The organism is Microcoleus sp. N9_B4 (assembly GCF_036701635.1).
In the GTDB taxonomy this organism is placed as follows: domain Bacteria; phylum Cyanobacteriota; class Cyanobacteriia; order Cyanobacteriales; family Microcoleaceae; genus Microcoleus.
The window spans coordinates 173014-230512 of sequence record NZ_JAUBRC010000004.1 but is presented as its reverse complement, the minus strand read 5'-3'; the positions used below and the strand labels follow the sequence as shown (position 1 = coordinate 230512).

The 57499-nt window shown below is 45.3% G+C and carries 45 protein-coding genes and 1 pseudogene (1 of these 46 cut by a window edge); 26 read left to right on the top strand and 20 right to left on the bottom strand.

The genetic code is table 11. The features are described 5' to 3' along the window. Positions 1–76: 76 nt before the first annotated feature. Positions 77–487: pseudogene (locus tag QUA43_RS04465) on the bottom strand (hypothetical protein); the annotation flags it as partial. Positions 488–1079: 592 nt separating this feature from the next. On the opposite strand from QUA43_RS04465, the gene QUA43_RS04460 reads away from it, so the two are divergent. Next, positions 1080–1670, top strand: a complete 591-nt coding sequence (locus QUA43_RS04460) for a transposase (protein ID WP_333371378.1) — start codon at positions 1080–1082, stop codon at positions 1668–1670. 240 nt (positions 1671–1910) lie between these two features. Here the strand turns inward: QUA43_RS04460 and bchM are convergent, their stop codons facing one another. Both bchM and nagA read right to left on the bottom strand, forming a co-directional pair. Beyond that, a complete protein-coding gene (gene bchM / locus QUA43_RS04455; protein ID WP_333371376.1) occupies positions 1911–2597 on the bottom strand; it encodes a magnesium protoporphyrin IX methyltransferase in 687 nt (228 codons plus the stop codon). Positions 2598–2743: 146 nt separating this feature from the next. Beyond that, positions 2744–3973, bottom strand: a complete 1230-nt coding sequence (nagA, locus tag QUA43_RS04450) for an N-acetylglucosamine-6-phosphate deacetylase (RefSeq protein WP_333371374.1) — start codon at positions 3971–3973, stop codon at positions 2744–2746. 227 nt (positions 3974–4200) lie between these two features. Here nagA and purE point away from each other — a divergent pair, with 227 nt between their 5' ends. Beyond that, complete coding sequence (gene purE, locus QUA43_RS04445; protein WP_333081709.1) at positions 4201–4722, top strand: 5-(carboxyamino)imidazole ribonucleotide mutase; 522 nt, start codon at positions 4201–4203, stop codon at positions 4720–4722. 83 nt (positions 4723–4805) lie between these two features. Beyond that, positions 4806–6407, top strand: a complete 1602-nt coding sequence (locus QUA43_RS04440; RefSeq protein ID WP_333371373.1) for an ammonium transporter — start codon at positions 4806–4808, stop codon at positions 6405–6407. 421 nt (positions 6408–6828) lie between these two features. Here QUA43_RS04440 and QUA43_RS04435 read toward each other — a convergent pair whose 3' ends face one another. Further along, on the bottom strand, positions 6829–7431 hold the full coding sequence (locus QUA43_RS04435) for an IS607 family transposase (protein ID WP_333371371.1): 603 nt from the start codon (positions 7429–7431) through the stop codon (positions 6829–6831). A gap of 282 nt (positions 7432–7713) precedes the next feature. Between QUA43_RS04435 and QUA43_RS04430 the strand changes: the two genes are divergently transcribed. Both QUA43_RS04430 and QUA43_RS04425 read left to right on the top strand, forming a co-directional pair. Next, a complete protein-coding gene (locus QUA43_RS04430; protein ID WP_333371369.1) occupies positions 7714–8631 on the top strand; it encodes an SGNH/GDSL hydrolase family protein in 918 nt (305 codons plus the stop codon). A 449-nt stretch (positions 8632–9080) separates the two neighbouring features. After that, a complete protein-coding gene (locus QUA43_RS04425) occupies positions 9081–10514 on the top strand; it encodes an ammonium transporter (RefSeq protein WP_333371367.1) in 1434 nt (477 codons plus the stop codon). A gap of 248 nt (positions 10515–10762) precedes the next feature. Here the strand turns inward: QUA43_RS04425 and QUA43_RS04420 are convergent, their stop codons facing one another. Next, entirely contained in the window at positions 10763–11152 is a 390-nt protein-coding gene (locus QUA43_RS04420; RefSeq protein ID WP_333371365.1) for a GxxExxY protein, read from the bottom strand. Between the two features lie 169 nt (positions 11153–11321). Between QUA43_RS04420 and QUA43_RS04415 the strand changes: the two genes are divergently transcribed. The 5 genes from QUA43_RS04415 to QUA43_RS04395 all read left to right on the top strand — a co-directional run bounded on the left by QUA43_RS04415 (position 11322) and on the right by QUA43_RS04395 (position 19683). Continuing rightward, the gene (locus tag QUA43_RS04415) at positions 11322–12527 is read left to right on the top strand and encodes a 4-hydroxy-3-methylbut-2-enyl diphosphate reductase (RefSeq protein WP_333371363.1); all 1206 of its coding nucleotides are present in this window, start codon (positions 11322–11324) and stop codon (positions 12525–12527) included. 713 nt (positions 12528–13240) lie between these two features. Then, positions 13241–15199, top strand: coding sequence for a CHASE3 domain-containing protein (locus QUA43_RS04410; protein ID WP_333371361.1), 1959 nt, complete (start codon positions 13241–13243; stop codon positions 15197–15199). Continuing rightward, entirely contained in the window at positions 15162–15623 is a 462-nt protein-coding gene (locus tag QUA43_RS04405) for a response regulator (RefSeq protein WP_333371359.1), read from the top strand. Before QUA43_RS04410 ends, QUA43_RS04405 begins: the two co-directional genes overlap by 38 nt. 241 nt (positions 15624–15864) lie before the next feature. Further along, entirely contained in the window at positions 15865–18783 is a 2919-nt protein-coding gene (locus QUA43_RS04400) for a response regulator (RefSeq protein WP_333371357.1), read from the top strand. Between the two features lie 402 nt (positions 18784–19185). Beyond that, positions 19186–19683: a hypothetical protein gene (locus QUA43_RS04395; RefSeq protein WP_333216787.1), complete on the top strand. Its 498-nt coding sequence runs from the start codon at positions 19186–19188 to the stop codon at positions 19681–19683. 66 nt (positions 19684–19749) lie between these two features. Here the strand turns inward: QUA43_RS04395 and QUA43_RS04390 are convergent, their stop codons facing one another. The 3 genes from QUA43_RS04390 to QUA43_RS04380 all read right to left on the bottom strand — a co-directional run bounded on the left by QUA43_RS04390 (position 19750) and on the right by QUA43_RS04380 (position 24382). Then, positions 19750–20115 (bottom strand): response regulator transcription factor, encoded by a 366-nt coding sequence (locus QUA43_RS04390; protein WP_039886668.1) that lies wholly within the window; start codon positions 20113–20115, stop codon positions 19750–19752. Between the two features lie 322 nt (positions 20116–20437). Continuing rightward, positions 20438–22774, bottom strand: a complete 2337-nt coding sequence (locus QUA43_RS04385; RefSeq protein WP_333371355.1) for a polysaccharide biosynthesis tyrosine autokinase — start codon at positions 22772–22774, stop codon at positions 20438–20440. A 135-nt stretch (positions 22775–22909) separates the two neighbouring features. Further along, positions 22910–24382 (bottom strand): polysaccharide biosynthesis/export family protein, encoded by a 1473-nt coding sequence (locus QUA43_RS04380; RefSeq protein ID WP_333371353.1) that lies wholly within the window; start codon positions 24380–24382, stop codon positions 22910–22912. Positions 24383–24587: 205 nt separating this feature from the next. On the opposite strand from QUA43_RS04380, the gene QUA43_RS04375 reads away from it, so the two are divergent. The 10 genes from QUA43_RS04375 to QUA43_RS04330 all read left to right on the top strand — a co-directional run bounded on the left by QUA43_RS04375 (position 24588) and on the right by QUA43_RS04330 (position 36446). Beyond that, positions 24588–26009, top strand: a complete 1422-nt coding sequence (locus tag QUA43_RS04375) for an O-antigen ligase family protein (protein WP_333371350.1) — start codon at positions 24588–24590, stop codon at positions 26007–26009. Positions 26010–26136: 127 nt separating this feature from the next. Further along, positions 26137–27474 (top strand): flippase, encoded by a 1338-nt coding sequence (locus QUA43_RS04370; protein ID WP_333371348.1) that lies wholly within the window; start codon positions 26137–26139, stop codon positions 27472–27474. Between the two features lie 74 nt (positions 27475–27548). Further along, positions 27549–28688, top strand: coding sequence for a hypothetical protein (locus QUA43_RS04365; protein WP_333371346.1), 1140 nt, complete (start codon positions 27549–27551; stop codon positions 28686–28688). Positions 28689–28707: 19 nt separating this feature from the next. Further along, entirely contained in the window at positions 28708–29631 is a 924-nt protein-coding gene (locus QUA43_RS04360) for a glycosyltransferase family 2 protein (protein ID WP_333371344.1), read from the top strand. 28 nt (positions 29632–29659) lie between these two features. Beyond that, positions 29660–30916 (top strand): glycosyltransferase family 4 protein, encoded by a 1257-nt coding sequence (locus QUA43_RS04355; RefSeq protein ID WP_333371342.1) that lies wholly within the window; start codon positions 29660–29662, stop codon positions 30914–30916. Between the two features lie 63 nt (positions 30917–30979). Further along, entirely contained in the window at positions 30980–31888 is a 909-nt protein-coding gene (locus QUA43_RS04350) for a glycosyltransferase family 2 protein (RefSeq protein WP_333371340.1), read from the top strand. A gap of 1 nt (position 31889) precedes the next feature. Continuing rightward, a complete protein-coding gene (locus QUA43_RS04345; RefSeq protein WP_333371338.1) occupies positions 31890–33050 on the top strand; it encodes a glycosyltransferase family 4 protein in 1161 nt (386 codons plus the stop codon). A 100-nt stretch (positions 33051–33150) separates the two neighbouring features. Next, on the top strand, positions 33151–34380 hold the full coding sequence (locus tag QUA43_RS04340; protein ID WP_333371337.1) for a glycosyltransferase: 1230 nt from the start codon (positions 33151–33153) through the stop codon (positions 34378–34380). 59 nt (positions 34381–34439) lie between these two features. After that, positions 34440–35522 carry an NAD-dependent epimerase/dehydratase family protein gene (locus tag QUA43_RS04335; protein ID WP_333371335.1) on the top strand — a complete coding sequence of 361 codons (1083 nt, stop codon included), beginning with the start codon at positions 34440–34442 and terminating at the stop codon, positions 35520–35522. Positions 35523–35600: 78 nt separating this feature from the next. Then, the gene (locus tag QUA43_RS04330; protein WP_333371334.1) at positions 35601–36446 is read left to right on the top strand and encodes a WecB/TagA/CpsF family glycosyltransferase; all 846 of its coding nucleotides are present in this window, start codon (positions 35601–35603) and stop codon (positions 36444–36446) included. A 482-nt stretch (positions 36447–36928) separates the two neighbouring features. Here QUA43_RS04330 and QUA43_RS04325 read toward each other — a convergent pair whose 3' ends face one another. The 5 genes from QUA43_RS04325 to QUA43_RS04305 form a co-directional block, all read right to left on the bottom strand. After that, the gene (locus QUA43_RS04325) at positions 36929–37867 is read right to left on the bottom strand and encodes a class I SAM-dependent methyltransferase (RefSeq protein ID WP_333371332.1); all 939 of its coding nucleotides are present in this window, start codon (positions 37865–37867) and stop codon (positions 36929–36931) included. 855 nt (positions 37868–38722) lie between these two features. After that, entirely contained in the window at positions 38723–39982 is a 1260-nt protein-coding gene (locus tag QUA43_RS04320) for a glycosyltransferase (RefSeq protein WP_333371330.1), read from the bottom strand. A gap of 582 nt (positions 39983–40564) precedes the next feature. Beyond that, positions 40565–41524 carry a DUF362 domain-containing protein gene (locus QUA43_RS04315; protein WP_333371328.1) on the bottom strand — a complete coding sequence of 320 codons (960 nt, stop codon included), beginning with the start codon at positions 41522–41524 and terminating at the stop codon, positions 40565–40567. 125 nt (positions 41525–41649) lie between these two features. Continuing rightward, positions 41650–41976, bottom strand: coding sequence for a hypothetical protein (locus QUA43_RS04310; RefSeq protein WP_333371326.1), 327 nt, complete (start codon positions 41974–41976; stop codon positions 41650–41652). A gap of 173 nt (positions 41977–42149) precedes the next feature. Continuing rightward, a complete protein-coding gene (locus tag QUA43_RS04305; protein WP_333371324.1) occupies positions 42150–43574 on the bottom strand; it encodes an aspartate ammonia-lyase in 1425 nt (474 codons plus the stop codon). Between the two features lie 375 nt (positions 43575–43949). On the opposite strand from QUA43_RS04305, the gene QUA43_RS04300 reads away from it, so the two are divergent. Together QUA43_RS04300 and QUA43_RS04295 are read left to right on the top strand one after the other, a co-directional pair. Next, positions 43950–45815 carry a hypothetical protein gene (locus QUA43_RS04300; RefSeq protein ID WP_333371322.1) on the top strand — a complete coding sequence of 622 codons (1866 nt, stop codon included), beginning with the start codon at positions 43950–43952 and terminating at the stop codon, positions 45813–45815. 375 nt (positions 45816–46190) lie between these two features. Beyond that, complete coding sequence (locus QUA43_RS04295; RefSeq protein ID WP_333371320.1) at positions 46191–47876, top strand: DNA repair helicase XPB; 1686 nt, start codon at positions 46191–46193, stop codon at positions 47874–47876. On the opposite strand, the gene QUA43_RS04290 is transcribed toward QUA43_RS04295, so the two are convergent. From QUA43_RS04290 to QUA43_RS04275, 4 genes are all read right to left on the bottom strand, one after another. Beyond that, complete coding sequence (locus QUA43_RS04290; protein ID WP_333371318.1) at positions 47873–48127, bottom strand: hypothetical protein; 255 nt, start codon at positions 48125–48127, stop codon at positions 47873–47875. The genes QUA43_RS04295 and QUA43_RS04290 overlap by 4 nt on opposite strands. Next, the gene (locus QUA43_RS04285; RefSeq protein ID WP_006631417.1) at positions 48096–48302 is read right to left on the bottom strand and encodes a hypothetical protein; all 207 of its coding nucleotides are present in this window, start codon (positions 48300–48302) and stop codon (positions 48096–48098) included. Before QUA43_RS04285 ends, QUA43_RS04290 begins: the two co-directional genes overlap by 32 nt. A gap of 5 nt (positions 48303–48307) precedes the next feature. Further along, positions 48308–48727 carry a GIY-YIG nuclease family protein gene (locus QUA43_RS04280; RefSeq protein ID WP_333371316.1) on the bottom strand — a complete coding sequence of 140 codons (420 nt, stop codon included), beginning with the start codon at positions 48725–48727 and terminating at the stop codon, positions 48308–48310. 215 nt (positions 48728–48942) lie between these two features. Further along, entirely contained in the window at positions 48943–49719 is a 777-nt protein-coding gene (locus QUA43_RS04275; RefSeq protein ID WP_333371314.1) for a GIY-YIG nuclease family protein, read from the bottom strand. Positions 49720–49974: 255 nt separating this feature from the next. Here QUA43_RS04275 and QUA43_RS04270 point away from each other — a divergent pair, with 255 nt between their 5' ends. The 3 genes from QUA43_RS04270 (at position 49975) to QUA43_RS04260 (ending at position 52852) form a co-directional block, all read left to right on the top strand. Further along, positions 49975–50151 (top strand): element excision factor XisI family protein, encoded by a 177-nt coding sequence (locus QUA43_RS04270; protein ID WP_333371387.1) that lies wholly within the window; start codon positions 49975–49977, stop codon positions 50149–50151. Positions 50152–50425: 274 nt separating this feature from the next. Next, a complete protein-coding gene (locus QUA43_RS04265; protein ID WP_333371312.1) occupies positions 50426–51571 on the top strand; it encodes an iron-containing alcohol dehydrogenase family protein in 1146 nt (381 codons plus the stop codon). 99 nt (positions 51572–51670) lie between these two features. Then, positions 51671–52852: an aspartate aminotransferase gene (locus QUA43_RS04260; RefSeq protein WP_333371310.1), complete on the top strand. Its 1182-nt coding sequence runs from the start codon at positions 51671–51673 to the stop codon at positions 52850–52852. A gap of 202 nt (positions 52853–53054) precedes the next feature. Here QUA43_RS04260 and QUA43_RS04255 read toward each other — a convergent pair whose 3' ends face one another. Both QUA43_RS04255 and dapF read right to left on the bottom strand, forming a co-directional pair. Beyond that, positions 53055–54200 carry a hypothetical protein gene (locus QUA43_RS04255; protein ID WP_333371308.1) on the bottom strand — a complete coding sequence of 382 codons (1146 nt, stop codon included), beginning with the start codon at positions 54198–54200 and terminating at the stop codon, positions 53055–53057. Between the two features lie 328 nt (positions 54201–54528). Next, on the bottom strand, positions 54529–55464 hold the full coding sequence (gene dapF, locus QUA43_RS04250; RefSeq protein ID WP_333371306.1) for a diaminopimelate epimerase: 936 nt from the start codon (positions 55462–55464) through the stop codon (positions 54529–54531). A gap of 311 nt (positions 55465–55775) precedes the next feature. Here dapF and QUA43_RS04245 point away from each other — a divergent pair, with 311 nt between their 5' ends. Next, on the top strand, positions 55776–55988 hold the full coding sequence (locus QUA43_RS04245) for an Hfq-related RNA-binding protein (RefSeq protein WP_333371304.1): 213 nt from the start codon (positions 55776–55778) through the stop codon (positions 55986–55988). Positions 55989–56145: 157 nt separating this feature from the next. Here QUA43_RS04245 and QUA43_RS04240 read toward each other — a convergent pair whose 3' ends face one another. Continuing rightward, positions 56146–57499 carry the 3' portion of a cation:proton antiporter gene (locus QUA43_RS04240; RefSeq protein ID WP_333371302.1) on the bottom strand. It continues 962 nt past the right edge of the window, so only the last 1354 of its 2316 coding nucleotides appear in the window; its start codon lies beyond the right edge, outside the window — the gene reads right to left on this strand; the stop codon is at positions 56146–56148.

Here is a 57499-nt window from a genome sequence, read left to right as displayed (position 1 = left end):
CTCTTGACAGGAGGCTCTTTTATATCTTGCCCTTTTTGTCAAGTACAATTTATACCAAATTAGATGAGCTTACCCTGCTATCCGGTAGTGGTCTCGATTTTCTTGTTAACCATTTTCGGCGAAAATGAGGCAATAATTCTTTAAATATTTTTTCAAATAAAATTGCTGGAAAAGTTAAAAATCTCAGCGATAATGCTTGTTGACTAATCTCTTGCGGCTCACACCATAAAAATCCCTCTCTATTTAATAATCTGGTTAATTCTGTTACTCCTGCTACATTTCGCCATAATAAACTTAATATTGCTGCCATCATTAATGGTAGTGTCAGAATCCTATCTCTTAGATTTAGTTGGCGATAAAAAGTTTTTTGAGCAGCCATTGCCGGAATTAATAAATCTTCCAAGTGATTCGCTATCGCTTCATTTTCTATTTGGGGACTATTTTTTTTCTTTGCATGATCTCGGTTGATGCGTTTTTTGCGAATCATAACTGGTTCAATTATGGCTCAACTGCTTGCCCGGTAAAGGTTTCATCCTATTTTACCTTTTTTGTCTACCCCCTTGACAATTTGCACTTTTTCTTAACTTGTCACAAATGGACTGAGGGTGAGTAATATTTCTGTTTGCGGAACAATATGTTGTCGGTTGCCAAGCTGATATCTTGGATGATTACTTGTTCGTATCCTTTAAATTCTGCATCTGCTGGCAGTTTGTCTTTCGGATATTCTAGTATTTCTTCTCGATCTATTTTAATCGTCGCGTTCTTACTGCCCTTTTTGTGCTTTTTTGGCGTTTTTCGCTCTTTTTCTGATGAGTGCTGGCTGCTGAATCCTTTGGAGTTGGCTTTGATGTCTGGTTTTCCTTGTTATCCCTTCAATCGGTTGTTTTCATCTTTCAACCGTTGATTCTCTGACTCCAAGTCTTTGACTTTTAATTGTAATTGCTCGCTAGTGGTTCAGTCAGAGCTCTACTGTCTGACGCATTGATTCGTCTGCAATTCCTTTTGGGTCGATGGTTTGCAGTATATTGCAGGATGACTTGTATGCGTGAAATAATCTTTGGCGTCATGTTTCCTATTTTATGACACTTTGTGTACTCTGCTTACTTTTTTTTGCTCTGCTACCCCTACTTATTGAACCGATACATAGATTTCATGTAACGAAAATGCTTCATGAGGAATTAAATCAGGCGCGAATTGCTCAAAAAAAAGCGGCAGAATCGCTAAAAATCCAAGAACGGGCTAAATTATTTAACAGTTTGAAAGGAAGTAAATATACATTATTGAAAGCTGAGGGTAATTTATATAACAAACAAAAACAAAAATTAAAACAAGTAAAAGAGGCTTCACCGTTAATAGGAATCATGCACTCGTTAAAAGAAGAGTTCAATTTTTTATTTGAGCATAGTCAGAATTTAGGAGAAGGAACATTAGAACTAATTGATTGGTTGAAAAAAGCACAACCATACTATAAAAAGAGTGTAGGCACAATAAAAAGATGGTTAGCAGAGATAGTAGGATATTTTGAGCAAAGAACAACCAACGGTATAGTAGAAGGAATTAACAACAAATTCAAGTTGTTGAAAAGGTGTGGATTTGGGTTGAGAAACTTCATTAATTTTGAAATGCGAGCTTTACTTGCTTGGCACTTTCCTAATAATTTAGCACACTAAGTACGGAAGAACCTACATTTTACACCATAAACTCAGGAGAGCCGTCGTGTCCAGGTCAAGATGCAGGTGATTGGCGCAATGATATCGGAAGTTGGTGGTGCATTTGGCTTTTGGGATTTTAAAATCCCAAAAGCCTTTCGACCCCAATTATTTGACTGCTACCCCTTGACAGGTCAAGACTGTATCTACACAGCCAATAAACGATCTAAACTGGCCTCAGAATCGGCAGATATTTTTAACCTATTTCCGCACAGCTTCCAGCAAGCGAGAATAGTAAAAGCTAGTGCTAGTCATCGCTGTTCTGTTAATAACAAAACCATTGTTTTCTAAGATTTTGATAATATCAGCTTCGCGGTGCTGGTAAGCACGGGTAGTTTTGCTCGGGCCGGGAAAAAGTTCGCCAAATTTTTTGAGGGCGGTAAGTGCTAAGGTTTTGGGGGCAAAACTGAGAATTAGTCGCGATTGGGCGATCGAACTTAGGTGAGCGATCATTTCCGCAGCCTTACTTTGAGGATAGTGGATTAGCACGTCCAAACAAATAACCGTGTGAAATTTGCCCGTTAAAGCTTCCAAATCTTGGGCTGCAAAGGAGATGTTGTAGAGCTTGCCGGGAACTGCTGTCGATCGCTCGTAGGCTTCTGCTACCATCTTTTCAGAGATATCGCTAGCGCAAACAATTGCCCCAGCGTCAGCCAGAGGAATGCTCAGAGAACCCACGCCACAGCCGGCATCGCAGACACAAAGCCCGTGTAAATTGCCGTCAGCTTGCAGCCATTCGATGACTCTATCCACCGTTTTCTGGTGGCCGGTGCGGATGTCTAGCTGAACTTTATTGACTTTGCCGTCGCCGTAAATTCGCTGCCAGCGATCGAAGCCCGTCGAGTTAAAATACTGTCTAACTATAGTCTTGTCGTCTACCAAATTCATCGATCTGCCTGCTGCTGAGTTATTGCCAACGGTTAAATATTATAAAGCCTCGGGGTGGGAATTGGGAAAAAGGGAATTGGAAATTGGTAAATTTAAAAAATTGAATTGTTTTTCTTCCTTCTTCCTTCTTTTTTATTCCTTCTTCCTTAAAACAACCGATGCCAAGTCAATTGTTGTGTCGATTCATCCAAATTCCAGCGCAACAATTGAGTTGCCGATTTGCCAATAATTCCCGAAATTCCGATCGCCTTTCTTGGAGATTCAGTTGCCAGGGCGATCGCACTTTCGGCATCGCAAATTCCCCACTCCACCAAATTCTGCACTCCGGCCAACAGTGGCAGAGTTGTACCCGCCAAAGTAGCAGATTCCAGGGGCGAGTGGTAATCTAATCTTACCCAAGCCGTACCTTTTCTAACTTCAATTTGTCTGGAATCCCAAGGATAAACACCGTCAGGTAAACCCAAAGGAGCCAAAGCATCGCTCACCAAAAAAACGCCTTTTTGATACCTACCAGCGCGCAGCAAAAAATCAATCATTGTCGGAGAAACGTGCTTCCCGTCAGCAATTAAACCGCATTTTACGCCCGGATAAACAATCGCCGCTCCCAACAAACCCGGTTCTCGGTGGTGCAAACTCGGCATCGCATTAAAAGCGTGAGTTACCATTGAAGCTCCCCGCTCAAATGCTTGTTGGGCTTGCTCTGCCGTCGCTTGGGAGTGTCCGAGACTGACGGAAATTCCCAAACTTTGCAAATAGGAAATGACTTCGCCAGTGCTGTCTAATTCGGGCGCTAAAGTAATTATTTTGACGATATCGGCACAATCTCCTAAAACTTGCTTGACATTTTCTATAGTTAGCGGTAATAAAAACTCAACTGGGTGAGCACCTCGCTTCATGGGGTTGAGAAAAGGGCCTTCGAGATGAACGCCGAGAATTTCCGCTGTTTTGGCTTTATTGGTTGTGGCAACATTAGCTTTTGCAGTACGGATATAATCAGCTATAGTCGAGAGCGATCGCCTAAACTTATCCAGCGAAGTTGTCACCAAAGTCGGCAAAAAAGCATCCACTCCCTGATTCCACAAAAATTGACAAATTTTCGGCAAAATTTCAATATGCTTGTTTTCTAAATCGGGAAAAGCAAAACCGAGGGCCCCGTTAATCTGCAAGTCAACACCGCCCAGAGAAAGCCAATCGCCTGCTACATCAAGCACTTGCAAATCGGGAGGACAAATCCGTTTAAATACGGCGTCCATCGGCCAAACTTCTTGAATGATGCCCGTTTCGTCAACAGCAAGCATCTGCAAATCCTTGCAACCGGGGAGGCGAACATTGAGAATATCTGTGCGGGCGGCAGGTGGGGTTGTGGCTTCAGTCATCCGATTTTAGATTTTAGATTTTAGATTTAATATTCGCTACGGATAAATCCGGTGGCTGGCGACGAGGAGGGAGAGCTTTTTGCTTTTTACTGGCTCCAGGGCTGCTCAGACGGGGGCTTGTGGCAAAATTGCTTTTAAGGGTCAGTTTTGGTACAAAATATCTAAATTTGAGTTAACGCAATCATTTAAAATTAGCATTTATCTGAAATCTCAAATCTGAAAATTTTATGAATCAAGCGACAGTTGGAATTATCATGGGTAGCGATTCGGATTTGCCAACCATGAAAGATGCGATCGCAGTTTGCGAAGAATTCAGTGTTGCTTGCTCCGTGGCGATAGTCTCGGCGCACCGCACCCCTGAACGCATGGTGGAATACGCCCAAACCGCGCACCAACGAGGCTTGAAAGTCATTATCGCAGGAGCCGGGGGAGCGGCGCACCTCCCGGGTATGGTAGCATCTTTAACCCCCTTGCCAGTAATTGGCGTGCCTGTACCAAGTCGCCACCTGCAAGGGGTAGATTCGCTGTACTCGATCGTGCAAATGCCAGCCGGGATACCCGTAGCAACAGTGGGGATCGGCAACGCTAAGAATGCTGGCTTGCTGGCAGTTCAGATACTAGCAGCTCATCAGCCAGAATTGCTAGAGCGAGTGCTGCATTACCGCAAAACTTTGTCCGAATCTGTACTGAAAAAACAAAATCAACTAGAAGAGCTAGGCTATCATAACTATCTCAATCTCAACAAATAATCCATAAACTTTTGTAGTAAGATTGGAAAGTTTTCCGAATATTGCTGAGCTTACTAGCCGTAAAGAGGGTAAAAGTGATTAAAATGACTGTCGGAAAGAACAAGTCGAAACAAGTCAGGCGGGATGCTTTAAATTTGCCATCCGCTAAATTTTTTACGAAAGTCAACAGGTTGAAGAAGTTACCACGGGCGATCGCCCGCCTCACTCCAAGTTGGCAAGCCTGCATACCTTTAGCTGCAATCATTGTCTTGGTGTGGGGATATGCGGCGGTAGCCCAAACAGCTCCCGCGCCAACCACCGAGGAACAATTAGCCAGCCTTAAGGTGGGCATGGATACCATGTGGGTCATGGTGGCTGGGATGGTAGTGTTCTTTATGAACGCCGGTTTCGGTATGTTGGAAACCGGTTTTTGCCGCCAAAAAAATGCGGTTAACGTGTTGTCCAAAAACTTGATTGTTTTTGCGCTGTCTACGATCGCATATTGGGCGATCGGCTTTGCCTTAATGTTCAGCGACGGCAACGGTTTTATCGGCAGCAGTGGCGGATTTTTCCTGTGGAACGTAGCTGACAACAGCCCCGCCACAGGAGACGCTTATCAAGGCATTTTCAGCGCATTAAACTGGACTGGAGTTCCCCTCAGCGCTAAATTCTTTTTCCAATTAGTTTTTGCGGGAACTGCTGCGACGATCGTTTCTGGAGCCGTTGCAGAGCGAATTAAATTCCTTGAATTCTTAATTTTCAGCTTGCTGCTAGTAGGTATTGCTTACCCGATTACCGGACACTGGATTTGGGGCGGCGGCTGGCTGGCCAAAGCCGGCTTCTGGGATTTTGCCGGTTCGACAGTGGTTCACTCGGTAGGCGGTTGGGCGGCTTTGATGGGAGCGGCATTTTTGGGGCCGCGAATCGGCAAGTACCGCGACGGCGATACTGTGGCGATGCCGGGACACAATATGAGCATTGCCACCTTGGGCTGTCTGATTTTGTGGTTGGGTTGGTTTGGGTTCAATCCCGGTTCCACAATGGCAGTCGATCCAAATGCGATCGCCCATATTGCGCTCACAACCAACACCGGCGGTGCCTTCGGGGGAATTGCTGCAACGATTACTGCTTGGCTATATCTGGGCAAACCCGACCTTTCGATGATTATCAACGGCATCCTCGCCGGCTTAGTCGGGGTAACAGCTAGCTGCGCTTGGATCAACGTGCCCAACTCTGCCATTATCGGCACGATCGCCGGTATCCTGGTAGTTTTCGCAGTAACTTTCTTCGACAACTTGAAAATTGACGACCCTGTAGGCGCAACTTCAGTTCACTTAGTCTGCGGCGTCTGGGGAACTCTGGCAGTGGGCTTGTTTGCTGACGGGCCTACAACTGGACTTTATACCGCAGGCCCCGAAGCCGGATTGCTTGTGGGCGGAGGTTTCGGTCAACTCTGGGCGCAGTTGGTCGGCATTATCTCTGTAGGCGGGATGACCGTGCTGCTGAGTACGATTTTTTGGCTGGCACTCAAAGCTTTGCTGGGTATCCGCGTTTCTGCTTTAGAGGAGGCTGAAGGTTTGGATATCGGCGAACACGGGATGGAAGCCTATACCGGGTTTGTGAAGGAAACGAGCTTGGACAACAGAAGTGAGACCAGCTACGGCGGTTATGGTGGGGGTTCTGGAGGCAAGACTACCAAACTGTAGAGCGTGCGAAGAGATCGATCAATTCAGCTTTCGTGTCCTAGATTAGCTATTTATCAGCTAATTCACGCCTTTATTCAGAACAACCACAATCTGAAATAGCCGCCAACTTATGGCTGTCTATCGTTGTGCTCGCGTTTAAATCTTCGATGCGAACGCGGGCATATTTTTATTTTTAGTTGACCTTTAATGGCTTACATATGGCGTTGCACAATTTGAGGATGATTTTTGTGGGTGTCCCGCCTGCTGTGAAAATACACGCCTTTGGGCTACCAGATCCCATCCGACAAAAAAATCAAAATCATCCCGCTATTATGCAACGCCTTAAATATAGTAGTTTCCGATTGCATGAGATGTGCACCGATAATTGGTAATTGGGAATTGAGAATCTGTAAGTGACTAGCTTTGCAAACTGGTGTATTGATTAGAGTTTACCGGCAATTGCTTTAAGTTCTTCAACGATGCGCTTGTTCTTGGGATTCTTGCTGCCATCTAGGCGGGCGGAGACAACAGTGATTATTTCTAGTATATCTTTAGCTAAATCCTCGTCACAGCTAGTATTTTCGGTTTGATTTATAATCACTACCTCTGCCCCAAAGTGTTCGCACAAATTAAAAATTAGTTCAGAACCAAATCTCAGCAGTCTGTCTTTGTGAGTTAATACCAACCTTTCTACTTGATTGTCTGCGATCGCCCGAATTAGATGTTGTAAACCCCGCTTACTGTAATTAACCCCAGAACCTATATCATCAATGATTTGGAATTGCCACCCCTGAGATGCACAAAACAATTCCAAAACTTGTTTTTGTCTGTCTAAATCATCTTTTTGGTTGTGACTGCTAACCCGAGCGTAAGCAACGGTTAAAGCCCCCTCGCGTTTTAAGCCGAGAAGATGACCTAAGTCATAGCGTCTGTGACCATTAGCGGTGCGTTCCGGTATTAGCTTGCCTTCGGCTTCCCATCGGCGCAAGGTGGAAGCACTCACACCTTTAAGTTTGGCTGCTTCAGTTATAGTTAATTTTTTCATTTTTGGATTTTAGCATCAGAAATGAGTAATTTCGGTAAGTTTTAGATATATTTTTGTCCAATCAGCAGACCTAGACAAACCCGAATTTATGTGCAAGAAAGTTTGGTAGGCAGATTTTTTATGGTAAAGTAGTGCGAAAAAGCAAAGTTCTGCATCGCCGTCGCTCCCAACACAGCACAGTGCTTGATTCTTACAAGAATTGAGGCTTTAATTGAGCGGTAAAATTTGATGCAGCAATCAGTGCAAATTATTTGGTGTGAGGCCTGCAAATAGCTTGAGTTTATGGAGAAGTTTGGAGGAGGTAGCAGAAGTAGAACTCATAAATCCCTCTTAGGGATGGAAGTTAGCCGATCGAAAGCTGTTCCGGTTTGGGCTTTGCTATCTTTGGTGACGAACGGGGTACTGATACTTACAGTCGCTCAACTACTGCAGCGGGGAAACAACTTGACAGAAAGCTTCCCGGCAAGTGCTGCGGTGACGGCAGAAGCGGCCCAGGAACAAATTGGCCAACCGGCGATCTCTGCAAAGGCAGTGCTAGACGTGCCCGTTCCCGGACCGCGACATAAATGGACTTACCAGCAGTGGGTGACGCAGTTGGGTCGCGAAGCTGAGGCGGCGGCGGCGAATCGGCCCTCAAGACTGAGTGTTTTGGCTGGGGATTCTCTAAGTATGTGGTTCCCAACCAAGCTGTTACCAGTCGATCGAATTTGGCTGAATCAAGGGATTTCGGGGGAGACTTCCCTGGGTTTGCTGAAGCGGTTGCAGTTGTTTGATAGAACTGCGCCGGATACGGTGTTTGTGATGATTGGGATTAACGATTTGTTGCGGGGAACCAGCGACGAAGGGATTTTGGACAACCAGCGGCAGATTATTCGCGATTTGCGGTGGGCTCACCCCAAAGCACAAGTGGTTGTGCAGTCGATTTTGCCCCACAGCGGGGAACAAGCTACTTGGGAAAATCGCGATCGGCTGTTGGCGATTCCTAACAGTCGGATTAGAGCAATAAATCGACGGCTGAAAGAAATTGCTAGTTCTGAAAATGTTTTGTATCTCGATTTGTACCCGTTGTTTGCGGATGCTGACGGCAATTTGCCAACTGAACTCAGCACAGATGGCTTGCACCTTAACGATCAAGGTTATCTGGTTTGGCGATCGGCCCTGCAACTGTTCGATCAGATGCAGTTGAAAAATGAGTCATGAGTCATGAGTCATTAGTTATTAGTCATTAGTCATTAGTTAGAAAGATAAAGGATAAAGTAACATTCTCCCCAACTCTCCCCCTCTCCTCCTCCCACTCTCCCCAACTCAAAACTCCTCTCCGATTACTCTGTTATCAATGGCTATGTCAAGTATCGACTGATAGATTAAGAAATATGATACGTAGCTATTTAGTATAGGGTGATACAGAATAACAGTTGGTACAAATGGTGCAATCCAAAAGGCATAGACCATTGGATGGAAAGTTGACGAATTTAGATGAGTTCGGCTATACGAAGTCGGGGGGTTGAGGATTGGGGAATTATCTATTGAAGATTTGTTCCGCTAAAACAGGGACTTAAAACCAAATAACTATTGCATCTAAAATCCTCCCATCTAACATCGGCTCGGTCTTCCCTGAAAATTGCTGAGTATGAGAAGGTACAACTAACGTGATCAAAAAAAGTTTAACGATCGGCATCATCGCCCTGTGGCTGTTAAGCGTACCGCTGACGGACAATGCCTTAGCTCAAGATGCTGCTGGTACTGCTGCTGCGGTGGCGCCGAATCCGATCGACAGTGGCGATACGGCCTGGATGTTGGTCTCCTCAGCACTGGTATTGCTGATGACACCAGGGCTGGCGTTTTTCTACGGGGGGCTGGTGCGATCGCGCAACGTCCTCAACACCATGATGATGAGCTTAGTGATGATGGGAGTCATCGGCGTTACATGGACGCTGTGGGGCTACAGTTTGGCCTTTGATGTTTCCACTCCAGCGTCCGAAGGCTTTGGTCAAGGGATCGAAAGCTTCATCGGCGGCTTCGACTGGATGTTCTTGAACAAGGTCACGGCGGACACACCAGATCCGATCGGCTACGCACCGACAATACCCCACCAAGTCTTCATGGTTTACCAGATGATGTTCGCCATCATCACTCCAGCCTTGATTTCAGGGGCGATCGTCGAACGGGTAACATTTAAAACCTATTTCTGGTTCGTGCTGCTGTGGTCTACCTTCATCTACTCTCCTTTAGCCCACTGGGTTTGGGGTAGAGGCTGGCTGCAGGCGATCGGATCTCTGGACTTTGCCGGCGGCACAGTCGTTCACATTAGTTCCGGTGTTTCTGCGGTTGTCGCAGCTTGGATGATCGGGCCCCGCAAGGACCACTTGAACAAGCCCCACACCCCTCACAACGTACCCTACGTCTTGCTGGGAATTGGGATGCTGTGGTTCGGCTGGTTTGGCTTCAACGGCGGTAGCGCTTTGGGAGCTGGTTCTTTAGCAACAGTGGCTTTTGTCACCACGATGATTTCTGCAGCAGCCGGAGGTTTAACTTGGACAATTGTGGAATGGGTGCTCAGAGGCAAACCGACAGCAGTGGGAATTGCTAGCGGTTTCCTCGCGGGATTGGTGGGCATCACACCTGCTGCTGGATTCGTACTTCCAGTGGGGGCGCTTTTGATCGGATCGATCACTTCGGTTTGCTGCTTCTTTGCCGTTAGTTTCCGGGCTAAGCTGGGATTTGACGACTCTTTGGATACCTTCCCGATTCACGGCGTCGGCGGAACTATAGGCGCGATTCTGACTGGCGTGTTTGCGACTAAAGCGGTTAATGCTGCCGGCAATGACGGGCTGTTTGCGGGGAATCCGGGGCTAATCGTGACCCAGTTTATAGGCGTTGTAGTTACTTACGTGTTTGCGGCTGTGGGCACTTTTGCGATCCTGAAAATTTTGGGGCAGTTTATGGAACTGCGAGTGCCGTCATCTGCTGAAGACCAAGGTTTGGATATCGGCGAGCATGGGGAAGAAGCTTACGGTGAGGATTTTGCCGGCGGTTTCAGTTCGTTGGAATCGAGCTCTCCTTTTGCGCCTAAGAAGATTTGAAGCTGATTTTCTGTGGGAGTTCGATCGTGTAGAGACTCAGCTATCTGGGTCTCTCGGCTTTTTTTAAGTTTTTTTTTAACGAACCGCGAAGGCGCTAAGAACGCGAAAGAAAGTGTCTCATTCTTCTTTCTTCGTGTCCTTGGCGTCTTCGCGGTTCATTCGTTCTTCCGTCTTTAGCGCTTTTTTTTGAGTTTTTTTTAACGAACCGCGAAGGCGCCAAGAGCGCGAAGAAGGAAGAGGAAGAAGGGTTAAGAGGAGAGAATTATGCGTTTGATGCCTTCTTTGAGGATCGGAACGTTGAAGTTGATCAGAAGGCCTAGGGTATTTTTAGTCATTTTAAGATAAGAGATAACTTGGGCTTCGTGGATGGGAGCTAGCTTTTCTACAGCTTTTAGTTCGACAATGAGGATATCGCCAACGAGAAAGTCTAATTGACCTTCGCCAACTGAATAACCTTTGTAGGTGATTGCTACTGGCTTTTTAGGCTGACAAGCTATCCCCCGCATCCGAAATTCAACTTCTAAGGATTCCTGATACACTGATTCTAAAAATCCTGGCCCCAAAAGCCGATGCACCTCAATAGCCGCCCCAATCGCTCTATAAGCCAACTGTTCTACCTCTTCGCCCAATTGTCTCATTCTTCTTCCTTCGCGTCCTTCGCGTCTTCGCGGTTCATTCCTTCTTCCCCCTCATGTGTCGATCGTATAAATAGCATATCCCCTCTTCGCTACTGAGCCAATAAGCCCGATCGCACCCCAGGCATTCTAAAATCAAAGGTAATTAACCTAGATTTCTACTCGATACCCCATGGATACTAAAGCTTTTAAACGATCGCTCCAACAGTCTGAAAACTACCATCGCAAGGGTTTCGGACACGAAGCTGAGGTAGCTGGGGTGATGCAGACGGCTTATCAAAGCAGTCTGATCCAGCAAATTCGCGACAATAATTACAGACTGGAACGCGGCGCAGTCACGATCCGGCTGGCTCAGGCTTTTGGCTTTTGCTGGGGGGTGGAACGCGCTGTAGCTATTGCTTACGAGACTCGCCAGCATTTCCCCTCCGAACGGATTTGGATTACTAATGAGATTATTCATAATCCGTCTGTCAATCAGCATTTGCGGGATATGGAAGTTGGTTTTATTGCTGTTGAGAATGGACAGAAAGATTTTTCTGTTGTCGATAGTGGCGATGTGGTAATTTTACCTGCTTTTGGAGCGAGTGTTCAAGAAATGCAGTTGCTTAATGATAAGGGCTGCAAGATTGTTGATACTACTTGTCCTTGGGTTTCTAAGGTTTGGAATACTGTTGAAAAGCACAAAAAGAAGGATTATACTTCGATTATTCACGGTCAGTATAAGCACGAAGAAACTGTAGCGACGAGTTCTTTTGCTGATAAGTATTTGATTGTGCTGAATTGGCAAGAAGCTGAATATGTCAGCAATTATATCTTGCATGGGGGCGATCGCGCTGAGTTTCTTGCTAAGTTTAGTAAGGCTTATTCTGCTGGTTTTGACCCAGATGTGGATTTGGACAGCGTTGGTATTGCTAACCAAACTACTATGCTCAAAACTGAGACAGAGAATATTGGCAAGTTGTTTGAAAAAACGATGATGCGGAAGTTCGGGCCGGAGAATTTGAGCGAGCATTTTCTGAGTTTTAATACTATCTGCGATGCGACTCAGGAACGGCAAGATGCTATGTTGAGTTTGGTTGAGGAAAAGTTGGATTTGATGCTGGTGATTGGGGGTTTTAATTCTTCTAATACTACGCATTTGCAGGAAATTGCGATCGACAAAACTGTTCCTTCTTATCACATTGATTGTGCGGAGCGGATTTTACCGGGAAATCGGATCGAACACAAGCCTTTGGGGGGAGATTTGGTCGTAACTGAAGGTTGGCTACCGGATGGTAAAATTGTAGTCGGCGTGACTTCGGGTGCTTCTACGCCTGATAAGGTTGTTGAAGATGCGATCGATCGCATTTTGGCGATGAAAGCCGCTGTGGTTGCCTAATTATATCGTTTTCGCGGGCATCGGAATTATCCTTTTGCGAGTGCAGTGCGATCGTCTCGCAAACAAAGTATAATTCCGATGTTACGGGAGTTGATATTAAATTAATTTCAATCGGTGAATCCTCCCCAATTACCCGATCGCTCGCATTTCTGATTTCTGATACTATTCACCCGCGTCATCGCCTCTGTGAATTTCTCCCTGCCTCCAACAGATTATTTTTTAAATAAAATTTTAAAAATTCGCCTTTTTTTTGGGGTAAAAAGCTTGACTTGGCTAGATTGACAATGTATTATTTAATAATGGGAATAGTGGCAAAATTTAAATTTATGTCACCACTCCCATTATCTAAAATATACCCCAAAAATCAACTGAAGTCAATAGGTAAAAACTCTTTTATTTGCGCCGCAATTTGACACTGCCCAAGGAACACGAACGATACAAAACTCGATACAAAAAAAGGCGAATAAAGCTTTGCAGGCTATCCTAGATTGTCTGGTGTCTGCCTGAATCACGAGACTCAAGAGAGCGATTTATGCCATCTCCGACTTAAGAGGGATGCGAGGAGGATCGAGGCTAAACTAGACACAAGATCGATCGCACACTTGAGCCTTAAATTTATAGTCTTTAGTCGCCGTCTCTGAGCGCGCCAAAAATTCCAGTAGTCCGTATCCAGCTAAAATAAAAAAAAGCAGGACTTGCACGCCGACTATTTCATGAAACAATCGCTGACTCCCCAAATCACCGCAGGTATCGGAATGGTCGTAGCGCTGCTAATTTTCAATGCGGCAACTTCCTACCGCAACACTCTCAAGTTAATCGAAAACGAACGCTGGGTGAGCCACACTCACCAAGTTTTAACCGAACTCGAAGCTACGCTTTCCACCTTAAAAGATGCTGAAACCGGACAGCGCGGTTATTTGCTGACGGGAGAAGAACTTTATTTAGAACCGTATCACAGCGCGATCGCCCGCATCAACAAACAAGTAGTCGGATTGCAGCAGCTAACCGCTGACAACAACCGGCAGCAACAGCGCATTCGCGACTTGAAAATTGCGATCGACTCTAAATTAGCCGAACTTGAAGGAATTATCAATCTGCGACGCGAACAAAACTTAGAAGCAGCCCTGCAGCAAGTAAAGTCCGGTAGGGGAAAGCAAATCATGGGCGGCATTCGGCAGCAGATAGCCGCCATGACTGCCGAAGAAATTCAGCTATTGCAGCAGCGCGCCCGAGAATCTCAAGCCAGCGCTAATTTGACAATCCTGACTTTTACCGTTGCTGCTTTAGTAAATTTCCTGTTGATGATGTTGGTTTACTATTTAGTGAAGCGCGATAGAACTTTGCGCGACAATGCCGAAATCAAGCAAAATCAACTGTTAGAACAGCTAGAACACGATCGCCACTTCCTACAATTAAGCGAAGAACGTTTCCGCCGCGCCATTATCGAGGCACCGCTGCCAATTATGCTGCACGCTGAAAACGGACAAGTTTTGCAAATTAACTGCGCTTGGACTGAACTCTCAGGCTACGAATACTCAGAAATTCCCACAATTGAAGATTGGACAGAAAAAGCTTACCACCGCCGCAAATCGCTAGTGCAAGCAGATATCGATCGGCTGCACCAATTAAACGCGCGCATTTATGAAGGCGAATATATGATTGCCACAGCCAGTGGCGAAACTCGAATTTGGGACTTTTATTCCGCACCTTTAGGCCAGCTTTCCGACGGCAGAAGTTTAGTAATTAGTACCGCCATTGACATAACTGCCCGCAAACAAGCAGAAGCAGAAATTCGGATGCTCAACGCTACGTTAGAACGGCGAGTGGAACTCCGCACAAATCAACTTCAAGCAGCTAACGAAGAATTAGAAGCTTTCGCCTATACCGTAGCCCACGATTTGCGTGCTCCCCTGCGGGGAATGCAGGGATTGGCTGAAGCTTTATTAGAAGATTACCGTGATACCCTCGACGAACTTGGTCAAGAATACGCCCAGCAAATTGTTAATTCTGGGCAACAACTAGAAGAATTAATCCAAGATTTGCTAGCTTACAGCCGCCTGATCCGCACTGATTTATCGATGCAAGTTTTAGATTTAGAATCAGTTGTTGCCGAAGCAATTGCTATGGTGAAAGCTGACGCTAAGTCCAGGCACGCTCAAATCAGTGTTCGATCGCCCTTGCCTGCGGTAATTGCCCACCGCGTTACTTTAGTTCAAATAATCGCCAATCTGCTCACCAATGCTATAAAATTTGTGGAAGGTGTACCACCCCAAGTGCAGATATGGGCCGAGGAACTTGAGCTGCCTCAAGAGGGAGAGACAGACAGGGATATAGCGGGAGAATTGGAAAGGCAAACTGTGGGACAGTGGGAACATTCCCAGTTACTTATGGCCAGCCCTCTATTGCCAGTCCGCCTCATCCGTCTTTGGGTAGAAGACAACGGCATCGGTATTGCTCCGGAACATCAAAAACGCATTTTTCGGGTTTTTGAGCGGCTGCACGGTATCGAATCTTACCCCGGAACTGGTATAGGATTAGCTATTGTAAAAAAAGGAGTCGATCGCATGGGCGGTCAAGTTGGAGTGGAATCTCAAGTAGGACAAGGCAGTCGATTTTGGATACAACTGAGGAAGCATGACCCAAACGCAGACGATTTTGCTGGTGGAAGATAACCCCGTTGATATTCTATTGATGCAGCGGGCATTTCGCAATGAGACTTTTGCTAATACTTCGCTGCAAATTGTGCGAGATGGAGATGCAGCGGTTTTTTATTTAAATGGGGACGGAGAATACAGCGATCGCGATCGCTATCCTTTACCTGCGATAATTTTACTAGATTTGAAATTGCCCAGACGATCCGGTCACGAAGTTCTGGTTTGGCTGAGGCAGCAGCCGGAACTAAAACGCTTGCCAGTGGTTATGCTTACTTCTTCTAGTCAAACACTTGATGTCACACGAGCTTACGATTTAGGGGTAAATTCTTATTTGGTTAAACCAGTCGGGTTTGCTTCTTTATTGGAAATGATGCAGAGTTTTAGCGACTATTGGCTCAACTATACCGAACTGCCAGAACATACAGGATTTCGTGGTTTGTAGTGGCTGTTTACCAGTTTTTATTGGGTGTTGTTTAATCAGGGTATGAAAAAAATCAGTTGAAGCTCCCGAACCTTTGTGGATACTGGTTTCTATGACTTGCATATTTAGCTTTCCATACCGCAAATCAGCAACGCCGCAAGTCTAATTAACCCACCAAGTACATATTTAAATTGTCGAGATTGCTCAATAACATATTGTTAGATTTAAGAATGTTTGCGACCATACAAAAACTCAAAGGCTAATGCTGTCTATTCTGTTAATCGACGACAACCCGAACGATCGCCTGATGATCGAGCGAGAACTGAGGAAAACTTTTCCCGATTTAGCAATTAAGTCCGTTATTGATATCCAAACTCTAGAATACATCCTGGTAGCCGGGGGTTTTGATATAGTCATTACCGACTACCAACTGCACTGGAGCGACGGATTAACTATTCTCCAAAAAGTTCACAGTCGCTACCCCAATTGTCCAGTCATTATGTGTACTGATAGCGGCAGCGAACAAGTGGCAGTCGAAGCTATGAAAGCCGGCTTAAGCGATTACGTGTTCAAAGGGCGGCACTTAAAGCGGCTGGCGGGGGCCGTGGGCGAAAGCTTGAAAAATCAGCAGTTGCGCGAGAACTACGCGAAAACGTCGGCGCAGTTGGCACTTTCAGAGGAAAGGCTGAGGTTGGCGATCGAAGCCTCGAAAATGGGAACTTGGGATTGGAATTTATTAAATGGCGAGGTGGTTTGGTCGGAGGGACACGAACTGTTATTCGGGCTGGAAAAAGGCAGTTTTGCGGGAACTTACGAAGCGTTTTTTGCCTGCATTCACCCGGATGACCAGGCCTCGATCGCGCGGGCTGTTGCCTTTGCTTTAGAAAACAAAATAGAATACAACTACGAATTTAGAGTCATTTGGCCGGACGGCAGCTTGCATTGGATCGCGGGTAGGGGCAAGTTTTTTGATGATGATACGGGTAAATCGGTGCGATCGAGCGGCGTGGTTTGGGATATTACCGATCGCAAATTATCGATCGCGCGGGTGCAAGAAAGCGAGGAAAACTTGCGCTTTGCTCTAGAAGCCGCTAACATGATCGCTTTTACCTGGGATGTGGCATCGGGGGAAGTCCGCCGTTCGTCCAATGCCGAAACACAGATGGGTTTGGGCCCAGATAGCACCTGTGGTACTTTTGAGCAAAAAAAGAATGCGGTGCATCCAGAAGACCGTGAAAGGTTTTTGGCAGATGTGGATGCCGCACTCACGGGCACGGGAGTTTACGAGTCGGAATACCGCAAAGTGCGACCCGACGGGTCAGTGATTTGGCTTCACGACAAAGGGCGGGTGGTTTTTGACGCATCGGGTACACCCCTTCGGCTGTTCGGGGTGGCGATCGACATTACGGATCGTAAACAGTTAGAATACGACCGCTCCCGCGCATTGGCCCGCGAGCGGTCGTATTTGCGCCGCCTGCAAAAGTTAACCTCCGCGTCAGTAGCTATCAACTCCACGCTGTCCGTGGCAGAAATACTTCAGTTAGCTGCCGATAGCGCCCGCCAAATTCTGGAAGTCCACCAGGTAGCGGTCAACCTCAACCCGGCCGCCAACTGGGATGCGGGAATTAGCAAGTTTTCCATGTCAGAAAAATACGCCGCGTGGCAAGATTACTGCGAAGAGCCAGACGGTACGGGCATTTACCAACAAGTTTGCCAGCAGCAACAGGCGATGCGGATGACTCAAAGCGAGTTAGAGGCTCACCCGGCATGGCGGCAGTTCGGCAAGGCTGGGGGCAAGCACCCGCCGATGCGGGGCTGGCTGGCTGTACCGCTGACGGCTAGGGACGGCAGAAATCTGGGATTGATTCAGTTGTCGGACAAGTACGAGGGGGAGTTTGCCGAAGATGACCAAAGTATTTTAATGCAGTTGGCTCAGGCGGTGTCGGCGGCGATCGACAATGCCCGACTTTATGAGGAATCTCAGCAGGCAAATCGCATGAAAGATGAGTTTTTGGCAACTCTTTCTCATGAGTTGCGATCGCCCTTAAACGCGATTTTGGGCTGGGCGCAACTGCTGCAGCAACGCAATTTCAATCCGGCTGCTACTGGGCGGGCTTTAGAAACGATCGAGCGAAATGCTAAATTGCAAACTCAATTGATTGATGATTTGCTGGATATTTCGAGAATTATTCGCGGCAAGTTGACTTTGAATCCTTGTGCGGTAAATTTGATTTCGATGGTGGAAGGAGCGGTGAATACGGTGCGGTTGGCTGCCGATGCTAAGTCGATCAATTTGCAGTTTGCAATTGTAGATTTGGGCTTGGATACTGCTGAATTTTCCGAACTTGGGAAGGTTTCTGACAATCCTGAATCTCTGTTAAATCCGAGATTTTGGGTATCAGGAGACCCCGGCCGCTTGCAGCAAGTAATTTGGAATTTGCTGACGAATGCGATTAAGTTTACGCCGCGCGGGGGACGAGTTGAAATCCGGCTTTCGAGAATTGATTCGGAGGTTGAGCTGGCTGTTACCGACACGGGAATTGGGGTTGCACCGAATTTTTTGCCTTACGTGTTTGACTCTTTCCGCCAAGCGGATGCTACGATTACTCGCAATTATAGCGGTTTGGGGCTGGGTCTGGCGATCGTCCGGCAGTTGGTGGAACTCCACGGTGGCACGGTTTGGGCCCAGAGTCCGGGACTCGATATGGGATCGACTTTTACTTTCCGTCTCCCTGCGATGCAGGTAAATTCGATCGCGGGCGAGGAAGCGCAGGTTTTGGCTGGCGCTGGTAATTTACTGGGAGTTAAGGTTTTGCTGGTTGATGACGAGGTTGATTCGCAGGAATTTATGAGGTTTGTCTTGGCAGATTCCGGGGCCGCTGTCATGGCTGCATCGTCTGCTGCTGAGGCGTTGGAGGTGGCTTCGCAGTTTGAGCCGGATGTGGTGGTCAGCGATATCGGAATGCCGGAGGAAGATGGCTATTCGCTGCTACGAAGGCTGCGTTCTCTGAACACGCAGACAGGGAAATTTTGGGCGATCGCTCTGACGGCTTATGCTAGGGATGAAGACCGCGATCGTGCTTTTGCTGCGGGTTTTGACCGACATCTGTCTAAACCTGTGCAACCCGATGTCTTGGTAGAGACTATAGTCGAGTTGAGGCAGCAAGGGCTAACAACTTAAAAAAATCTCTTAATAAATGGTAATTGGTAAATGGTAAATGGTAAATGGTAATTGGTAAATGGTAAATGGTAAATGGTAATTGGTAATTGGTAATTGGTAAATGGTAATTGGGAATTGTGCTTGTAGTGACGACTTTAATCCTCATAAAACTCGCTCGTACTTGCCTTCCTCACTACCAATCTATAATGCTGATTTTACCGAATACGACCTGATTAACCCGACTGGATATCGACGGAAATCGCTCAACTGAGAAATATAAAAATTTGTATTTTTCAAACTCTTCAACTTCTGCTTGTGGGGCTTTGCTTCTAGCTCGCCTAAAATATGCAATTTCTATGCCGATTAGGTGATTGGTTTGTGTTAATATGCTAAAATATCCAACAACCACGCGGTAATAATTAGGTGGACAAACTTCAGACAGATATAGAGGCAATCTACTCTCAAATTGAGGAATTGCGCCTGGAACGCCAGCAGCTTAGTATTGCCGATGTTGTCCCAGCCGGTGATTCGCCCCAAGCGATCGCCGATGCTTATCGGCGTCACGCGAGGGAAACAGCACAAGTGTCGGCCGAAGTCAAGGGTATAGATGACGCGATCGCGGCTCTGTCTGCTCAACTGAGTCAGAAACAGCAGCAGTCGGTAAAGTTGCAAAGAATCACTCCGATGGAAGAGCAAGTTGAAGAAGGAAGAGTGCTCGCTCAGGGACACGCGGAACGGATTAATGAACTGGCGGCGGAACTGGCGGCGGAAGTGAAGGGACTCAAAGCTATAGCCGACCAAATTAGTCCCAGCTACTGGCAGGTTTATTACAAGCCTTTTATTACTGGTTTTAAAAGTATTTCTGTTCCCTACGTGCGATCGGACGGGGATGTTTGGACTATTGTCAATCGAGTAGTTTAGAGAGGCTGCGGGAGCAGAAATAATCAGCGCTCAAGACAATTTTTTTCCTGTCCCTATTCCTCTACCTCAACCTCGCAGCAGTTGCTTAATAGTGCCGACCAATTCCTGAGGGTGAAATGGCTTGGCGATGTAAGCGTCGGCTCCCTGTTTCATTCCCCAGTAGCGATCGAACTCTTCGCTTTTGCTCGAACACATTACTACCGGCAAATTTTGGGTTTTAGGGTCGCTTTTGAGCCGACGACAGACTTCGTAGCCGTTCATCCGGGGCATCACAATATCCAGAACGACTAAATCTGGGCGGTTAGCCTTGATTTGCTCTAGAGCTTCTACGCCATCACTCGCTACTGTGACGTTGAGTCCTCTACCTTTGAGCAAGTCGGCGATCATCTCCCGCAGAGTGACGCTATCATCAACAACCATAACTGTACTCATAGAATAATCCCTACCAAGGTTCTGGGTTGAAACGTTCTCATTAACGTTTACACTAACGTTCACCTTCAAAGGTGTCTTTTCCTGATTGAGATTGCGCTCTGCTAAATGTAGTTTACCCACTTTTGCTGATTTCTCAATCATTTTCTGAGTAATTACCGCAAAATTTAAAGATCCGCGCAATCTCGGTTGACACACGAGGCTATGTCCGTTAGTCTATCATTTTCTTTCTCAAATGGTACTATTATCAAAAAATCAGGGTATAGATTGGTTGTGCGTTTCCGGTTGAGGACGGCGGCGCTCGGCCGCCTGCATCAACATTGGTCTAATTAGGATTTTTCGTACCTAAAGCCGATAGTTTTTGGTCGTAGAGCGTGTCTAAAACGACCGGGCGCTGGCGGTAGCTGTGACCGGTGTTTTTGCAGCCATTAGCAACGATTCCCAAGACGGAAGCTCCAGAAATTTTTAATTCTTCTAAAACTTTGCGAACTTGCGATCGGTCTGTTTGCCCAATTTGGACGACCATAATCGTAGCGTCTGTACGAGCTGCGATCAAGTGGCTGTCTGCCAAGCCTGCTAGTGGCGGGGTGTCATAAATTACTAAGTCAAAAAAGGCTTGAAATTGCTCCATCAGATACTGCATTTTTTTGGAAGAAAGAAGCTTGATCGGATCGGGGGGAATTTGGCCTGCGGTGAGTACAAACAAATTTTCTTGGTTCGGGGCTCGTTGAATCGCGTCGTTGAGGCTGAGATCTGTGGAGATGGCATCGCCCAGGCCACGCACGTTTGGCAGTCCTAACTTAGCGTGCAGTTGCGGGCAGCGCAAGTCTGCATCTACTAACAATACTCGCTGTCCGACTGCTGCTGCTGTGGCTGCCAGGTGCAAAGCTACTGTAGATTTGCCGTCTCCGGCTACGGCTGAGCCGATTAAGAGCGATCGAATTGCCGTTCCTGCATTCAGCAAGTGAATGTTCGTGTAGAGCGATCGAAATGCTTCTAAAAATTGATAGTCCAAGTCGCTCAAAATACTTGGTTCCCCGCTCATCGAACCAGTATCTCTAGGTTCGCCCAGTTCGACTACTTCCACTTGCGAGTTCGATCGAGCCGATGTTAGTTTCCTCTGTCTGGCTGGCGGTCTGCGCTTGACTTTTTTGGTAAACGGAATCACCCCGAGTATGGGCAATCTTGTGGCGATTCTCAGTGATTCTGGAGTGTGGAACACAGTATTTAGTACCTCTACCAGCAAGCCGACTGCTATGCCCAGCAGACTGCTTAAAATTACTGCCAGCGCTAACTGTTTTCTGGTTTGTTTGACGGTAGCTATTATAGGGTTGCCGTATTTGTCTAGCGGAATTTGCGGAGGATTGATTAGCACCCAGGGTATTTGTTCCTGAGCCGCATCGATCCGCAAGGCTTCTCGTTTTGCCAAGAAGTCCGAAAAACTCTTAGTAACTACTTGCAGTTCCCGCTGTAAATTGTCGTATTGTCGGGTTGTAACTGAAAAATTTCTAATTTTTTCCTTGAGATCATTTTGCGAAGCGGTCATTTCGCGATCGCGCGCTTCAACTTCTTTGATTTGGGTCTCTAAATTTCCCATCACCACTTCTCTTGCTTGTTTAGTGGCGGTTAAAATCAGTTCTTCCCGACTTTTTCGCAACGCTAAAACTGGCAAACTGTCTTCTCTGTATTGAGCTAATTTTAAGGACAATTCCGAGTCTATTCTCTGAATTTGACCTAAGAGTCCGCCGTAAGCTTGTCCTTGGGTCATCAGCAGCCCCTGGGGATTATTTTCGTTGAGTAATTTTTCATAGCTTTGGTAGAGGTTTCGCATCCCTTGTAGCTGAACTCTAATTTCTACTTGCTTACCCCGAATGCTTTGAACTTGTTCAGACAGAGATTTTCCCTCTATCTGAGGTTCAAACAAGTTGCTCTGCTGCCGCAGTCTTTGGACTTGCAGTTGCAGAACTTCCACTCTTTCTCGGAGCTTGGGCATCTCCGTATCTATAAATTTAATACCTTGATTAATGCCCATCAGCCGTTGCTGCAAGCTGTAATCTAGATAAGCTTTAGAAATTTTGTCCAATACGCCGTAAATTTTTTTTCGGTCTGCATCTTTGTAGCGAACTTGTAAAATTTTTGTGCCTTGCTGTTTGCCATCTTTCGTGTAGCTGACGCGGTTGATGGACATTTTTGAGATCAGTTCCGTATAGTTCATTTTGGGATACCACGCTCGCAATTCCTCAATTATGGGCTGCATCATTTTGGGGCTACGCAAAATCCTAATTTGGGTTTCGTAGTCTACTAAGCTAATTCCTTCTATATTAATTCTTGCTAAGTCGGCAGCTTGGGTGTTGTTTAATTGTTTGGATAGCAAACCTTCTGCCGTGGCTGGTTCTACCAAGAGGGAAAAGGAGCCTTCATACTCGATCGTAATCTGTTTAGACGTGAGGACGATCGCTGTTCCTGCCAGGGCGCTCAAAGCTATGGTGGCTGCTGCCATGACCAGGAAGCGACGGCGCACGACGCCTAAGAGCCAGGACAAGTCTAGCTTTTCTTCTTCTCTCTCCTCTACGAAGTGATCTCTGTAGTTCTGAGCAGATAACTCCGGCAGTTTGCCATTCGATTTGGGTGTGAAGGGTTGGTAATCTTGTCTGCTATCCATATTCAGCCTGGGTATTTTTGAGGTTGATATTTTTGAGGTTGATATTTTTGAAGTGGCTAGGTCGCGGCGGGGTAATCTTATTGTTTAGTTTATTCTAGCCTTTGCCAGGAATTATCCACCTCACCCGTCGCCTTCTTACCTGAATAAAAATCGGAGAACGTTTATAAAATTTAACACTCCCGTAGCTGGCCCGACAGGTCCGATTACAGCGTTCATGCGATCGACAAAATTGACGAGACCCCTGCGAGATACGATAATCATGTCGTTGTTGCGAAGTTGAGGATTGGCTTCTTCGTTAATTCCTTGACTTAAATCGACTTCGATCGTCCGTTTAGTAGCTGTACCGTCGGTATTGAGGCGGACTAGCTCAACTTTATCCCTTCTAGCTCTGGTATTCTCGTAGCCAAAAAATCCTCTGGAAATTAAAGCTTGATTCAGTGTGGCATTAGCTGGGAGCCTCAAGGGATCGAGGGATGTTCTGAGTTCTCCTACTACAAAAACGTTAATGCCGACGGGGGCAAAGTTAGTGCTAGCGAGCACACCAGCTTCTGCAGGGTTGACGATCGTGGCTTTGGGTACGATGATCGTGTCTCCCTCCTGGAGGATTGTATCTTGGGCGCCGTCGCCGGACTCTAGGAACTGCCACAGGTTGACTGGGATAATTTGTTCGCCTCTTCTGGTGACGCGCCGCACTTGGATTTGCCGGATGTCGGCATCGGATGTGATGCCGCCAGCTAGCTGAATGGCCCGGATGACGGTGGGAAAACCTTCGCGGCTGAGGTCGTTTGTGGTGTTGCCGCCGATGACGACGTAAGCCCCTGGGCGGGTGACTTGGCCAACGATGGAGATCGATCGAGGTTTTTCTGGGGGTGGCGAAAAGTTAGCCGTCGCAAATTGACGAGCTTCTGCTTGGTTGAAGTTAGCGACTGTGGGAATCACGATTGTGTCTCTGTCTTGCAAAATAACGTCTTGAGAGATGTCTCCTTCTTGCAAGAATTTCCACAGGTTGACGTTGAGCACTTGATCCGGGCCGTCTCGTTGGGGGCGGCGGACACGGATGTTGCGGATGTCCGCAACACCCGTGACGCCTTCTGCTAGTCTGATCGCTTGGGTGACGGTGGGGTACTGGACACTCGGCGTGGCTCCCGGGCCGGGAGTTAGGGTAATGATGAAGTTTCCGGGCCTGGTGACTTCTCCGATGACGCCGACGTTGAGGGGGCGGGCGGCGACGAGGCTGACTGTGACTATGGGGTCTTTGAGGACGCGGCGGTAGGCGTTACGGATGATGTTGGTGGCTTCTACTAAGGTGCGGCCGCGGATGGAGACCAAGCCGATCAGGGGCAGGTTGACTGAACCGTCGGAAAGGACTTCGTAGCCACGGCTGAGTTCGGGTACTTCGAGTATTTCTACTTGGATGCGATCGCCGCCACCGAGTTTATAGCTTTCCGGCCCTCTCCTAACGGGCGCAACGGTCTGGGCTTGGTCTGCGCCTAGCGGGATGGGAAGTTGTGCCGGGGTGCTTCTGGCGTCAGCGATGACAGTGGAAGCAAACAAGACAACACCCACAACCGACCGGGCTATCTGTCCTGGAAAATGGGTGTTAACCATACACCACCTAATTTTATTGACTATGATTTATATAAGTGTAGCCTTTTTAGTGCTGGGCAAAAAGCTCATTATTTTAAGCGATTGCCGAAAAAACGATGCTGTATTTTTGCTTTATGCCTAATTTCTGTGTTAGCGTGGTTGCGGGTTGACGGCTATATTTTATATCTAGATAATTTGCTCTTGTTTCGGATAAAGGAAAGCAATTATGACTGAACCAGTGTCTCTACCAAATATGCTGAAAGAGCTGATTTTAGGTAGTTCTTCATTGACTTTGATGCTAATTGCTATACTCGCGATGGCCACTATATTATTATTTCACTTTGCTAGCTATAAAAAAATAGGTTTGGCTTTAGAAAAAAGCTTTGCTGGTCTTTATATTTTTATCTCTCCCTTTCTGATACAACCTCCTTTTAATTACTTACATTTTGTTAATTTGAAAGATCCAGAAGGTGGCATATTAAAACTAATACCTTATTTTTTTTACCCCTGGGTAGTATTAATTTTAATCTCAAGAGTTAAAATTTTTAGTAGCAACTTTATAGAAATTTTTGCTAAAATTTTGACAAAAAATCCTTTCTTTTTACTTTATATATTACTTCCATTACTGTCTACATTATGGTCTCTAGTTCCTGAAGAAACGCTAAGAGCAGCTCTAGCTTTTTCAGGATTTACTGCTTTTGGCTTTTATATTGCAGCCCAATATAAATGGGAGGATTTATCTCGTTTTTGGCGGTGGGGATACACGGCAATCGGTTTGGCAAGTTTTGTAATGAAACCCCCTGGAGCAGGAGATTTTGTCGGCTTAACCCAATCTAAAAATTCTTTGGGGGGAGTCTTAGCTCTCTGTACGGCATTTTGGTATTTGCATTATTCTCAAGGAGCTAAAACTCAGAAAGATCGCTGGATTGCTTTGGGAATGATGTTCTTTTCATTTTACCTAGTAAGGGCTAATAAATCGAGCGCGGCTCTAGTGATTACTATCATATTAATAATTGCAGTGTCGTCACTAAATTTTTTAAAAAATTTAAGTTTTCAGTGGGCCTTTACTGCAATTATATGTTTCCTGGTGGTCAGCATAATTATGACTGTTTTTGTAGTAGACAACCTAGAGGATATTATTGTAGGTGGGTTAGGCAAGGACTTGACTCTAACTGGGCGGACCGAATTCTGGCCACAGTTAATTGATGCGGTCAACCAGCGCCCATGGTTTGGCTACGGATTCGATGGATTTTTTCAACAAGATAAGTTAGGATCGGGTACTCCTGCTTATTTTATTTATACTCCTAATGGATTTCAACCGAAAAATCCTCACAATGGCGCGATCGGTATCTTGTTAGCCTTCGGTTGGCCGGGATTAATCTTAATGATGACTTCCTTGCTGCTCAATTTAGCTTACGCAGTTCGGTACTTGAGTCGTAGCACCCTGGAAGAAGCGGGAATACCTATTTGTTTTCTAGTGTCTATTATTATAAGCAACATCACAGAAGGTTATATCCTAGATATAGGAAATCCTTGGCTGAGTTACGTAATGTTGACGGTTCGACTTGCGATAGATAATGCTAACAATAGTTCTAACAGTAGCACCAGTAACCCTCAAAGGCGTTCTTTAGCTCGCACAGTCCATTGAAGTAACCATTGGGCGGATCGTGGGTCAAGTTGTGGTATGTTGTTATAGGATCAACCAATCTAATTTTGCGAGATTGCCGACCCTGCCAGAACCGCGTTTGTGTTTTGTAAAGATTTAAAATATTCTGATGCTAGATAAGTTAACTGCGGTCAGTCAAAGGCTCGGTCCTAGTCTGCGCCAGGTACTCAGCAACATAGCTTGGCTGTTCACTGACCAAATCTTGCAGATGGGTCTAGGTCTGTTTGTAGGCCTTTGGGTGGCTCGCTATCTTGGTCCGACACAATTTGGATTGCTCAACTACGCGATCGCCTTTGTGTCGCTGTTTAGTTCGGTAGCAACGATGGGGTTGGGTACTCTGGTAGTGAGGAATATCGCTCGCGACCCAGAATGCAAAAATGAGACCCTGGGAACTGCCTTCGGACTGCAATTTACTGGTGGCTGCATCACTTTGTTGTTAACTGTCACCGTGATTGCGCTAGTCAAGCCCAACGACACTCTGACTCGGTGGCTGGTAGGTATCATCGCTGCAGGAACTATCTTTAATGCTTTTGAGGCTATCAATTTTTGGTTTCAGTCGCAAATCCAGTCAAAATATACAGTTTTGGCTAAAAATTCGGTATGTTTTTTAGTTGCTGCTGTCAGAATTGGGTTAGTCACAATTAAAGCCCCCCTGCTTGCCTTCGCCTGGGTTCGATTGACAGAGGTGGCACTGGTAGGAATCGCTTATGTATATTTTTATCAGCTTACGGGGAATAAAATTAAGGATTGGCATTTTAGTTGGAAACGGTGTAAGGAACTGCTATCGGAGAGTTGGCCGATAATTTTGTCCGGATTGGCAGTTTATGTATACTCAAAAACCGATCAGATAATGCTCGGTGCGATGAATCAAAATGCTCAACTGGGCTATTATGCTGCCGCTGTTAAAATTTCGGAAATCTGCGATTTCTTGCCGATGATCATATCCAGCTCTATTTTTCCTAAATTAGCGAATTTGAGAAAGACTAATTATGAAGAATATCTAAATAAATTTCAAATTTACTCGGATATTATGATATTTTTATGGTTGGGAGTGGCCATACCGATATCATTACTTTCTCCCTGGATAGTGCATCTACTTTACGGTGAAAAATATACACAGTCAGCAGCGGTGCTTGGGATCTATGTTTGGGCGCAATTTGGCAGTAACTTTGGAGTAGCACGGAGTACATATTTGAACATAGAAGGTCAGTTGCGCTACGGTCTTTATTTGACTGTAGTCGGATCTATTTTTAACGTAGGGTTAAACTTTTTGCTGATTCCTAAGTATGGAGCTTTTGGAGCAACGGTGGCTACTCTGATAACTTATTTTTACGTGATTATATTAGTCAATTTCTTGATTAAGGAATTGCGCCCCTTCGGAAATTTCATCTGGCGATCGCTTAACTTATACAAGGCAGCTTGTAGAATCAGAGGATTAGTAAAGTGATTCAAATTAAACCTAAAATAGAACAGCGCTCGAATTGCCCCTATTGCGACACGGAACTCAATGCCAAAAAAATTTTGTGGCAAGGGATACATATTGTTTTGGACTGTAAGTGCCCGGGATGTGGCAGCGAAATAATCGACGAGTTGAGAGTAGGTCATGGAGTCAGAAACTCCGTCCAAGTTGATACAATCAAAGGTGAAGTTTTTGCAAAAGTTGCTAACATAAAAGAATGGCTAGGCAAACCATTACTCAATTCACTCCAAAATCCTCAACCCGAAAAACTTGAGATTGTAAAAGAGGTTTTTAAACCCTGCAAGCGGGTAATTATCTTAAACTGTATCGATCATCTTTATGGTCATTCGCTGCTGAAGTTGCTAAATGCACAAAGGCACTTAGAATGCAACTCTGACTGCGGGTTAGTGGTGATAGTTCCTAAGTTTCTAAGGTGGATGGTTCCTGATGAAGTTGCAGAAGTCTGGACAGTACCTATTTCTTTAAAAAATGGTCAAACTTATTATCCCAGCTTCGCCGACTTTGTAGAGGAAGAAACGAAACGCTTTGATGAAATTTATGTCAGCGAAGCCCATTCTCATCCTAGCCAGTTTGATATCACGCGGTTTACTAGAGTTCCCAAGCATAATTTTGAGAACCCAGAAACAAGAATTACGTTTATTTGGCGCGAAGATCGTTTGTTAGTTAACGGTTTGCTGTTCCGAATTCTGAAAAAGGTAAACCAACGAGAAAGGGCATTGCCATTGCAAAATATAAAAATTCAGCAGTTATTTGAGAAAATCAGGTTGCAAGTACCAGAAGCAAAATTTGCAGTAGCTGGTTTGGGGACAAAAACTAAGTTTCCAGAATGGATTGAAGATTACAGAGTGGAGAGTTTTAATGAAAAAGTTGAAAAGGAAATATGCCGTGTTTATTCACAAAGCCGCTTAGTAATTGGTCTTCACGGCTCTAATATGTTGCTACCTTCGGCTCATGCTGGTATGACAATTGATTTGATAGATGAGCGTTGGGGGAACTTTGCACAAGATATTTTATACCAAGAAAGCGACCCTAGAATGGCTAGTTTTCGCTATAGATTTTTGCCCTATCAGACTAGCAATGATACACTGGCATACATAGCGGCTGTAATGCTTCAGAAGTGGTTTAATTTTAAATCGCAGATGACTGCTGATCTTGTTAATTCAGATGTTGAAGACTACTAGAAAAAGTAGAGTCGAAGAAATGTTCAATTACCAAATCCAAACACCCGTCGCTTTTATCATCTTCAAACGTCCAGATACAACGGCTAGAGTATTTGAGGCAATTCGTCAGGCCAAACCTCCCAAATTGCTAGTAATTGCTGACGGCCCACGTCCAGATAGGCCGGGAGAAGATCAAGAATGTGCTGCCGCTAGAGCTATTATTGACCAAGTAGATTGGGACTGCGAAGTTTTGAAGAATTACGCAGACGTAAATCTCGGTTGTCGGCTGCGGGTTTCTAGCGGTATGAATTGGGTGTTTGATCAAGTTGAAGAGGCAATTATTCTTGAGGATGACTGTCTCCCTCATCCTACTTTTTTCCGCTTTGCTGAAGAGTTGCTGGAGCGTTACCGAGACGATCAGCGGATGCTGTCAATCTCTGGTCAAAATGTTCAGTTTGGGCGAAAAAGAACTGATTATAGTTACTACTTTTCTCGCTATAATCACTGCTGGAGCTGGGCGAGTTGGAGGCGAGCTTGGCAGCATTATGATTTAGATATGAAGCTGTGGCCAGAAATTCGGGATGGTAATTTTTTGATGGATGTACTGGGAGACTCCCATGCTGTAAAAGTTTGGACAAATACTTTTCAGCTTTGTTATGAAAAAAAATTACAGAGTTGGGCTTTTCAGTGGACATTTGCTAGTTTCATTCAAAATGGTATGAACATTCTTGCAAATGTCAATTTAGCTTCTAATATTGGACATGGTGTAGGGGGAACTAATACGGAGGATGTCAATAGTCCTTATAGTAATATGCCAGTAGAAGCTATAACATTTCCGATGAAACACCCAGCCTTTGCAATTCGGGATGTCCAAGCAGATAATTTTACTGAAAACACTCTATATGATTACGATCCGAAATTGGTCAAGAAAGTACAACGAAAAATCCAACAATTTTTGAAATAGTAAGTAACCATCAGTTAAGGATGTTTAGATGAAAGTTTTGCTGGTAAGTAATTATGATATTAAAGGTGGTGCTGCGAGAGCTAGTTATCGCCTGCATAAGGGTTTACAAAGTACGGGGGTAAATTCCCAAATATTGGTAGGATCTAAGTCTAGTAATGATGAAAATGTGCGGTTGATGCCGAGTAAATTAGGGGATAAATTTAAGGGTATTAGAGCTAAATTAAATAGGTTGCCGTTAAAGGTTTATCCAAAACTGGGTCAGGTAATTTTTTCGCCTCAATGGGTTCCTGATTCCCTGGCATCTGAAGTTGCTAAAATTAATCCTGATGTGATTAATTTGCACTGGGTTTGTGAAGGCTATATGCAAATTGAAACGCTGCCTAAGTTTAATAAACCGATCGTTTGGACGCTGCACGATATGTGGGCGTTTACGGGTGGATGTCACTACAGCGAAAATTGCGATCGCTATCTTGATGCTTGCGGTGCTTGTCCGCAGCTTCACAGCACTAAAGATGCTGATATTTCTCGTTGGATTTGGCAGCGAAAAGCTCAATCTTGGCAAAATTTGGATCTGACTTTGGTAACTCCGAGTAATTGGTTAGCTGAATGCGCGAAATCTAGTTCTTTGTTGAAAAAATATCCAGTTAAAGTAATTGCTAATGGCCTTGATGCTGAAGTCTACAAACCGCTGAACCGCCCGCAGGTGAGATCTAGTTTGAATTTGCCTCAAAATAAACATTTGGTGTTGTTTGGGGCGATGCAGGGAACAGGCGATCGGTGGAAGGGTTTTCCGCTGCTAGTTCCGGCGTTGCAAAGCCTCAGTAAGTCGGGATGGCAAGACAAAATTGAACTTTTGGTTTTCGGTTCTTCTCAACCGGAAAATCCGATCGATGTCGGTTTTAAAACTCATTATCTCGGCCGGTTGGAAGATGACTGTTTAGCAAAAGTTTATGCGGCGGCTGATGTGATGGTTGTACCGTCGCGGTACGAAGCTTTTGGTCAGACGGCATCGGAAGCTTTGGCTTGTGGCACGCCTGTGGTGGCTTTTGATGTGACGGGATTAAAAGATATTGTCGATCGCCAGCACAATGGCTATTTAGCTCAACCCTATGACAGTGAGGATTTAGCGCGAGGTATTGCATGGGTGCTAGAAAACCCGGATCGACATCAAAAACTCTGCATTCACGCCCGTCAGAAAGCGGAAAAAGAATTCACCTTAGAGATACAAGCAAATCGCTATTTGTCTCTTTTTAACGAGGTTCTGTCAACTCCAAAGTCAAGATAAAAATCTGGTTTTATTTGGTAAATTTTACCTTGCCTATCGCTATAAGCTGCACAATTAGGAACAATGAACCGTACTAAAATCGCCGCCCTTTTAACTTGCTTCAACCGCAAAGAGAAAACATTAGCTTGCTTAGATGCTCTTTTTAAGCAGGTACTTCCAACCGATGTTGATATTTTAGCCTATTTAGTCGATGATGCCAGTACCGATGGCACCAGCGAGGCAGTTCGTCAAATCTATCCTCAAGTCAAGATTTTTTCCGGCGATGGAAACTTATTTTGGAACGGGGGAATGCGTGGGGCTTTCAGCGAAGCAATGAAAGATGATCCCGATTACTACCTATGGTTAAATGATGACACTCTTATTTATCCAGAAACCGTAAGTGTCTTGCTAGAAACTACTCAAAAATTATCAGAAAAAGGAGAAACCAAAGCCATCGTTGGTGGTTCTACCTGCGACCCCGATACGGGTCAAACAACATACGGCGGTGTGGTGCGAAATAACCCTTTGCACCCCTTCCGATATGGTATCCTCGAACCAACAAAAGAGCCTCAGATGTGCGATACTATGCACGGCAACTGCGTATTAATTCCCCGCTGTGTTGTGCAAAGGGTCGGCAACCTTGATCCAGCTTTTGTCCATTATATTGGCGATTGGGATTATGGTTTACGAGCCAGACAGAAAGGATGTACAGTTTGGATTGCTCCTGGCTATTTAGGCACTTGTTCTCTCAACCCCCAGGTGACCAAAACGGCTGCTGATAATTTAAGTGAAGGATTGGATAAAATGAGCAAACCGAAAGGTTTATCATTCAAAGATACTACCCTGCAACCGGCTCAAGAGTGGAAAGTATTTACTCAGCGGCATGGTGGCTGGTTGTGGCCAATTTATTGGGTGCTACCTTATCGCAGGTTAGTTTGGCTTTCAGTGTTGAGTAAACTGGGATTGACTAAAAATAAAACTCAAGGTGAATAGGATGGTTGATAGAAATGAACTCCGCATTGCTTGGCTTGTCCCGGAAGTGGAACTGGGAGCTTACTGGCAGCCTGTTTTGAGGGAATTTACAAAAATTTTTAAGAATACTGTATTTTATACTGGTCGTGTTTGGTCTGGGTTCGATCCGACGCTGCCGGGAGCATCGGCAATTCAGTTGGTAGGGGAGACTAAATTTGTCGAGACGGAAAAGATAGAAACAGGATACGATCGCGGATTCATTGTAGTATCGCCTAGTATTATCGGCTATTTGCTAAAATTTAGACCTCATGTGGTCTTCCCCCAAGCTTTCTCTTTGTGGACTGTAATTGTTGCGTTTTTAAAACCGCTACTGAGGTGGAAAATTGCGATTATTTACGATGGTAGTTCCCCAAATACAGACTTTCGAGATTCCAGTTTTAGGACGTTTGTGCGCCGCATCTTGGTGCGGTTTGCCGATGCTTTTGTTGCCAATAGCAATGCGGGTAAAAAATATCTGATGGAAGTTCTCAACGTACCGGAGGATAAAATTTTTACCCGAACCTATCTCGTACCTGATGCGGGAGCTTTGCTGAAACGATTGGATCAGACTCAGCCACCAAACTTGCAGTTAAAACGCCCGATTTTTCTCTATGTAGGGCGCATAACAGCTAGAAAGGGAATTAAAACGCTTTTAGAAGCTTGCGCTATTCTTAAAAATCAAGGTTATGTTGATTATTCGCTGTTGATTATTGGCAAGGGAGATCAGCGAGAAGAACTGGAAACATTTATTAAAGAGTGCGATTTTGAAGAGCAAGTAACCTGGGCGGGATGGGTGGAATATGGAAATTTAGGTGCTTATTTTCAGCAAGCTGATATTTTTGTGTTTCCTACTTTTGAAGATGTCTGGGGTATGGTTGTACCGGAAGCGATGGTGTTCGGAAAACCCGTGTTGTGTTCAAATGGTGCAGCTTCCTGTGAGTTAATTATCTCAGGTGAGAACGGTTATATTTTCGATCCTAGCAATGCTAAAGAGTTAGCGGATAAAATGCAAATTTTTCTAGATCATCCTGATTTGATTGAGTCGATGGGAGAGCGTTCACGACAGATAATTTCTCAAAAAACGCCAGAAACAGCAGCTAAAGCTTACGTCGAAGTTACATCTTTTTTGATGGAGAATAGGTGAAACAAGTTCGGAAACGGATGAGTGTAAAGGATTTAAGGGAAAGATGGAAGAGGGAAGAGAGAAAATTTAGCAATTACCAATTAGCAATTACCACTTAGCCATGAAAGTTTTATTATCTGCGTTTGCTTGCGAACCTAATCTCGGCTCCGAAGAGGGAGTAGGATGGAATACTGTTATCCAATCTGCTAAACATCACGAAAGTTGGGTATTTACTCGCACGTTTTGTCGATCGTACATTGAAGCAGAACTAGAGCGGAACCCAGTGCCCAACCTGCACTTTGTTTATTTTGATCCGTTTGGGTGGAGCGAAGATTGGAAGGGGAAACAAGGATTGCTGCAACTTCACTACTATCTGTGGCAAATCTGGGCTTATTTTATCGCTCGGAAGCTCGATCGCGAAATTGGTTTTGACATAGTACATCACGTAACTTATGTCAAACATTGGTCTCCAAGTTTCTTGGCGCTGTTGCCGCATCCTTTTATTTGGGGGCCTGTGGGGGGTGCAGAAGCAGCACCAAAGCCTTTTTGGCAAGATTTTAGTCGCCGGGGCAAAATTTACGAAACGTTGCGAGCATTGGCTCAAAGGGTAGGAGAACGCGATCCGTTTGTGGGTCTGACGGCGCGTCGCAGTGCTGTGGCGCTGGCAACTACGGAAGAAACCGCAGCCAGACTGCGATTTCTTAAAGCAAAAAACGTGAAGATTTTCTCGCAAGTCGGTTTATCGCAGCAGGAAATTCAAGAACTAGAGCAATTTCCTACCCCGCCGGAGCAACCAATTAGATTCATCAGTGTTGGTCGTCTCTTACATTGGAAAGGGGTGCACTTAGGACTCCGTGCATTTGCGGAGGCGAAGCTGGAACAATCGGAATACTGGATTGTGGGAGACGGCCCGGAAAGGCAACGTTTGGAAGCTTTGGCCACAGAATTGGGACTGGCAAATAAAGTATTTTTTTGGGGAACTTTATCTCGCACTGAAACTCTTTCTAAAATGGGGGAGTCTCACGTTCTCCTTCATCCGAGTTTGCATGACTCTGGTGGTTTTGTGTGCACGGAAATGATGGGGGTTGGTCGTCCCACAATTTGTTTGGATTTGGGCGGGCCGGCTACTCAAGTGACGGCTCAAACGGGGATTAAAGTGGCTGCTACTGATCCCGATCGCACTGTGCAAGGTCTAGCAGAAGCTATAGTGTGTTTAGCCCAAGATCGTGAATTGCGAGATCGCTTGGGTCGATCAGGTCAAACGCGCGTCAGGGAAATCTATGATTGGGATGTTAAAGGTCTATTCTTTGCCCAATTGTGCGAAGATGTAGTCGATGGAAAATCAGGATAACTTCTGATGGGTTCGATCGGGCAAAACAAAGAAAACTATATTTTTTCAGGCGGTGAAACGTGGGCGTTGCAATCATTACTGGCTCGGCGGGTTTAATTGGCTCTGAGGCGTGTCAGTTCTTTGCCAAACAAGGCTTAGATATAGTTGGGATAGACAATAATATGCGCCAGTTCTTTTTTGGTGCTGATGGTTCTACAAACTGGAACCGCCAACTGCTCGAAAAGTCTTTGGGTACCAAGTATTATCACTTAGATGTGGACATTCGCGACTATGAAGCGATTACCAATATCTTTCAGCGGTACGGCGAGTCGATCGAATTAGTAATTCACACAGCAGCCCAGCCCAGCCATGATTGGGCTTCCCGTGCTCCGAAAATAGACTTTACCGTCAATGCCAACGGCACTCTTAATCTTCTAGAAGTAACTCGCTTGTACTGTCCTAAAGCAGTTTTCATTTTCACTTCTACCAACAAAGTATACGGCGATACGCCTAACAGTTTGCCTTTAATTGAATTAGAACACAGGTGGGAAATTGAACCAGGCCATACTTACGAAAGCGGTATTCGGGAAGATATGTCAATCGATCAGTGCCTGCACAGTTTGTTTGGTGCTTCTAAGGTAGCTGCTGACGTTTTAGTCCAAGAATACGGTCGATATTTTAATATGAACACCGCTTGTTTTCGCGGCGGCTGTTTGACGGGTCCAAATCACTCTGGAGCTCAATTGCACGGCTTCCTAGCTTACTTGATGAAGTGTGCTGTCACGGGAACTCCTTACACCGTGTTTGGCTACAAAGGCAAGCAAGTTCGGGATAACATTCATAGCGCAGATTTAATTTCGGCATTTTATGAATTTTATAAAGCTCCCCGAAGCGCCCAAGTTTATAATACAGGAGGAGGTCGGTACAGCAATTGTTCGATGTTAGAAGCGATCCAGATGTGCGAGGCAATTGCAGAACGCAAATTTAATTGGACTTATGCTGAAGGGAATCGCATTGGCGATCACATTTGGTGGATTAGCGACAATTCAAAATTTTCCAGTCACTATCCCAACTGGAAAATGAAATATAACGTTAAACAAATCTTACAGGAGATTTATGAATGTAACCGCGAGCGTTGGCTGAAAGAAGATTCCAATGATTGAGCGGGACAAAAAGAATGTGCTGGGAATTTCGGTAAACGATTGAAGAATACAAGGTTAAACAAATCTTAGGGGAGATTTATGAGTGTAACTGCGAGCGTTGACTTAAAGAGGTGCTCCATGATTGATAAAGGGAAAAAGAATGTACTAGGCATATTAGTAAATGCCGTTAATTATGAAGCGGCTGTCAGCAAAATTATTGCAGCAGCCAGCGCCGGAAAACCAATGTCAGTTTCTGCTCTAGCGGTTCACGGGGTAATGACTGGGGTTCTCGACAGCACTCATCGTTATCGGATTAATCACATTGACTTAGTATTGCCAGACGGACAGCCGGTCAGGTGGGCGTTAAATTGGCTCTACCATACGGAATTGCCCGATCGAGTTTGCGGGCCGAATGCGATGTTACAAATCTGCGAACGTGCGGCAGAAGAAGGATTACCTATCTATTTGTACGGCTCTCAAGCTTCTGTACTGGAAGCTTTATCTCGCAATCTCTGCGAGCGTTTTCCCAAGTTAATTATTGCTGGAACTCAGCCTTCTAAATTTAGGCAGGTTTCGGTCCAAGAGAAACAAGAAATTGCACAGCAAATTCGCAACAGCGGTGCAGCAATTACTTTTGTCGGTTTGGGGTGTCCCCGGCAAGAAGTCTGGGCTTACGAATACCGGGACGACTTATCAATGCCGTTGATTGCTGTAGGTGCTGCTTACGATTTTCATGCGGGTAATTTGGCTAAATCTCCTGACTTTTTATCTAAAATAGGTTTGGAATGGCTGTTTCGGATGATTAAGGAACCTCGGCGCCTTTGGCAGCGGTATGTTTTTTTGAATCCGCTTTATATCTGGCTGTTTTTGCTACAAGCTTTGAAAATTAAACACTTCGACCCCACAGACGCCACGCCGCCTGTAGAAGAAGTATTATATGGTTGAGATTTAAAAGTTTCTTGTGAATTATGGGTGCTCACAAGAAAAAACTAAAAAAGTAAAAAAGCAAACACATCGTAACTAATCGTTTTGAGGTACAACTGCGATCGCATATTCAGGAAAATTTATATCAAATCAGGTGGCATCGGAATTATAGTGGGAGCTTAAGAACTCGCGATTTGGGTAGCGAGCTCTTAAGCTCCCACTGACATGATCCAAATATATTATTCCGATGCCACCGGAAACGATATTACGCCAGAAAACAATTTTGACATTATCTCTGTGGTAAGCTGCGGACTGCACACCTTAAATACACAGTTTGTGCGTCAGTCTCGATCGAGTCAGGTGGATTCCTGGGTCAATAGTCGCATTTGGTTTGACTGTAATCCTGGCATGGGCAATGATCGCAGGGAATTGCAAAAGTATGGTGAGTGTGTAACCAAACTTGATAATCAAGCCAAAAGTTTATTGCCCTTACCTCGATCTTGCTATGGCTTTTGTGCCACAATCCGGATCGAATCGTACTTGTTTGCATCAGCAGCAAAGATTGTTTTCAGAAGTAGCTTCCAAGCTTGGACTTTACTGTTTTCTTTGGGCTTTACTATCTGATGAGATGCCATTGAATCGAACACACTGAAAATTTTTCTTTCATTATTAATCCAACTGTTCTCAAATTGGCGATAGTAGCCATTAAACTGGGTAGAAATTATCTCAAATCCTACTTTTTCACAGATAGCGCGAAAGCTCTGCGGTGTGAAAAAATACAAATGCCTTGGTACATCTAGATGCATCCATGCAATCCCTGATGACTTCAGCCCAATACAAGAGTTATTTGGTACTTCCATCACCAATTTGCCGCCATCCACGAGCAACTGCATGGCATTGCGGAGTGCCAGTAAAGGATCTCTGGTATGTTCGAGTACGTGGTTCATCACAATTATGTCGTACTGTCTAGACTTGACTTCCGGAGGCAAAGATTCAGCAGTACCCTCAAATACATTAACACCTCGCTGCTGGGCCAAAATCAAAGCTTGTCGATCGGGTTCTACGCCCCAGACTTTGTGACCATCTGCTTGCAGTTCTTGCAGCAGGTGTCCGTTGGCGCAACCAATTTCTAAGATCGAGGAGGAAGCAGTCCCGAACTGTTGCTTCCACCATTTACTGGTGACATCTACTCCGCGATCGAAACGCCAAGCTAGATGGGTACGCAATTTATCGAAGAAGGAAATAGAAGAGGCAGATACGAAGCCTGTAAAGTCTATATGATGAGTATAATACTCATCGATGTCGTAGAAGCTGGCGATTTTGTTGAGTTCGGGTAGAGGATGAATGCATCCAAGTTGTGACTTTTCACACCAGTACAATTGAAATGACTCATTGTTTAGAGGTCTACGCCAATCACCGGGTATGAATAGCCACGGTTTCATACTCTGTCCCGATATCGGACAGACGACGGTAGGGCTTAAGCAGTTTTGACTTTGCTGCATTTTAGTTTTCATTACTTAGGTACTGGATGTACTAATAACCACTCATTTTGTATCACTTCGGGACGTTATGTGCCAGTGATAATTGTGTGATCCTAAATACAGCAGATGAATGCCTAAAACTTATGAAGTTTTGGGAATACAATTGCTGAGGCGTGGTTTTCAGGTAACATCGAATTTAACCTAACGCATTTAACGGTTTTTGTCACTTTACTTTTGATAAAAAACTCCACTTTCCACTAGCTGGCTGTGAGTAAGTTTTTCTATTGTCAATAATTTAGCAAAAATTCCAGGATATATTAAGTTATAATACCAATTCACTATGAAGCTGCATTTAATATAACGCTAATGATATAGTTCCAACCAGAAAGACATCAGCCTCATTTAGTGTATCTTCATAGTGAATTGGTATAAACAGGGTAGGCTTTAGGCTATGATAGATACCAATACAATCTTTTGTGCATTTATACCTAAACAATGAAGTAGTTGATTTGACAAAATTTAAACTAAAATTCCTGTTAGTTTTACCAGTTCATGTGAACACGAAAATGAGTTGGTCGCTCAAGGGTTTAGAGTTGCTGTGGGTTCTGGTAGTTGCCAAGAAATTGTAACCCGTTAAATGAGACTTGAGAACCTATGGAAGAAGTGCGATCGCCCAGTCGATTTTGATGCTATTAAGTTTGAAACAAAACATCTAAATCTAATGGCGATCGCTCACCTCAACCATTGCCTTTACAAGACCTCGGATTTCCGTGGCTACCTTAATGAAACCTGTCTCCATCATAGGCCGAAAGATTCTTAAGGCTGTTGACTGTACGCCAAAACCAGATCTGGAGCATCACATACTTGACTTTCGGTAACTAGATTAGGCCGCGTTGAGTAGGCAATAGCCTGCATATGTTTTACGCGAGCTTGAAAAGTCTTCTCAAATGTGTGCTGTTGAGCAAACTTCAGCGACTTGAACGACATCGATTTAATTTCTTCCCGGTTGTGGCTAAGTTCTGCAATTTTTTTCGCCATCTGTTTAGGCTGATTCATTGGCACAACCCATCCTGTCTCCGACATTTCTGCAATTCCCTGGAATGCTTCGTTAGCATACCCAACAATCGGCACGCCACCAGCCATAGTTTCTATGTAAGTACAAGAAGGGTCGCCCTGCCGGTGACAGCAAACAAACAAATCAATATTGTTCTTCACAAAGGGGAAAAAATCTGTTTTAAAGTCAGGCACTCCGAGCATTTTCACGCAATCATTAAGTTGATGGGCAGCTATTTGCTGGTGCATCATCTCTTCTAAGTCACCAATACCACTGATGAACATTTCAAATTTCACCTTCAGTTGTTTGAGTTCTCTAGCGACCTCAAGTAAATGATCGGCTCCTTTCATCTTAATTAGGCGACCTGAGAATACTAGCCGGAGAGGCATATCTTGAGAGCGGTTTTCAGTGCGCCGTTCAATGTCACCTTCTGTTGCTAACATATCTTCTCTAATCCGCGTGTCCAAGAACAACTGTGGGTTGCGATTGAGATGCTTGTATTCTTGGTATGTAGGGGTGCCGTTGCACTGCAATCCCTCTGCCATTGCGATCGCCTTGCGCTGCTTATATTCCTGACTGTAAGTCCAAATAATTCTCCGCAAGCGGATCAAGGGATTGTTCGTACTCACGTTCACGATCTGTTTGCGAGTTTTCAGACTGTATTCGGAAACGTAAATACACGGTACTCCCGCTATTTGACACACTTTACTGATATGGTTCTGTCTGTATTCCGGGGCTGCCAATACCAGCGCACTCTGATGCTGATGTAGCAAAGCTGGGGTGATTCGATCAAAAGAAATTATTTCCAGTTTGAATGGCAATTCATCAAGTTTGAATATTTTTGCATCCATTTGGTCGTTGTCTTCTTTCGTTTCTTCCATCATCACAGTAATTGAACCCGACCAATAGGTGGCTAACTCACCAACTGCTTCTATTAACTTCCGGGTCAGTAAAACTTCACTGTTTGGCAAAAACTTGGCTTTTAGTGGCTGTACGATAGTCAGATTGTTGTTAGTAAGCATAGGTGAGGTAGTTCCTGATTTTAAGTTTTTACTGATGCGGTAGTGAATCTTTGCTGTACTTGGCAAGGGCTGTTGATCGATCTATATAACAGACATATACCGAATTTAAATTTCGCCGCCTGATACAAGCAACATTTCAGACTCTGTTTCGGAGATATCTAATACTTAAGATGGAGCCAGCAACTGGATTAGACCTTTATTATTTAAGGTGAGGTCTGTTTGATATGTCGCCATCATCTGCGATCTACGTAATAACTGTCAATAAAGTTTTGCGAGCTTTACTCAATCTTTATAATTAGGCGGTCAATTATAAAGAAAAGCGCAATTTTAGGGTGAATTTGGTTAAAAAAATGGCTGTTATAAGTATTTATGCTTAAGTAAAATCCTTTAACTGCTTCTAGCTAGCAAGAATCAGCGCGAGTTGCGAGTACGGCGAGACCAATGCTTTAAACATAGAGTTATAACAAACTTGTTGAAAGTTTACCTAAATACATATATTGTAAATAATAATTATATTTCTTTAAACTTAACAATGCGAAGCAGAAGGAATAAAAAAAAGAAATTTTACGCCTTCTCTCTTCGCTAATGCGAAGCCTTGATGCTGAACTTTTCTTTAATAAACCGGATATAAAGGTGCTTGAAAGCCGACTTCACCACGCGGGGCATACCAAAGTCGATCGGCATCATGCTTTCCGGGAACTTCCAATCCAAAACCTTGAGATTTTCCGGCTGCAAAAGCGGAAAATCAATCGCCTCTAAATTCGAGCACAGTCCTAATCTCATCGCCGCAGCTACAGTGGGAACCATCGCCGGATCAGCATTAATAATTTCAACTAAAGTTCTGTCCAAAGCAAACACATCATCAGAGGCGGCCAAAATTCCCAAAAACTTAGGTTCGCCGCCACTTGGCCCGTTACCTTCGTGGCCGATAATGCCATCCAAAATCGTCAAATTTGGGTTAATTGCCCGGGCAGTTTCTACCAGCATTTCACCGAATCTGGCGCTATCTTTGCCAGCTTCCATGTGCCACCAAGCCTTCATTTTGCCGGGAACGCAGCCGAACAAATTTTTCACGCCCATTGTCACGGTTAATTGAACGTGAGATTTGAGTTTGGGCAAATTAATCACTACATCCGCTTCCATTGCTTCTTTGCAAATTCGCAGATGATTGAAATCTTCGCTGACTGTTTCGTAGCGTTTTCCTTGAAACTCAACTACTGGCAAATTCAGTTCTTCCAACAGCGGCAAATAACCGTTGGCTTTGGCTACACCCATAGCGGTACCAAAAGCTGGACTATCGCCTAAAAATGGTTTTCCTCCCGCTTCAATGACCATTTTAGCGACGCAGTAAACCAATTCTGGGCGGGTGACACATTCTTTTGTAGGGCGAGAACCTGTGAGGAGATTGGGTTTGAGTAAAACCCGATCGCCCGATTTGACAAAAGCCGAGATTCCGCCCAAGGGTGCCAGCAAACTTTCTAAAGATGCTTGCAAAATTTGGCGATCGTATGAATTGGCCTGAATTAAACTAACAGCAGACATAATTATGAATTAATTGGTAATTGGTTATCGATCGGGAATAATCTCAATGTAACGCAGGCACGGAACACCCTAAGCAGGGTGATCTGCGCCTGCGTTACCAAGAATCATCTCAATACAAATGAACCCTAACTATTCATCGGCAATCTACCAACAGCAGCCCGCTGCATGGTACTAACTCGCAGTGAGTTAGAGAATATTCCTTGGCCTTGCAGGTCGGGAATCGCGGGCTTTACTTCTACTTTTACCAACCGGGCCGTACAAATAAACACGGTTTGATCGGCTAAATGGAAAGTCAACCAAGGTTGACTTAACAAATTCAGCACTTCCTCTTGGAATTCTTGTGCAGGTATCGGGATAGTAAAGGTTTCCGTGTGACCTTCCACATAATGAAAAGTCACTTGAGTTGTGTTCTCTTTATCTTGAGTTAATTTGGCAAAAGAACCTGCGCGCATAAATTTTGCTCCCCAACTTTAGACTATAAAAAAAATCAGAATTAAATGTAAAAAAATTGAATTCTGAATTCTTTAACTTTAACCTGTGACAGCACTTAGGCAGAACTCAGAAGGCAGAAGGCAGAATTAAATCGAGTTCAGCCTTCTAGTTTCTAGCTGATTCCTGCGATCGCCTATACGTTAGCAGAAGATGTTGGCATCGCACTCATTTTCTCTAAATCTAGAACTTTTGCCAAGTCTTCTGCACTCATTAAACCCCGTTCTAGCACAATTTGCCGCAAAGATTTGCCGGTTTCTAGAGATTCTTTGGCGACGGCGGCGGCGTTGAGATAGCCGATGTGAGTGTTGAGGGCGGTAACGAGGGCGAGACTACCTTCAGCATAAGCGAGACATCGATCGCCCTTAGCTTCAATTTTGGCGAGGCATTGTGTAGTCAAAGCGCTGATGGTATTGCCCAAAATTTCGATGCTGTGAATGAGATTGTAGGCAATCAAGGGCATCATCACGTTCAATTCTAATTGTCCCGCTTGGGCGGCAAGGGCGATCGCGCTATCGTAACCCATAACTTGAAAACAAACCATCGATGTCATTTCTGCCATCACAGGATTGTATTTTCCCGGCATAATTGACGAACCTGGTTGCACAGGAGGCAATTGAATTTCTTTCAAACCCGTTTTCGGCCCGGAGTCCATCAAACGCAAGTCGTGGGAGATTTTAACGCAATCCTGAGCGAGATTTCGCAGTGCACCAGACACATTTACAAATGGTGCCATACTCTGCATAGCTGCCATTAAATGCTTTGCTGGTTTCAGAGGTTGGTCGATTAATTCGGAGAGAATCTCAGCAACTTTTTGACAGTATTCAGGGTGAGTATTTAAGCCTGTTCCTGCCGCACTTCCCCCCAATCCCAGAGAGGTCAAATCATCGGATGCCCTGTCAATTCTCAAGGTATGTTCTTTCAGAATTTGCGCCCAAGCACCAAAGGTGTCGCCGAGTCGAACGGGCACAGCATCTTGTAGGTGAGTGCGGCCGGATTTAACAATATTTTTGAATTCTTCTGCTTTGTTTTCTAGGGCAACTACTGCCTCCGACAAAGCCGGAAACAGAGTTTTTTCTAAGGCCAACAATCCGCCGATCCGAATCGCCGTCGGAATCACATCATTTGTTGATTGACCGTAGTTTACGTGATCGTTAGGACTGACGCGCTTGTAATTACCTTTTTCCTCGCCCAAAATTTCCAAAGCGCGATTTGAAAGAACTTCATTAACATTCATGTGGTGAGAAGTTCCGGCGCCCGCTTGGTAGACATCAACTACAAATTGATCGCGCAATTTGCCAGCTAGGATTTCATCTGCTGCTTGGACAATGGCTTGACTGATGTCTTGGGGAATGCAGCCGAGTTCGCCATTGGCGATCGCCGTTGCTTTTTTAATTAAAACACAAGCATCAACGTATGTTGATAAAGGCTTAATACCGCTAATTGGAAAATTTTCAATAGCCCTTAGAGTTTGGATGCCGTAATAGACATTAGATGGGATTTGTTTGTCTCCCATTGAGTCGCTTTCGGTGCGGTAGCTGATGGTTGGGTGTTCGCTCATATCGCTTTGTTTGTGATGATTGGGAATTGGGATTTTTTTTTAATAATGCTGACTGCCACTCCTGTTTTACCGCGCCGGCGGGCTCAGTAAAACACAAGTCACGATTGTAAATAATTATCTCACACTCCGAGTTAAATCTCAAAGCTCAAATCTTAAATTAAGATTACTTCCCTAAAGTTGTGCAAGAGTAGTTATGTAATTCCGTTGTTTTCAGGTCGCCTACTTCTGTACTTTATCAGATAAAATTTTCGTGTTTAACAATAAATATCAAACCCTACTTCGGAATTTTGTTACAAAAATTCAAGTTAAAATTTTCGCAAAGTTGTTATATTTGGTAGCACAAACAATTTTGCAGCAGGCGAATTGCCAAAAATTATGCCGCGTTACCAAACCATAGATGATGTTCCTACCCTCCAAGAGGCACTCGAAGGAATAATTGTTGAAGATTTAAAAAAGCTGAATGCACTGTTGTCGGGCGATCGCAAATTAACCCGCAAAGCTGACCTGGTTGCTGGGATTAAAGAGCAAATGCAGGGACAAAAACTTAAGCAAGTTTGGGCGCAATTAGACGATTTGCAAAAAGCGGCCGTAGCGGAAGTTATACATGGGTCAGGTGGTGGCTATGATGCCGATGTATTTGTGGCGAAATACGGACAACAACCAAACTGGGGAACCAGCGATCGCTATGGATACAACCGAGAACCATCCCTACTATCCTTGTTCTTCTACGGCACTGCGATACCCTACGATCTTGAAGAAAAATTGCTGAAGTTTGTGCCAAAACCTCAAGCAACTCCCTTAAATGTGGTTGGCGATGTACTGCCAGATAATTTTATAGTTCGTGTAGAAAAACATAATTTTCGTACATCTCAAAGAGAGGTATCCGAGTACGAACTTCCTTTGACTATTTTTGAAATGGAACGGGTAGCCCCAAAGGATTTGGAAGCAGTTTTGCGTCTGATTCAGTCGGGCAAAGTTGCTGTTAGTGAGAAAACCGCATTACCTGGTGCCACAACTCTGAAAGCGATCGCCGGCGTATTGCAAGGGGGTGATTTTTATAACGACGAACAGCGCCAAGCTACCTTGGAAAAGGGCGATATATTCTACGAGGTTGGTAACATCAAATCCTTTGCTTGGGCCGCGATCGCCCAAGCGAGCAAATTCGCCGAACTATCGGGCAAAAAGCTTGTTTTGACCAAAGCGGGACAGAAAGCTTTGCAAGAATCACCTGCCAAAGGATTACAGACAGCATGGAAGCGCTGGTTAAAAACAAACACTTTTGATGAATTTCGCCGCATTGATGCGATTAAAGGACAAACCGGCAAGGGCGCGCGCGGCATGACAGCGGTGGCGGGGCGGAGAGAGGCGATCGCCTCAAGGCTAGCAGAATGTCCTGTCGGTAAATGGATTCTGTTTAGCGAATTTAGCAGGTATATGTTGGCAACTGGGAATCGGTTTGAAGTAACGCGCGATCCCGACAATCTCTATATTTCTGAATTTGGGTATGGTAACTTAGGATATTCGGGCAGTCACGATTGGCATATTCTGCAAGAAAGATATATGCGCTGCCTGTTGTTTGAGTATGTTGCTACCCTGGGAATAATTGATGTTGCCTATGCCGATCCTTCCCTCGTACCCAGCGATTTTGACGATCTTTGGGGAACGGACGATTTGAGATTTCTCAGCCGCTACGACGGCTTAATCTCTTTTCGCCTGACAGCTTTGGGGGCTTACTGTTTGGGATTGACTAACAATTACACCCCGCCAGCAATTGAGTTCCGTCAAACACTCCGCGTACTGCCCAATTTAGATATTGTTGTAGCAGGAGAAGGCATTGCGACATCAGATGCGATCGTCCTCGATCTCTATACTAAAAAAGTTTCCGATGTCGTCTGGCAACTCGATCGACAAAAGCTATTTACCGCGATTGAAGCCGGATACCCGCTAGCAGAATTTAAAGAAGTTTTAGAGACCAGAAGTATCGAACCGCTACCGGAAACCGTACAGCAATTTCTGACGGATATTACAGAACGATCGAATAGTTTGCAAGATGCAGGAACTGTCAAGTTAATCGAATGTAAAAACGCCCATTTAGCAGTGTTGATTGCTAATGATTCCCGTACCAAAAAATTCTGTCAGCTAGCGGGCGATCGCACTTTAACAGTTCCATTATCCCAGGAAACTAAGTTTCGCAACGCCCTGCGGCAGATCGGCTACGTCTTACCCCAGCGGGATAAATAGTAATACCATTTCTCTAAAATCGTGCAACACTCTTCGACCCCCCCTAGCCCCCCCGCTGCATTGCGGGGGGGACAAGAATACTGTTATTTCGTTTAAAATTGGTAGAAGATAGTGTCCGGTGGTATCGATCGCACTCGCGCCAGGGTGAAGCAGGAGGATACAAATCCTGAAATTTATTGCAGGGACAATCGCCCGACTGCTTCACTCCTACAAGTATCTAAAATAGTTTCCTTCTTCCCGATCGCATTTGAGACAAGCCTAATAATTAATCCGTGTATCCGTGTTAATCCGTGTAGTGCATTCCTTCTTCCCTCTTCCCTCTTCCTTCTTCCCTCTTCCCTCTTCCTTCTTCCTTCTTCCTTCTTCCTTCTTCTTATGAATTATGTTCCCGAAAATGCTTTGATCGTGCAAAGCGATCGATCGATCTTACTAGAAGTTCACGCCCCCACAGCACAACAGGCGCGAGAAGCGATCGCCCCCTTTGCGGAATTAATCAAAAGTCCCGAACACATCCACACCTATCGCATCACGCCCCTCAGCGTGTGGAATGCGCGGGCGGCGGGAATGCCAGTTGAAGACGCGATCGCAGCTTTGCGAAAGTATGCCAAGTATCCCATTCCTGACTCCGTAGCGCAGGAAATTGAACTGTTGGGGGCGCGGTATGGATTAACTGTAATTGAAAGAATCGATGCGGCTAGCCCCGATTTACAACTGCGAATTGCCGATTTGCCCCTAGCGGAATTGCTGGTACGGGACGATCGCGTTAAACCAATGTTGGGCAAGCGCATCTCGGATCTTTGCTTTCAAGTCGATGCCGGGAATCGCGGCGTACTCAAGCAAGCTTTACTAGCAGTGGGCTATCCGGCAGAAGATTTGGCTGGATATGTCGAGGGTGCCGAATTAGGGATTTCTTTGCGCGATCGTACTTTAACAGATTTGCCCTTTAAGTTGCGTGCTTATCAACAAGAAGCAGCAGAGGCATTCTATCAGGACGGGGAGGTAAAAGGTGGAAGTGGGACGATCGTCCTACCCTGCGGGGCTGGTAAGACGATTGTGGGGATGTTAGCGATGAGTTTGGTAAAGCAAAAGACACTCATCCTCACCAGCAGTTTGACTTCAGTGCACCAGTGGCGCAGGGAAATTTTAGACAAAACGAGTTTAACTGAGGATGCGATCGCTGAGTACAGCAGTGTCACCAAACAGACGGCTGCTGTCACCCTATCGACTTACCAAATGCTAAGTTATCGATCGAATAAAGATGATGAATTCCCGCATTTCGAGTTGTTTAATGCCCAATCGTGGGGACTGATTATTTATGATGAAGTCCATCTATTACCTGCACCGATATTTCGGATCACTGCTGAATTACAAGCACGACGCAGGTTAGGTTTAACTGCAACATTGATTCGCGAAGATGGGAAAGAAGGCGATGTATTCACCTTGATTGGGCCCAAGCGCTATGATGTACCTTGGCGCGAATTGGAAGGACAGGGATTTATTGCCACTGCCAATTGTACGGAAATCCGCGTCGCCCAAAATGAGGCAGAAAAAATGGAATATGCCCTAGCGCCCCGCCGCAGCCAGTTTCGGATTGCTGCGGAAAATCCGGGTAAGTTGGATGTGGTGCAAAGTTTGTTGCAAAAGGAAGCGGGACATCGTATTTTAATTATTGGTGAGTATCTCGAACAGTTGGATGCGATCGCCAAAATTACCGAATTGCCTCTGATTACGGGGAAGACAAAACAGGCAGATCGCGATCGGTTATACGAAGCATTCCGCCACAAAGAGATTCCCGGATTAATTCTATCTCGCGTGGGCAATTTTGCCGTCGATTTACCCGATGCCGATGTTTTAATTCAAGTATCGGGAAAGTATGGTTCTCGCCAAGAAGAAGCGCAGCGCCTCGGACGAATTCTCCGCCCGAAATCCGACGGACATACTGCGAGTTTTTATACATTAGTATCGCTACAAACTTGCGAGGAAGATTTTGCCCGACACCGCCAACTGTTTCTGACTGAACAGGGCTACAACTATCGCATAGAAGTTCAAAAAGATGCTTAGTCGGCTTTTTTCTGATTTGAATAGCTGTGTTTTTCTAGAATGTGGGAAAGGGGGGGAGCGATCCCAAGAAGTTGCGGGCGATCGTGTTTCACCTGTCGGGATAGAAAAATGTAACGTTCCGGTTGAGTGGCTAGAATTAACTTTTCCATCGCCACCAATATCCTTCGGTAGTCCGCTCGAACTGGGTTGTTAGACCGCCGCGATCGCCACTTGACGCTGTTATTGTCCGCGTCCTGGTTTGCAATCTGCAAAACCTAATGCCTCCGTGTCAAGGAAACTAGCGATCGCCATCTCAATGACGGCTTCGATTGGATATTCAATTTCAGCAGCACGAGCAATTAGGGCAGCACGAATTCGTTCAGGAAAACGTCCTAAAATAACTTCGGCATCAGCGAGGGAAAGTTGCTCTTGAAGTTTGGCTTGCATGGCATTTACATCTCAGTTGGAATTTGGACATTGTAAGGGGGTTCAGTAGCTCTTAGAATGATGGCTTCTAGCTCCAATAGTAACGCAGGGTTCTGCCAGTGAGAAATTGTCTGTACTGCAATCCGTATGTCTTCATCGCTATATTTATCGAGCCATGCCCACAAAAAAGCTTTGTGCCCACCACTGAAGCGACCTCGTAAGCTCTTGGTTTTACCGATGTAGAGCAATCCATCAGTTCTGTGCCTGATTGCATAAATGCCAGGACGCGCAGGAATGCTCTCAAACCCACGGGTCAAGGGTTGACATTGCTCAAAAGGAATGAAAGCAATCGTGTCTAGAATTCTTCGCGCTTGGATTTGTAGGTCAGAATCATTCGTTGGCATGAAGGCAAGAAGGCTAATTGCACAGAAATCATAATCCCACAAATTCTGTTACAACCATCATAAACTAGGAATGGTTTCGTGCGCGATCGCACAGAGAAGGCGATCGATCCCGATCTGATTTGAGTCTTGACAGTGCCTGTGTTTTTCTAGGATATGGGAAAGGGGCGAGCGAGCGATCAAAGTTGCGGGCGATCGGGTTTCACCTGTCGGGAAAAATGTAAAGTTCCTGTTGAGCGACTAAAGACGTTATGTCATCCTCAGAAATCATTTGGCTCGACGGGTTCGACCTCGTAACCTTCTACACTTGGTATACGAGCATCTTCTAAAATCAACTCGTCATAGCCTGAATTGGTTACTTCTGGCTCATCTCTACAACTTTGGGAGTCAAGCACTATATTGTAGCCAACCTCATATTTATAGGATTTAATAACTAAACTATGTACAATACCGGGCTGATTACGCCATAAAACCCGTGTACTGGGAGGATAGTAAACTATATTATCTAGTGGTGGAACCTGCATTATAAAATCCTTATTTTCTAAAATTTTAATTAGCTCTTCTAGCTTTTCAGGTGGCAACTCAAACCACTCGCCTCCTACTCGATACTCGTGAAAAGCTTCGTGTAAAAGACTTTCAAATTTAGGTGCATTTTCAAAAAAAGAAGAGCAAACAAATAAATGTTTAACTGGATCACCTGTTTGCAGTTCCCGCATCCTTTTTGCAACTTCCTTAGCAATGCCTATTTTGTAATATTTGTTCGACTTTAGAACATAAATAAATTTATCGTCATCAGTTACTTTCTCATCGGATTGAGTGAAGAAAGGTAAATGAGCCCAAAACCAGAACTCTCCCTTCTCATCTGGAGGAAATTGGTCAAAGTATCTACCTAAAGCTTTCGCACATTTTCCCCAATGTGCACACACTAATGTACTAGGATATACACCTCTCGCAAAAATACCACCTGTTCCTTTTATCCAATAAGTTCCTTTGTTATCCTCAATCCGTTTTTTACAGACATGGCAAGTAGGTTTCAATCACTTACTCCTTTGTTACTGCCTTAAATTTTAAGTTGCAATTTGGCATATTTTAGCTAACCCAACACAAATCTGTCGATACTTGTATCCAATAAACAAGCTTGCGGCTATTTCCTACTGGTAACTCCGCAGTCGAACGTATAATTGTGTCGCAGACATTGTACAATACATCATATAACCACACAATACCCCAAGTTGCTCATGTATGTCAAACCCTTCTTACTCCCCGTCAGACTCTCCTTTTCTTAATGAAGCATTGACACGATTCTGTTTCATGCTGGTTTAGTCGATAATCAAGTTGTAATTGAAGAGGATAACTGCGAGGAAGGTTTAAGCCAATTACTGATTGAGGCTGGTATAAAAGCAGAGCATATCGTGACTAGCTCCTTCCTTGACAATAGCGATCGACAAAGAACATATCAAACACTGTAAAGCTTCTCAATCTACAATTGTTATGCTGAAGCAAAGCATCTGTCCTTTCAGCACTATGCAACATACATTATTAAAACGATCGAATTGGAAGTCTACAATTGGGTGAATACTCGCGCTCGCCCCTCAACTCCCCCCTCCCATCCCCCAACCCCGCACAATACTTAATAAAAACTTTACAAAACTTACCCGATCGCCCAACATGGGTTAGAGTTATCCTATAAAATCCAGCAATCCTGCAAAGCGTCAACCTTCTCGTCACTTATCCAGTGGTTCGATGACTCAAACCCAAAGCACTAAAACCGCCACCCCAACTGCAATTTATTCCTTGACAATTGCTCCCGCCTGTGTATTGCGGGGTCGATCGGCGATCGCACAAGCCGGAGATGCGATCGCCCGTTTCGGAAAGCGCCCGCTAATCGTCGGCGGCAGCAACTCCCTCGCCGCCGCCCAACCCTACCTGCAACCAATCCTCGAACAGCAGCAGTTAAAATCCGCCGAAACAGCATACGGCAAAGATTGCAGCGAAACCAGCCTCGAAACCCTCCGCGCAGCAGCCCAAACGCATGAAGCCGATTTCATCATCGGTGTCGGCGGCGGCAAAGCCTTAGACGCAGCCAAACTCGTCGCTTATCAGTGCAAAATCCCGATCGTCACCATACCCACATCAGCAGCCACCTGTGCCGCTTGGACAGCCCTTTCTAACATTTATTCAGAAGAAGGTGCATTCCAATACGATGTCACATTAGCCAGATGTCCCGACTTATTAATACTCGACTACGGCTTAATTCAAACCGCACCACAGCGGACATTAGTAGCAGGAATTGGAGATGCGATCGCCAAATGGTACGAAGCATCAGTCAGCAGCGGACACTCGGAACAAACCCTGATTATTTCGGCCGTTCAACAAGCTAGAATACTGCGCGATATATTATTCCAAAAATCAGCCACCGCCCTCAAAGAACCCGGTAGCGAAACCTGGCAAGAAGTCACAGATGCAGCGGTATTGCTAGCAGGAGTAATCGGCGGAATTGGCGGCGCCCAATGTCGCACCGTCGCCGCCCACGCCGTCCACAACGGCCTAACTCATCTATTAGCAAGTCACGGCACATTGCACGGCGAAAAAGTCGCCTACGGCATTTTAGTACAACTGCGACTAGAAGAAATGCTGCAAAACAATCAACTCGCCGCTAGCGCCAGACAGCAACTGCTAAAATTCTACGCCGAGATTGGATTACCCCAAACTTTAGACAACCTAGGACTCGGAGACATTACCATAGCAGAATTGCAGCGCGCCGCCGACATAGCCTGCAATCCCAATTCCGACATCCACCGACTGCCTTTTAAAGTTGTTCCCCAACAATTAATGGCAGCGATGGTTTCTACCACCGCACCTGTGGGAGAATTAAAGATTAAGAATTAAAACAGTTTGTAGTAAGGACTAAAGTCCTGAAAAGGCTGTGCTAGCAAGGATGAAAGTCCTTACTACAAACCAGGAAAACTGACAACTGACAAAAAATAAATGACCTTGGATTGGATTACCCCTGCTGACAGGTTGCAAAAACTACCGCCCTACGTATTTGCCCGTCTCGACGAACTCAAAGCCCGCGCCCGCGAACAAGGACTCGATTTAATAGACTTAGGAATGGGAAACCCCGACGGTGCCACTCCTCAACCAGTAGTAGAAGCCGCCGTCGCAGCCATCCAAAATTCTGCAAATCACGGCTATCCACCCTTTGAAGGAACTGCCAGTTTTCGCCGTACTATTACTAAATGGTACAGCCGCCGCTACAACGTTGAACTCGATCCAGAAAGCGAAGCATTGCCTCTGTTGGGTTCTAAAGAAGGTTTAGCACATTTTGCGATCGCCTATATCAATCCAGGGGATTTAATATTAGTACCAAGTCCTGCTTATCCCGTATTATTTCGCGGCCCAATCATCGCCGGTGCAAAAGTTCACAACATCATTCTCAAACCAGAAAATGACTGGGTAATTGACTTAGCCGACATTCCCGACAGCGTAGCCGAACAAGCCAAAATACTCTACTTTAATTATCCCAGTAATCCGACTGGAGCAACTGCACCCCGCGAATTTTACAAAGATATTGTTGCTTTCGCACACAAACATCAAATCTTGCTGGTTCACGACTTGTGTTATGCGGAATTAGCCTTTGACGGCTATCAACCGACAAGTTTATTAGAAATTCCCGGCGGTAAAGAAATCGGTGTCGAATTTCACACCATGTCCAAAACCTACAATATGGCAGGCTGGCGCGTCGGTTTTGTAGTAGGAAATAGCAAAATTATTCAAGGTTTGCGGACATTAAAAACTAACCTAGATTACGGTATATTTTCCGCTTTGCAAACAGCAGCAGAAACAGCACTGCAATTGCCGGACAGTTACTTGCACGAAGTGCAGAATCGTTACAGGACTCGCCGGGATTTCATGGTGGAAGGATTGGCAGAATTAGGGTGGAATATTCCTAAACCTCTGGCTGCAATGTATCTGTGGGTTCCCTGTACTCGCGGCATGAGTTCGACTGATTTTGCCCTGAATGTTTTGCAGCAAACGGGTGTTGTGGTGACTCCTGGGAATGCTTTTGGGCCGGGTGGCGAAGGATATGTGAGAATTAGCTTGATTGCAGATTGCGATCGACTGGGAGAAGCATTGCGGCGTTTGAAACAAGCTAATATTCGATATTAGTCAGTAGTCAGTAGTCAGTAGTCATTAGTTAGTGGTCATTAGTTAGTTGTTATTGGTGATTTGTAGGTTGTTAGTTGTTATTGGTTATTTGTTATTTGTTGTCGATCGTAACCAATTATTAACTACCAAGGACTAATGACTAATGACTAATGACTACTGACTGCTGACTAATGACTACTGACTAATGACTAATGACTACTGACTATAACGCTTTAATTTCCTCAATCACCCAATCAAAAGTTTCCATAACTTGCTTCAGTGCAGATTCATCTTGCAAAGTAAACAAAGCCAGACTCGGCGACCTTCTCTCGCCCGGTTCTGTAGGTAGCGACAGACCGATCGAACTCAGCTTACTTCTCAATTCCAGCCAATTTTGTTCCGCATTAAACGGCGGCTGGGAACCGTAATTGTTAGCAGAAATCTCCATTCTGCCAGCAATATCTACAGTGAATAACTGATAGGGTTTTCTTCCCTTTTGAGGCAATTGAGCGGCGAAACCGCCGTAGGCGTCCCCCGTTCCCCAGTGGATTTGAACTTCGGGTTCTTGACTTTTCGCCCAAAGGTAAATTGCTTTTGCCATTTGCGCCTCGTCCGCGCCTCGTCTAGCTTTGATTTCCGCAAAAAATGAAGATTCATCCCAGCGCCTTCTTTCGCGCGTTGCGCTGGATTTTTTCTGCTGTGCTTCGGCTGTCTGACCGATCACTCTGGGAACCAGCGTTTTCAAACCGTCTTCACTTACATACTGCTTAATTTCCAGGGCTAAAACTTCAACTGGGTCCATTTGTTCGTTGAGAAATTCCACAACTCGGCGCATTTCAGCGGAAATCTCGTCAGCTACAAACACTAAGCGAACTTTACCCGCTTGCAAATTAGTTTTAACCTTCTGCCAAAATCTTTCTTCATTAGCATTTGCACCGAGAAACTCTTCAAAAATCTGTTCGGGATCGCGACCCCGATCGCGACAATTAGCTTCAAACAGAGCAATAATTGAATCGATCGGCCAGTAAAACAACGCATTAGCAGCATAGTCGATCGACTGACCCAAAACTTTTTGCCGGATATCAGCATTAGGAGTTCGCCGGACATCAACCAAAGTAGGAACGGCATTTTGGTCGAGAAACAAATGATCCAGCGACCACTGCACCGCTGTTTCCTCATCGCTGGCCACTGCTGCTTCCCGCGAAATTAACAGCCACCTGCGCGGCGTCGCCCGATCGATTTGGTCTCCCGCGATCAAATTGGGATAAGTTACTAGCAAGTCTTGTAACTGGTCTTCCGAGTCGTAGGGCTGTTCCATCATTTCTACCAGCCTGTCGTCGTCCTGAATCAGATAAATACCTCCAGCCATGCCAGCCCACCTACTTAATTTTAGATTTTAGATTTTAGATTTTAGATTTTAGTCATTAGTCCTTAGTCATCAGTCATTAGTCATGAGATTTTAGTCAGTAGTCAGTAGTCAGTAGTCATTAGTCCGCAGCCAATTAGTTCTCAACGGGGAAGACCTTAGTCAGAATTCAAGAAAAATTTTGAATTATCCAATTTCAATTTTTTGTCAATTATACAAAAAACTGCCTTAAACCACCCATAGATGACTGATGACCAATGACTGATGACCAATGACTAATGACCAATGACCAATGACTAATAACTAATGACTAATAACTGATGACTGAGGACTAATGACTAATACAACCAGTAAATACTCGCTGTGCCGGCCCGGTCATGTAAATCCGCCCAGAAACTTCTGCCCATTCGATTTCCAAAACGCCGCCGGGGAGTTCAACCGCAGTGGCCCGATCGCACTTCCCTACCAACACCCCAGCTACCACAGCAGCACAAGCACCAGTCCCACAAGCTAGAGTAACACCCGCGCCTCTTTCCCACACCCGCATTTTTACGTAATCCGAACGTATCACTTGAATAAATTCGGTATTGGTACGCTGCGGGAATGCTTTGTTGTGCTCGAATTGAGGCCCGACAGTTTCTAAAGCAACAGCCGCAACATCCTCTACAAAAGTAATGCAGTGAGGATTGCCCATACTGACGCAGGTAACAGACCAAGATTTATCAGCAACTTCGATCGGCACATCAATAACTTTGGCATCCGATGCAGCCAAAGTTGTCGGAATTTCCGCCGCCAGCAGCCGGGGAACCCCCATATCCACCTTCACCTGACCGTCCGATCGCAATTCGGTGATAATAACGCCCGCACCTGTGTGAATCCGGTACTCAGTGTTAGATTCACTCCCCCCCTTAGCAAGGGGGGGTTGGGGGGGGTGAATTTCTTTCGATTCACTCCCCCCCTTAGCAAGGGGGGGTTGGGGGGGGTGAATTTCTTTCGATTCCAAATCGGCGATAAACTTAGCCAAACAGCGAATCCCGTTGCCGCACATTTCCGGTTCCGAACCGTCGGAGTTAAAAATCCGCATCGTATAATCAGTGTCGTTTTGACCCGGAAGAGCAAATATCACACCGTCTGCGCCAATCCCGAAATGTCGATCGCACAAATCCACAGCTTGTTCTGGCGTGATCACTGGTTCTGACGAGTGGCGATTGTCAATCAGAATAAAATCATTTCCCAGTCCGTGATACTTCGCAAACTCGATCGGCATAAAAACAAACCTCTTTTGGTTAAAACTGATTCGATAATTTGCTGACCAAATTACCCATTTCCCAGTATTATAAAACTTTATGCAATTTATAGTCCTTTCTACTGAAATATAAACAATATAATTTTTATAACTCCACAGGGATATCTAATTAATGCTGATGTCAATGGCTCAATGAATATCGGTCGAAAAATAGCGGCAAACTGGTTTATCCCTCCTCGGCTAGACGCGCTTGTAGTTGCGGCAGTAAGGGTTAAACGGTATAAACAGAAGAATATGGTTTAAGGTAATATTTGACTATATTTTTCTGAACTATGTCTGAATTTGAAACCGGATTGCCCAGTGTTCGCTTAATACAAAGCTACATCAAAGACAAAAAACAGGTGGAGCTCAAACTCCTGACCGGCGACTTACTAGCGGGCAGAATTTTTTGGCAGGATAATAGCTGCATTTGCCTCCTCGATCCCTCAGAAACACAAATTCTGATCTCGCGGCCAGCAATTGCTTATCTCAAACCCAACGGCTGAGGAGAGTGGGAGAGAGAGAGGGGGAGATTGGGAGAGAGGGAGAGGGGGAGATTGGGAGAGGGAGACAGTGGAACAAATCTTCCTTCTTCCCTCTTCCCTCTTCCCTCTTCCTTCTTCCCTCTTCCTTCTTCCCTCTTCCTTCTTCCTTCTTCCTTCCCTAATCGCTAAACAGCTTTTCGCTGACTTGGGCCTTGACCAAAGGCAGCTTTAAAGCAGGTTGTGGCATCGGTGGTGAGGCCGTCCGCTGCATCAAGCCGAGCTCGTAGAAGCCGCCGCACAGCAGCAAACGATCGCCTTCTTGCAAATTGCTAGTTCCGTCCGGCCAGCGAGTAAATTTCCCTTCCCGGCGGATCGCCCGCACCTGCACCCCGTACTGGGTTAGCAAATCTACCTCTGACAGTTTTTTGCCCGCCCAAGGGCTGTTTGCTGGCAGCCTCAGCCACTGGCAAGAACTGTCGCCCTGCGGCACAGCAACTTCCCCCTTCGCCAGCAACTCAAAACTGATGAGTTCTTCCGGTTCTCCCACTACAAAAAGTCGATCGCCCGACAGCAAAGCTGTCTTGCCGTTAGGATAATCAATTTCCTCGCCATTCTCGCGGACGATCGCCATCACACTGACTCCTGTCAACTGGCGCAGGTTAGTTTCTTCCAGAGTCATGCTGGCGATGGGAGAACCCGACGGCAAGCTGTACCACTCGCTGTTCATATCTCGAACCGCCACTTTCAAATCCCGCGAAATCGCCAAAGGTTCGCGCGGTGGCCGCAATTCCAGATAGCGGCTGCTGCGAATTTGCTGCACATCTCGCCCGATCGCCATTGCCGAAAGTCCCATGCCAGCCAGCAAGTGGGAAGACAGTTCTAAACTCGCCTCAAACTCCGGCTGCACGACTTCCCAGGCCCCCAGTTGGTAAAGCAGTTCGATGTCTTTATCTTGGTTCGCACACACCACAATATCCAAATCCGGGACTAATTCTAAAGCCCGCTTCAGACACAAGCGAGTGCTCATGGGATCGGGAAGGGCGATCGCCATGGCTTTTGCCCGTTCCACCCGCGCGGCTTCCAATACGTGCAAGCTGGCAGCATTCCCGTAAATGTAAGGAATTCCTTGCATTCTGCAATCTTGAATTCTACTTTCTGACTCGTCGATCACCACAACTGAACAGTTGCGGCTTTGCAGCATTTTGACTAAAATTCTGCCGACTCGCCCGTAGCCGCAAACCACAACATAATTTTGTTCCGGCAAAGTTTCAGCTATTGCCACAGGTTGAGATGTTTCGTCAAAATAGCGCTGTAAAGGCCCGAAATTTTCTGCCCATTTCAATAACTGGGGAACGCTTCTCAACACAAACGGAGTCAGCACGAGGGTGACTGCTGTCGTTCCTAAAATTAACAGGTAAACGTTCCGCGAAACCAGCCCCATAGCTTGGCCGGAACTAGCGAGTACAAAGGAGAATTCTCCTATTTGAGCTAAGCCCAAACCTGTGATTAATGCTGTTTTGAGCGGATAGCCA

Bases quoted from the DNA above. Each gene is read 5' to 3' on its own strand.
- QUA43_RS04460 (WP_333371378.1), top strand. From the start codon at position 1,080: ATGACACTTTGTGTACTCTGCTTACTTTTTTTTGCTCTGCTACCCCTA.
- bchM (WP_333371376.1), bottom strand. From the start codon at position 2,597: ATGAATTTGGTAGACGACAAGACTATAGTTAGACAGTATTTTAACTCG.
- nagA (WP_333371374.1), bottom strand. From the start codon at position 3,973: ATGACTGAAGCCACAACCCCACCTGCCGCCCGCACAGATATTCTCAAT.
- purE (WP_333081709.1), top strand. From the start codon at position 4,201: ATGAATCAAGCGACAGTTGGAATTATCATGGGTAGCGATTCGGATTTG.
- QUA43_RS04440 (WP_333371373.1), top strand. From the start codon at position 4,806: ATGACTGTCGGAAAGAACAAGTCGAAACAAGTCAGGCGGGATGCTTTA.
- QUA43_RS04435 (WP_333371371.1), bottom strand. From the start codon at position 7,431: ATGAAAAAATTAACTATAACTGAAGCAGCCAAACTTAAAGGTGTGAGT.
- QUA43_RS04430 (WP_333371369.1), top strand. From the start codon at position 7,714: ATGGAGAAGTTTGGAGGAGGTAGCAGAAGTAGAACTCATAAATCCCTC.
- QUA43_RS04420 (WP_333371365.1), bottom strand. From the start codon at position 11,152: ATGAGACAATTGGGCGAAGAGGTAGAACAGTTGGCTTATAGAGCGATT.
- QUA43_RS04415 (WP_333371363.1), top strand. From the start codon at position 11,322: ATGGATACTAAAGCTTTTAAACGATCGCTCCAACAGTCTGAAAACTAC.
- QUA43_RS04410 (WP_333371361.1), top strand. From the start codon at position 13,241: ATGAAACAATCGCTGACTCCCCAAATCACCGCAGGTATCGGAATGGTC.
- QUA43_RS04405 (WP_333371359.1), top strand. From the start codon at position 15,162: ATGACCCAAACGCAGACGATTTTGCTGGTGGAAGATAACCCCGTTGAT.
- QUA43_RS04400 (WP_333371357.1), top strand. From the start codon at position 15,865: ATGCTGTCTATTCTGTTAATCGACGACAACCCGAACGATCGCCTGATG.
- QUA43_RS04390 (WP_039886668.1), bottom strand. From the start codon at position 20,115: ATGAGTACAGTTATGGTTGTTGATGATAGCGTCACTCTGCGGGAGATG.
- QUA43_RS04385 (WP_333371355.1), bottom strand. From the start codon at position 22,774: ATGGATAGCAGACAAGATTACCAACCCTTCACACCCAAATCGAATGGC.
- QUA43_RS04380 (WP_333371353.1), bottom strand. From the start codon at position 24,382: ATGGTTAACACCCATTTTCCAGGACAGATAGCCCGGTCGGTTGTGGGT.
- QUA43_RS04375 (WP_333371350.1), top strand. From the start codon at position 24,588: ATGACTGAACCAGTGTCTCTACCAAATATGCTGAAAGAGCTGATTTTA.
- QUA43_RS04370 (WP_333371348.1), top strand. From the start codon at position 26,137: ATGCTAGATAAGTTAACTGCGGTCAGTCAAAGGCTCGGTCCTAGTCTG.
- QUA43_RS04360 (WP_333371344.1), top strand. From the start codon at position 28,708: ATGTTCAATTACCAAATCCAAACACCCGTCGCTTTTATCATCTTCAAA.
- QUA43_RS04355 (WP_333371342.1), top strand. From the start codon at position 29,660: ATGAAAGTTTTGCTGGTAAGTAATTATGATATTAAAGGTGGTGCTGCG.
- QUA43_RS04350 (WP_333371340.1), top strand. From the start codon at position 30,980: ATGAACCGTACTAAAATCGCCGCCCTTTTAACTTGCTTCAACCGCAAA.
- QUA43_RS04345 (WP_333371338.1), top strand. From the start codon at position 31,890: ATGGTTGATAGAAATGAACTCCGCATTGCTTGGCTTGTCCCGGAAGTG.
- QUA43_RS04340 (WP_333371337.1), top strand. From the start codon at position 33,151: ATGAAAGTTTTATTATCTGCGTTTGCTTGCGAACCTAATCTCGGCTCC.
- QUA43_RS04330 (WP_333371334.1), top strand. From the start codon at position 35,601: ATGAGTGTAACTGCGAGCGTTGACTTAAAGAGGTGCTCCATGATTGAT.
- QUA43_RS04325 (WP_333371332.1), bottom strand. From the start codon at position 37,867: ATGAAACCGTGGCTATTCATACCCGGTGATTGGCGTAGACCTCTAAAC.
- QUA43_RS04320 (WP_333371330.1), bottom strand. From the start codon at position 39,982: ATGCTTACTAACAACAATCTGACTATCGTACAGCCACTAAAAGCCAAG.
- QUA43_RS04315 (WP_333371328.1), bottom strand. From the start codon at position 41,524: ATGTCTGCTGTTAGTTTAATTCAGGCCAATTCATACGATCGCCAAATT.
- QUA43_RS04310 (WP_333371326.1), bottom strand. From the start codon at position 41,976: ATGCGCGCAGGTTCTTTTGCCAAATTAACTCAAGATAAAGAGAACACA.
- QUA43_RS04305 (WP_333371324.1), bottom strand. From the start codon at position 43,574: ATGAGCGAACACCCAACCATCAGCTACCGCACCGAAAGCGACTCAATG.
- QUA43_RS04300 (WP_333371322.1), top strand. From the start codon at position 43,950: ATGCCGCGTTACCAAACCATAGATGATGTTCCTACCCTCCAAGAGGCA.
- QUA43_RS04295 (WP_333371320.1), top strand. From the start codon at position 46,191: ATGAATTATGTTCCCGAAAATGCTTTGATCGTGCAAAGCGATCGATCG.
- QUA43_RS04285 (WP_006631417.1), bottom strand. From the start codon at position 48,302: ATGCAAGCCAAACTTCAAGAGCAACTTTCCCTCGCTGATGCCGAAGTT.
- QUA43_RS04265 (WP_333371312.1), top strand. From the start codon at position 50,426: ATGACTCAAACCCAAAGCACTAAAACCGCCACCCCAACTGCAATTTAT.
- QUA43_RS04260 (WP_333371310.1), top strand. From the start codon at position 51,671: ATGACCTTGGATTGGATTACCCCTGCTGACAGGTTGCAAAAACTACCG.
- QUA43_RS04255 (WP_333371308.1), bottom strand. From the start codon at position 54,200: ATGGCTGGAGGTATTTATCTGATTCAGGACGACGACAGGCTGGTAGAA.
- dapF (WP_333371306.1), bottom strand. From the start codon at position 55,464: ATGCCGATCGAGTTTGCGAAGTATCACGGACTGGGAAATGATTTTATT.
- QUA43_RS04245 (WP_333371304.1), top strand. From the start codon at position 55,776: ATGTCTGAATTTGAAACCGGATTGCCCAGTGTTCGCTTAATACAAAGC.